Genomic DNA, 56,499 nt, shown 5'->3' with positions numbered 1-56,499 from the left:
ATGCGGTGGTGCATGGCCTGCTCCAGCGGGGCGCCGGCGATCACTGCATTGAAGGCGCGGATGGCTTTCGCCCGATCCTCCTGGGGCAGCAGGTCGAGGTATTCCAGATCCTCGGGCAACGGTTGTCGGGGATCGAAGCCGAACAACGCCTGAGTGCCCCGTGACCAGCTGATCTGCCCGCGCTCGATGTCCCAATACCAGGCGCCCAGTCGGGCACCATTGAGGGCCGCGAGCAACTGTGGGGCACTTTCCCAGCTCTGCTCGGACCGTTTTGGGTCAATTGCCTGAATTCGCGGCATTGGCGGCATACGTTCAACAGATTTGGGCATGGATGACAGGCCTTGGGCTGAATTGGGCGTTAGGCACAGGGTTTTGGGGCTCTATAGGCGTAGCACAAAAGAAGAAGCACAGCTTAGCCGCGAGTCCCTGGCTGATCGATTTGTGCATCCAGCAAAGCCATGAAGGCCTTTGCCGCGTTCGACAGCGTCCGTTCGGTGTGCAGGATATAGCCTAGCTGGCGAGTGAGCTGTATGCCCGGCAAAGGTATGCGCGCCACTTGTTCATCCAGCATGGTGCGCGGCAAAACACTCCAGGCCAGGCCGATCGAGACCATCATCTTGATGGTTTCCAGATAATTGGTGCTCATGGCGATGTTCGGCGTCAGGCCCTGGGCTTCGAACAGGCGTTGCACGATGTGGTGGGTAAAGGTGTTGCCGCCGGGGAAAACCGCGGGGTGCAAGGCAATATCCGCCAGGCTGACCGCGCCGTTGCTGATCAGCGGATGCTCCGGGGCGGCCACGAAATCCAGCGGGTCGTCCCACACGGGCATGGCCTTGACCAATGTGTGAGGTTCCGGTGCAAGGGTGATGACTGCCAGTTCAGCGCGGCCATGGAGGATTTCTTCGTAGGCCACTTCCGAATCGAGGAACTGAATATCCAGCGCCACTTGCGGGTAACGTCGGGTGAACTCCCTTAATAAGGGCGGCAAGCGATGCAGGCCGATGTGATGGCTGGTGGCCAATGTCAGACGACCGGTCACTTCGCCAGTCAGGTTGGTCAGGGCGCGGCGGGTGTCATCCAGTACATTGAGGATCTGATAGGCCCGTGGCAGCAAGGCGCGGCCGGCTTCGGTCAGGCCGACTTCGCGGCCCAGTCGATCGAACAGTCGCACCTTCAATTGCTGCTCCAGCCCGGCGATGCGCTTGCTGATGGCCGGTTGCGTCAGGTGCAGCCGTTCGCCGGCGCCGGAGAAGCTTCCGGTCTCGGCAATCGCGATAAAAGCGTTGAGGTTGGCGAGGTCCATAATGAGGTCTCAGTGGCATTCCAGTTGGTTATGCAAAGCATAAAAAATATGAATTTGAGTTATTTAATGTAACCCCCTAGGATCGACCTCACAAGCCAAGGGGTTATTGAATTACTCAAGATCCGGGGCATAGAAACAAGCTGATGAGGAAACCGTCTGATGGCCGGCAAAACGCTCTACGACAAGCTCTGGGATTCGCATTTGGTCAAGCAGCGCGACGATGGCTCTGCGCTGATCTACATCGATCGTCACATCATCCACGAAGTGACCTCGCCGCAAGCCTTCGAAGGCCTGCGTCTGGCCGGGCGCAAGCCTTGGCGCATCGATGCCAACATCGCGACCCCGGACCACAACGTACCGACCACCCCGGAGCGCAAGGGCGGCATCGAAGCGATCGTCGACCAGGTCTCGCGTTTGCAGGTTCAGACCCTCGACGATAACTGTGACGAATACGGCATCGTCGAATTCAAGATGAATGACGTCCGCCAAGGGATCGTCCACGTCATCGGCCCGGAGCAGGGTGCCACCTTGCCGGGCATGACCGTGGTCTGCGGCGACTCCCACACCTCGACCCACGGCGCATTCGGTGCCCTGGCTCACGGTATCGGCACCTCCGAGGTCGAGCACGTGCTCGCCACTCAGTGCCTGGTCGCCAAGAAAATGAAGAACATGCTGGTGTTGGTCGAGGGCAAATTGCCGTTCGGCGTGACCGCCAAGGACATCGTCCTCGCCGTAATCGGCAAGATCGGCACCGCCGGCGGTAATGGCCATGCCATCGAATTCGCCGGTAGCGCGATTCGCGACTTGTCCGTTGAAGGCCGCATGACCATCTGCAACATGTCCATCGAAGCCGGCGCCCGTGTTGGCCTGGTGGCCGCTGACGAAAAAACCGTGGCTTACGTCAAGGGCCGTCCATTTGCTCCGAAGGGCGCGGAATGGGATTTGGCCGTCGAAGCCTGGAAAGACCTGGTCTCCGACGCCGATGCCAAGTTCGACACCATCGTCGAGCTCGATGCCTCTCAGATCAAGCCGCAAGTCAGCTGGGGCACCTCGCCTGAGATGGTGTTGGCCGTGGACCAGAACGTGCCGGATCCGGCCAAGGAAATGGACCTGGTCAAGCGTGACTCCATCGAACGCGCCTTGAAATACATGGGTTTGACCGCCAATCAGGCGATCACCGACATTCAGCTGGACCGCGTATTCATTGGTTCCTGCACCAACTCGCGGATCGAAGACCTGCGCGCCGCCGCGGTGATCGCCAAGGGCCGCAAAGTGGCTTCGACCATCAAGCAAGCCATCGTGGTGCCGGGTTCGGGGCTGGTGAAGGCTCAGGCTGAATCCGAAGGCCTGGACAAGATTTTTATCGAGGCCGGTTTTGAATGGCGTGAGCCTGGCTGCTCGATGTGCCTGGCGATGAACCCGGACCGTTTGGAATCGGGCGAGCATTGCGCGTCGACCTCCAACCGTAACTTCGAAGGCCGTCAGGGCGCCGGTGGTCGTACCCACCTCGTCAGCCCGGCCATGGCCGCCGCCGCCGCTGTGAACGGTCGTTTCGTCGACGTCCGTGAATTGATCTAAAGGAGCGCAGCATGAAAGCTTTTACCCAGCACACTGGTCTTGTCGCGCCTTTGGATCGTGCCAACGTCGACACCGACCAGATCATCCCGAAGCAGTTCTTGAAGTCGATCAAGCGCACCGGTTTCGGTCCGAACCTGTTCGATGAATGGCGTTATCTGGACGTTGGCCAGCCGTATCAGGACAACTCCAAGCGCCCGCTGAACAAGGACTTCGTCCTCAACGCCGAGCGTTATCAAGGCGCCAGCGTGTTGCTGGCCCGCGAGAACTTCGGTTGCGGCTCCAGCCGCGAGCACGCGCCGTGGGCACTGGAAGAGTACGGTTTCCGCAGCATCATCGCACCGAGCTACGCCGACATCTTCTTCAACAACAGCTTCAAGAACGGCTTGCTGCCGATCATCTTGAGTGACGCTGAAGTCGATGAGCTGTTCAAGCAGGTTGAAGCGAACCCGGGCTACCAGTTGCAGATCGATTTGCAGGCCCAGACCGTGACCCGTCCGGACGGTAAAGTGCTGAGTTTCGAGATCGATGCTTTCCGTAAGCACTGCCTGTTGAATGGTCTCGACGATATCGGTCTGACTTTGCAGGATCACGAGGCGATTGCGACGTTTGAAGCCAAACACCGCGCAAGCCAGCCATGGTTGTTTCGCGACGCCTGAGATTGATCAGGAATCGATGTAATCAGGGTCGGCCTCTTCGCGGGCAGGCCCAGGCAGCGCAAGGTTAAACCTAAAAAGGAAGTCCCGATGACCAGCACCGCCCAGCACAGCCAAGTAGTCCAAAAACAATTCGGTGAACAGGCCTCGGCCTATCTGAGCAGCGCCGTACACGCTCAAGGCACCGAGTTCGCGCTGCTACAGGCTGAACTGGCGGGGCAGGGCGAAGCCCGGGTACTGGACCTGGGTTGCGGCGCCGGTCATGTGAGTTTTCATGTGGCCTCGCTGGTCAAGGAAGTAGTCGCTTACGACCTGTCCCAGCAGATGCTCGATGTAGTCGCCGCCGCTGCTATCGACCGGGGTTTGAGTAATGTGACCACGGTCAACGGCGCCGCCGAGCGTCTGCCGTTCGCCGATGGCGAGTTCGATTTCGTCTTCAGCCGCTATTCGGCGCACCATTGGAGCGACCTCGGTGTGGCCCTGCGCGAAGTTCGCCGGGTGCTGAAACCGGGCGGGGTGGCGGCGTTTATCGATGTGTTGTCGCCGGGCAGCCCGTTGTTCGACACTTACCTGCAAAGCGTCGAAGTGCTGCGCGACACCAGCCACGTGCGCGATTATTCTGCGGGCGAGTGGTTGCGTCAGGTCAGCGAAGCGGGGTTGCATACCCGCAGTACCACGCGTCAACGGTTGCGCCTGGAGTACACCTCCTGGGTCGAGCGCATGCGCACGCCGCAGGTGATGCGCGCGGCAATCCTCGAGTTGCAGCAATCGATGGGCAACGAGGTGCGCGAATATTTTGAGATTGAGGCCGATGGTTCGTTCAGTACCGATGTGTTGGTGCTGATGGCTGAACGATAGAATTTTTCCGGGCGCGCCCCAGGGCGCGCCGACTGATGACATGAGGAAAGCATGAGCAAGCAGATTCTGATTCTCCCAGGCGACGGTATTGGCCCGGAAATCATGGCCGAAGCGGTCAAGGTGCTGGAGCTGGCAAACGACAAGTACAGCCTGGGCTTCGAACTGAGCCATGACGTGATCGGTGGCGCCGCCATCGACAAGCACGGCGTGCCGCTGGCCGATGAGACCCTGGCCCGTGCACGCGCAGCCGATGCTGTGCTGCTGGGCGCCGTGGGCGGCCCGAAATGGGACACCATCGAGCGTGACATCCGCCCTGAGCGCGGTCTGCTGAAAATCCGTGCGCAACTGGGCCTGTTCGGCAACCTGCGTCCGGCGATCCTGTACCCACAACTGGCCGAGGCTTCCAGCCTGAAGGCAGAAATCGTTGCCGGCCTGGACATCCTGATCGTCCGTGAACTGACCGGCGGTATCTACTTCGGCGCGCCACGTGGCGTGCGCGAACTGGAAAACGGCGAGCGCCAGGCCTACGACACGCTGCCATACAGCGAAACTGAAATCCGTCGTATCGCCCGTGTCGGTTTCGACATGGCCCGCGTACGCGGCAAGAAGCTGTGCTCGGTGGACAAGGCCAACGTGCTGGCTTCCAGCCAGCTGTGGCGTGAAATCGTCGAGCAAGTGGCCAAGGACTACCCGGACGTCGAACTGAGCCACATGTACGTCGACAACGCCGCCATGCAACTGGTGCGTGCACCGAAGCAGTTCGACGTGATCGTCACCGACAACCTGTTCGGTGACATTCTTTCCGACGAAGCGTCGATGCTCACCGGTTCCATCGGCATGCTGCCGTCGGCGTCTTTGGATGCCAACAACAAAGGCATGTACGAGCCGTGCCACGGTTCGGCGCCGGACATCGCTGGCAAGGGCATTGCCAACCCGTTGGCGACCATTTTGTCGGTGTCGATGATGCTGCGTTACAGCTTCAATCTGCAGGATGCGGCCGATGCCATCGAGAAGGCCGTGAGCCTGGTTTTGGATCAGGGTCTGCGTACGGGCGACATCTGGTCGGCTGGTTGCACCAAGGTCGGTACACAGGAAATGGGCGACGCAGTAGTCGCCGCGCTGCGGAATCTGTAATCTCTCTGGCCCGCTGCAATTTTCAACCTTGAAAGCAGCGGCCCACTTTTCAAGAAGGTGTAGTTGCGATGAAACGTGTAGGTCTGATCGGTTGGCGCGGCATGGTCGGTTCCGTGCTCATGCAGCGGATGCTGGAAGAGCAGGATTTCGATCTTATCGAGCCGGTGTTTTTCACCACTTCCAATGTCGGTGGCCAAGGCCCGTCCGTGGGCAAGGACATTGCTCCGCTCAAGGACGCTTACAGCATTGAAGAGCTGAAAACCCTCGACGTGATTCTGACCTGCCAAGGTGGCGACTACACCAGCGAAGTGTTCCCGAAGCTGCGCGAAGCCGGCTGGCAGGGTTACTGGATCGACGCCGCTTCCAGCCTGCGCATGCAGGATGACGCGGTGATCGTGCTGGACCCGGTCAACCGCAAGGTCATCGACCAGCAGCTCGACGCGGGCACCAAAAACTACATCGGCGGCAACTGCACTGTCAGTCTGATGCTGATGGGCCTGGGCGGTCTGTTCGAAGCCGGTCTGGTGGAGTGGATGAGCGCCATGACCTATCAGGCGGCCTCCGGTGGCGGCGCGCAGCACATGCGTGAGCTGATCAAGCAAATGGGTGTGACCCACGGCGCTGTCGCCGATCAACTGGCCGATCCGGCCAGCGCCATCCTGGACATCGACCGCCGTGTTGCCGAAGCCATGCGCAGCGACGCGTACCCGACCGAAAACTTCGGCGTACCGCTGGCCGGCAGCCTGATCCCTTGGATCGACAAGGAACTGCCGAACGGCCAGAGCCGTGAAGAGTGGAAGGCCCAGGCCGAAACCAACAAGATCCTTGGTCGCTTCAAGAGCCCGATCCCGGTGGACGGCATCTGCGTGCGCATCGGCGCCATGCGTTGCCACAGCCAGGCGCTGACCATCAAGCTGAACAAAGACGTGCCGATCGCTGATATCGAAGGGCTGATCAGCCAGCACAACCCTTGGGTCAAGCTGGTGCCGAACAACCGTGAAATCAGCATGCAGGAGCTGAGCCCGACGAAAGTCACCGGCACCCTGAACGTGCCGGTCGGTCGTCTGCGCAAGCTGAACATGGGGTCGCAATTCGTCGGTGCCTTCACCGTCGGCGACCAACTGCTGTGGGGTGCGGCCGAGCCGCTGCGTCGCATGCTGCGGATCCTGCTTGAGCGTTGATCGATTGATGCAATGAAAGAACCCGCGCCTTGAAAGAGGTGCGGGTTTTTTATGCGCGCCATCCAACTTCTGTAGCAGCTGGCGAAGCCTGCGTCCGGCTGCGCAGCGGTCGTAAACCCTGCGCGCGCGGTTTGCCTGAATGATCGGGATCGCCATGACGAGGACTTCGTCCTCGAACGCAGCCTTCGGCAGCTGCTACAAGGCTTCCCCATTCATTGCCTCACCACCAACCACCCGGTAAAGTGCCGCTCCCCCCGTTTCGCCAGAGGTAGAACCATGAGCCAGTCCTTCGATATTGCCGTGATCGGCGCCACCGGTACTGTCGGCGAAACACTCGTCCAGATTCTCGAAGAACGCGACTTCCCGGTCGGAAATCTGCACCTGCTGGCGAGCAGTGAATCGGCCGGACACTCGGTGCCGTTTCGCGGCAAGAACGTGCGGGTGCGCGAAGTCGATGAGTTCGACTTCAGCAAAGTCCAGTTGGTGTTCTTCGCCGCCGGCCCGGCGGTGACCCTCAGTTTCGCCCCGCGCGCTACGGCCGCCGGTTGCTCGCTGATCGACCTGTCCGGCGCGTTGCCGGCCGATCAGGCGCCGCAAGTGGTGCCCGAGGCCAATGCCGCAATTCTTGCTGGCCTGAAAAAGCCCTTCCAGGTCAGCAGCCCAAGCCCTTCGGCGACAGCGCTGGCGGTGGTGCTGGCGCCGCTGCTCGACTTGCTCGACCTGCAACGCATCAGCCTGACGGCGTGCCTGGCGGTATCCGCCCAGGGCCGTGAAGCCGTCAGCGAGCTGGCCCGGCAAACCGCCGAACTGCTCAACGTGCGTCCGCTGGAGCCGGCATTCTTCGATCGGCAGATGGCTTTTAACCTGTTGGCGCAAGTCGGTGCGCCCGATGCTCAGGGCCACACGTTGCTGGAAAAGCGTCTGGTGCGCGAGCTGCGTCAGGTCTTGTCGCTGCCTTTATTAAAGATTTCCGTCACTTGCATTCAAGCCCCGGTGTTTTTTGGCGATAGCTATAGCGTGACCTTGCAGTCATCGAGTGCTGTCGACCTGGCGAAAGTCAACGCGGCACTGGAAGCGGCGCCCGGTATCGAGCTGGTCGAGGCGGGCGATTACCCGACTCCGGTGGGCGATGCGGTAGGGCAGGACGTGGTTTACGTTGGTCGGGTTCGCAGCGGGATCGACGACCCGGCGGAACTTAACGTGTGGCTGACGTCAGATAACGTACGCAAAGGCGCCGCGCTCAATGCTGTGCAGGTGGCTGAATTGTTGATAAAAGACCTGCTGTAAAAGATACTTGGCAACAATTTTTTCTAGTGGTTCCAGCCGAACACCATGTTTGGTTGGAATGCTTGAGGCGAGCCATCCCGCAGGGCTTTCGTCGCATGAATGAAACGATCGCGCGCGACGACCCTTCGCCGTCGCGCGCAACGCCTTACGGCAGCGGCAATCAACACCTTCTCGCTGGCCGAGGAATGTTCAAACAAAGGATGAGGCTATGGTTCAAGTTCGCAAACTGGTGTTAGCAATAGCGGCCGCCTCGGCGCTGTCCTCCGGTATGGCGCATGCCCTCGGGCTTGGGGAATTGACCCTGAAATCGACGCTGAACCAGCCTCTGGTAGCAGAAATCGAGTTGCTCGACGTCAAGGACCTCACTGCTGCCGAAGTGGTGCCGAGCCTGGCCTCGCCCGAAGATTTCGCCAAGGCCGGTGTCGATCGTCAGGCGTTCCTCAACGACCTGACATTCACACCGGTGCTTAACGCCAGCGGCAAAAGCATCCTGCGCATCACCTCCAGCAAACCGCTGTCTGAACCGATGGTGAAATTCCTGGTTCAGGTGATGTGGCCAAACGGTCGTCTGCTGCGCGATTACAGCGTGCTGCTCGATCCGTCCAAATTCTCGCCGCAAACTGCCGATGCCGCCGCGCAACCGGCGCCAGCCCAAACGGTGACCGCGCCAGTCACTGGTGCGACCAAATCGACGCAATACACCACCACGTCGCGCGATACCCTGTGGGAAATCGCCGCGAAGGCGCGTAACGGTGGATCGATCCAGCAAACCATGCTGGCCATCCAGGCGCTGAACCCGGATGCCTTTATCGACGGCAACATCAACCGGCTGAAAACCGGCCAGGTGCTGCGTCTGCCGGATCAGGTGCAAAGCGCCAGCCTGCCGCAACCCAAGGCCATCGCTGAAGTCGCGGCGCAGAACTCTGCATGGCGCCACGGTCGTCGCTATGTGGCGAAGCCCGGAAGTGGGCAGCAGCAACTCGATGCCACCAAGCGTGCTCGTGGTGATGGCGCTTCGTCGCAAGTTGCCACGGACAAGCTGAGCCTGGTCTCTGCCGACACCGGCAAGGGCCGTGGCAAAGGTGCCGCTGGTGATGCGAAAGCCTTGAGCAACAAGCTGGCCGTGACCCAGGAAAGCCTCGACACGGCTCGCCGTGACAACGCTGAACTGAAAAGCCGCATGAACGACCTGCAAAGCCAGCTGGACAAGCTGCAGCGCCTGATCGAACTGAAGAATAATCAGTTGGCCAAGCTGCAAGCCGAAGGCGGCGCGGGCGCACCGGCAGCTACGACCGCTCCGGCGATGTCGGCCGAGCTGGCAGCCAGTCCGGCGGCAACGCCAGTTGAAGCGACTCCGACGGCTCCCGCGCCAGAGGCTGCCGCACCGGAAGTCGTTCCGGCGCCAGCCGTCGAGCCGACGCCTGTGGCGTCCGACGAGCAGAAATTCAACGAACTGCTGACCAACCCGATCCTGCTGGGTCTGGTGGGTGGCGGTGCAGTGGTTCTGCTGCTCTTGCTGTTGTTGCTGGCCCGTCGCCGCAAAGCTCAGCAAGAAGCAGAAAAACATCTGCGCATGGCCCGTGCCTTGGCTGAGGAGCAAGAGTTCTCCACCGACCTCGACCTGCCGGAAAGCAGCTTCGAAGGTCTGGAAGTTCCACCGCCAAGCGTGAAACTCGCGACCGCGCCAACGCCTGCACCTGCACCGGCCCCGGTGATTGCCCCGGTTGTGGTGACGCCACCGATCGCTGCACCGTTGGTTGCGCCTGCCGCCGAACGCTCTGACGACGTCTTGGCCCAAGCACAGTCGCACATCGCGGCCGGTCGCCTGAATCAGGCTGCCGCGCTGCTGGAAGACGCTATCAAGCAAGAGCCGCAACGCAGCGACCTGCGCCTGAAGCTGATGGAAGTCTACGGTCAGCAGGGCGATCGCGATGCGTTCGTCGCTCAGGAGCGTCAACTGGTGGCCAACGGCGATAACTTCGCCCGGGTCGAACAGCTGAAAAGCCGTTTCCCGGCCATGGTGGTCGCGGCGGTGGGTGGTCTGGCCGCCGCGGCTGTCGCCGCCGAGCTGGACGCGCAGTACGTCAAGGAGCTGCTGCTGGACGAGCCGCAAGCCCCGGAACCGACACTGGCTGACTTTGACAGTGCTTTCGATCTGAGTCTCGACGATCTGGAAGCGGCTACTCCGATCACGCCTGCGGTTGCAGTCGAGCCAGCACCGCAACCACAGCCTGAGCCAGAGCCAGAGCCAGAACCAGAGTCTCTGGCTGAGCTGGACGAGTTTCCGCTGGACGACGACCTGAGCTTTGAGTCGGTGTTGCAACAACAGACTGAAATCAAGGAAAGCCTCGACGATCTGTCGGACTTCGACCTGGACATGGATCTGGGCGGCGATGCTTCCCCAGAGACTCTGGCTGAAGACGACTTCCTGCTGAGCCTGGATGACGACCTCAAGGACTTGCCTGTCGCTGAAGCGCCGACCGTCACTGAGGCGCCAAAGGTGACTGAGGCGCCGCTCGACGATCTGGAGTTGCCGGCTGATTTCGATCTGTCGCTGGCCGATGAAATGGACGCCACCCCGGATAAGCCTGACGCCTTTGAAAATGAACTCAACGACGTCAATGCCGAGCTGGATCGTTTGTCCCAGAGCCTCGGCGAGCCAAGCTTCACCGAGGAAGATGCGTTTGCCTCGTCAGATGACGAGCTCGATTTCCTCTCTGGCGCTGACGAAGTCGCCACCAAACTCGACCTGGCCCAGGCCTACATCGACATGGGCGACAATGACGGCGCTCGGGACATCCTCAATGAGGTGGTGACCGAGGGCGATGCGGGGCAGAAGAGCGAAGCCAAGGAAATGCTCTCGCGTCTGGCGTGAATCGTCGGTAAGGCGTAAACAAAACGGTAGCCCATCAAGGCTGCCGTTTTTGTTTGGGGGATGCGATGAGGTTGGTACATTCAACGCCGTGTCACAGTTACGCTGGCATCCCGGTCCGGCGGCCTTATAATGCCTGCCTTTGCGTAAATCAGCAGGCTGTCACCCCTTGGCAAATATAGATAATCCGGCCGCCGAAATGGCGGCCGACGGCTTTTTCCGGATCGCGTTGGGCGTTGAATACAAAGGTTCGCGTTATCGCGGCTGGCAACGTCAGGCCTCCGGTGTGGACACGGTGCAGGAGCTTCTTGAAAAGGCCTTGTCCAAAGTCGCCGACTCACCCGTGTCGCTGCATTGCGCCGGGCGCACCGACGCCGGTGTGCATGCTTGCGGCCAAGTGGTGCATTTCGACACCCAGGTAGAGCGCTCGATGAAGGCCTGGGTCATGGGTGCCAACATCAACTTGCCGCACGACATCAGCGTCAGCTGGGCCAAGGTCATGCCGGCGCATTTCCATGCGCGGTTCAAAGCCATCGCCCGGCGCTATCGCTACGTGATCTACAACGATCAGATCCGCCCGGCGCACCTGAACGAGGAAATCACCTGGAACCACCGCCCGCTGGACGTCGAGCGCATGTCCGAGGCCGCTCAGTATCTGGTCGGCACCCACGACTTCAGTGCTTTCCGTGCCGGCCAGTGCCAGGCCAAGTCGCCGATCAAGGAGCTGCATCACCTGCGCGTTACCCGCCATGGCAAAATGATCGTGCTGGATATCCGTGCCAGCGCGTTCCTGCACCACATGGTGCGCAACATCGCAGGCGTTTTGATGACTATCGGTGCTGGCGAGCGTCCCGTGGAGTGGATGAAAGAGGTGCTGGAGAGTCGCATTCGCCGTTCCGGTGGGGTGACGGCCCATCCGTTTGGCCTGTATCTGGTGCAAGTCGAGTATCGCGACGAGTTCGAATTGCCAGAGCGTTACATCGGCCCGCACTTCCTCACCGGCTTCTCGGAACTTGACGGCTGACGCCTTCGAACGCTTTTGATACCATCCGGGACTTTCCCGCAATTGCCCTGAGGTTCTATCGACATGTCGGCCGTTCGCAGCAAAATTTGTGGGATTACCCGCATAGAAGATGCGTTGGCGGCGGTCGAGGCCGGGGCCGATGCCATCGGATTTGTGTTCTACGCCAAAAGCCCGCGGGCCGTGACGTTCCAGCAGGCGAGGGCGATCATCAAGGCCTTGCCGCCGTTCGTGACCACCGTGGGTTTGTTCGTCAACGCCAGTCGTTGCGAGTTGGGGGAAATCCTCGACGCCGTGCCACTGGACCTGTTGCAGTTCCATGGCGACGAAACCGCCGCTGATTGCGAAGGCTGGCACCGGCCGTACATCAAGGCATTGCGGGTCAAGGCCGGTGATGACATCGCGGCGGCTTGTGACGCATACCCAAGTGCCAGCGGTATTTTACTCGACGCTTATGTCGAAGGTGTTCCCGGTGGAACCGGTGAAGCCTTCGACTGGTCACTGATACCGCAAGGCTTGAGCAAGCCGATCATCCTGGCGGGTGGCTTGACGCCAGATAACGTCGCCGAGGCGATCGCCCGGGTTCGGCCTTACGCGGTGGATGTCAGCGGAGGGGTAGAGGCGAGCAAGGGCATCAAGGATCACGCAAAGATTCAGGCGTTCATCAAAGCGGTACGCGGTAGCACGTCGTTGATGTGACGGCTGGCAGACTGCCGCCGTCCACTGCTCTGTACAAAAGAGGTGCACCTGCACAAAGCAGGCATGGCTGAGAGTTTTTGGGTTGTACGCAGGTCAGCATCTCGCTGACCCGGCAATCCATCGATCATCGCTACACATATGAATTTAGCTCAAGGGCATACGCGGGGCTGCGAACCAGAGCGTTCGGGCCGCCGGTACTGGAGAAAGAAAGCATGAGCAACTGGTTAGTAGACAAACTGATCCCTTCGATCATGCGTTCCGAGGTCAAGAAGAGCTCGGTGCCTGAAGGTCTGTGGCACAAATGCCCGTCTTGCGAGGCGGTGCTGTATCGTCCGGAGCTGGAAAAGACCCTGGACGTTTGCCCCAAGTGCAACCACCACATGCGTATCGGCGCACGCGCGCGCATCGACATCTTCCTCGACGCTGAAGGTCGTGCCGAACTGGGCGCGGACCTGGAGCCGGTTGACCGTCTGAAATTCCGTGACGGCAAGAAGTACAAGGATCGCCTGACCGCTGCGCAAAAGCAGACCGGCGAAAAAGACGCACTGATCTCCATGAGCGGCACCTTGCTGGGCATGCCGGTCGTGGTGTCGGCTTTCGAATTCTCCTTCATGGGTGGTTCGATGGGTGCCATCGTCGGTGAGCGCTTTGTGCGCGCCGCCAACTACGCCCTGGAAAACCGTTGCCCGATGATCTGCTTCTCCGCTTCCGGCGGTGCACGGATGCAGGAGGCGCTGATCTCCCTGATGCAAATGGCCAAGACCTCCGCGGTGCTGGCACGTCTGCGCGAAGAAGGCATTCCGTTCATCTCGGTGCTGACCGACCCGGTCTACGGTGGTGTTTCCGCCAGTCTGGCGATGCTCGGCGACGTGATCGTCGGTGAACCGAAAGCCCTGATCGGTTTCGCCGGCCCGCGCGTGATCGAACAAACCGTTCGCGAAAAACTGCCGGAAGGCTTCCAGCGCAGCGAGTTCCTGCTGGAGCACGGCGCGATCGACATGATCATCCCTCGTCAGGAACTGCGTCCGCGTCTGGGCAACCTGCTGGCACAACTGACCGGCAAGCCGACACCTAAATTCGTCGCCGCACCAGTCGAGCCGATCGTAGTCCCACCGGTACCTGCGAACCTATGATCGAGCGCACCCTTGGCGAGTGGCTCGCCTACCTTGAACAGTTGCATCCTTCGGCCATCGACATGGGGTTGGAGCGTTCGCAACAGGTAGCGTCCCGCATGGGGCTGGGCAAGCCGGCGCCTCGGGTGATCACGGTCACCGGCACCAACGGCAAAGGGTCTACCTGCGCATTCGTGGCTTCATTGCTGCGGTCGCAGGGCCTGAACGTGGGTGTCTACAATTCTCCGCACCTGCTGCGTTACAACGAGCGGGTGCAGGTCAATGGTGTCGAAGCCACTGACGCGCAGCTGTGCGAAGCCTTTGCCGCGGTCGAGGCCGGTCGCGGCGAAACATCCCTGACTTACTTCGAAATGGGCACCCTGGCGGCGTTCTGGCTGTTTCAACAGGCCGGTCTCGATGCAGTGGTGCTGGAAGTTGGCCTGGGCGGGCGCCTGGACACGGTCAACGTGGTGGATGCCGATATCGCACTGGTCACCAGCATTGGTGTCGACCATGCGGATTACCTGGGTGATACCCGCGAATCCGTGGCCTTCGAAAAGGCCGGAATCTTCCGCCAGGGCGCGCCTGCACTGTGCGGCGATCTGAATCCTCCTCAACCTCTGCTGGATAAGGCGCGCGAGCTCAATTGCCCGTTTTTCCTGCGTGGGCGCGATTTCGACCTCGGTATCACCGATCACAACTGGCAATGGCGCGGTATTGATGCCCAAGGGCGTGCGGTCGAATTGCACGATCTGCCATTGCTCGATCTTCCGATGGAAAACGCCGCACTGGCGTTGCAGGCTTACCTTCTGCTCGGTTTGCCTTGGGTGGATGCGCAGATTATTGAAGCGTTGAAAGCGACGCGGATCGTCGGTCGTCTTGATCGTCGGCAGTTTGACTGGCAGGGCAAACGTCTGAATCTGCTGCTGGACGTGGGGCACAATCCTCACGCGGCAGAGTATCTGGCTCGGCGTCTGGCCAGTCGACCGCCGGCCGGCAAGCGTCTGGCGGTGTTCGGGTTGTTGGCGGACAAGGACCTGGATGGTGTTGTCGGCGAATTGAATGCTAGTGTCCAGCATTGGGCCGTCGCGCCGCTGGATTCGCCGCGGGCACGGCCGGTAGCTCAGTTGCACGCAGCGTTGCAGAACCTTGGCGCCTCGGTTACGTCCTATGACAGCGTGGCCGCAGCCCTGGAAGGGCAGTGCGCGCAGGCAACGAACGACGACGAGATTCTGTTGTTCGGATCATTTTATTGTGTCGCCGAGGCCCTTGAGTGGCTGGCCCGGCACTCCACGGAGGAAGCGGCAAATGGCTTTGCTGGATAAGGCGTACAAGCAGCGCATGGTCGGTGCCCTGGTGCTGGTGGCGCTGGCGGTGATTTTCTTGCCGATGCTGTTTTCCCGTCAGGACGAACAGCGCCAGGTAAGGGTCGACGCGCCTGCCGCACCGCATGCCCCCTCGATACCGCAGGTGCAGATCGAGCCGGTCGCGGTGCCTGAACCGCAGGCATTGCCGCAAGAGCCTGTGCCAAGCGACGACGAAATTGCCGAGCAGCAAGTGCCGTCGGCACCGATTGCGCCAACGGCTCCCGTAGCGCCAGCACCGCCGGCTGCCAAACCAGTCGCGCCGCCAGCAGCGCCAGTTGCCAAGCCTGTGCCGGCACCTGCCCAGCCAATCGCGGTTGCACCGACCAAGCCGGTCGCTACTCCAAGTCGCGTCGATGCCAATGGCCTGTCGGTCAGTTGGTCGGTGCAACTGGCTAGCCTTGCGAGCCGTGAGAGCGCTGAAAGTCTGCAGAAAACCCTGCGCAGCCAGGGCTATAACGCCTATATCCGTTCCTCCGATGGCAAAAATCGGGTGTTCGTCGGGCCGCTGATCGAGCGTGCGGAAGCCGATCGTCTGCGTGATTTGTTGAGTCGCCAGCAGAACCTCAAGGGTTTTGTGGTGCGTTTCCAGCCTGAGCGCGGCTAAATCTATCGCCCCGATTTGAAAAGCACTGACAATCTCAGCTTACCGACAGCCATGGGCTCTGCTAAAATGCGCCGCCTCATCTGTCTGTAGGCTGCACTGTGCCATTTACCTGGGTTGACTGGGCGATCGTTGCAATCATCGCCATCTCCGCTTTGATCAGTCTGAGCCGCGGCTTCGTCAAGGAAGCACTCTCGCTGCTGACCTGGATCATCGCAGGAGTCGTTGCCTGGATGTTCGGTGGTTCATTGTCCGAGTACCTGGGCGGATATATTGCTACGCCGTCGGCTCGTGTGATCACGGGCTGTGCCATCATGTTTGTCGCCACTTTAATCGTAGGCGCAATGATCAATTATCTTATCGGCGAGTTGGTTCGCGTCACCGGGCTATCCGGGACCGATCGATTCCTCGGCATGGCTTTCGGCGGGGCGCGTGGCGTGTTGCTGGTGGTCGTGGCGGTCGGGCTGTTGAGCCTGGGGCCGGTACAGCAGGACGAGTGGTGGAAAGAGTCACAGCTCGTGCCAAAATTTCTATTGGTCGCAGACTGGTCCAAAAACCTGATCCTCGGGTGGAGCAGTCAGTGGCTTGCCAGCGGAATCAGCGTACCCGCTGATATTCCGTTCAAGGAGCACCTCTTGCCGACGGCCAAAACGCCTCAGTGAGTTGTGTTCAGTTCAGATCCATTAAGTAGGGGTTGCGTCGCATGTGTGGCATCGTCGGTATCGTCGGTAAGTCGAACGTCAATCAGGCGCTGTATGACGCGCTAACCGTCCTCCAGCACCGCGGCCAGGACGCTGCCGGTATCGTGACCAGCCACGATGGCCGGTTATTCCTGCGCAAGGACAATGGCCTGGTGCGTGACGTGTTCCATCAGCGTCACATGCAGCGCCTGGTCGGCCACATGGGCATTGGCCATGTGCGTTATCCGACCGCGGGCAGCTCGACCTCGGCCGAAGCTCAACCGTTTTACGTCAACTCGCCGTACGGCATCACCCTGGCGCACAACGGTAACCTGACCAACGTTGAACAATTGGCCAAGGAGATTTACGAATCTGACCTGCGCCACGTCAACACCAACTCCGATTCGGAAGTGCTGCTCAACGTGTTCGCACACGAGCTGGCCCAGCGTGGCAAGTTGCAGCCGACTGAAGAAGACGTGTTCGCGGCCGTCACCGACGTGCACAACCGTTGCGTCGGTGGTTACGCGGTCGTGGCGATGGTGACCGGTTACGGCATCGTCGGTTTCCGCGATCCGCACGGCATCCGCCCAATCGTTTTCGGTCAGCGTCACACCGATGAAGGCGTCGAGTACATGATCGCCTCCGAAAGCGTTTCGCTGGACGTGCTCGGTTTCACCCTGATTCGCGACCTGGCGCCCGGCGAAGCGGTCTACATTACTGAAGACGGCAAGCTGCACACCCGTCAGTGCGCGACCAACCCGTCGCTGACCCCGTGCATCTTCGAACACGTCTACCTGGCACGTCCGGACTCGATCATCGACGGCGTTTCGGTTTACAAGGCCCGTCTGCGCATGGGCGAGAAGCTCGCCGAGAAGATCCTGCGCGAGCGTCCGGACCACGACATCGACGTGGTCATCCCGATTCCGGACACCAGCCGCACCGCGGCCCTGGAGCTGGCGAACCACTTGGGCGTCAAGTTCCGCGAAGGCTTCGTGAAAAACCGCTACATCGGTCGGACCTTCATCATGCCGGGTCAGGCTGCGCGGAAAAAATCCGTACGCCAGAAGCTCAACGCCATCGAACTGGAGTTCCGCGGCAAGAACGTGATGCTGGTGGACGACTCCATCGTTCGCGGCACCACCTGCAAGCAGATCATCCAGATGGCTCGCGAAGCCGGCGCCAAAAACGTCTATTTCTGCTCGGCGGCCCCGGCCGTGCGTTACCCGAACGTCTACGGCATCGACATGCCGAGCGCTCACGAGCTGATCGCCCACAACCGTTCGACTCAGGACGTGGCCGACCTGATCGGTGCTGACTGGTTGATCTATCAAGACCTGCCTGACTTGATCGAAGCGGTCGGTGGCGGCAAGATCAAGATCGACAAGTTCGATTGCGCGGTGTTCGACGGCCATTACGTCACCGGCGACGTCGACGAGGCTTACCTGAACAAGATCGAGCAGGCACGTAACGATGCCTCCAAGGTCAAGACCCAGGCAGTCAGTGCGATCATTGATCTGTACAACAACTGAGTAACTACCGGCCCTGAGGGGCCGGTTTTGTATCTACTAAATAAAGAGCAAGGCAAGGAGTGACAGCATGAGTCAGGATTGGGATGCCGGTCGGCTGGACAGCGACCTCGAAGGCGTAGCGTTCGATACCCTGGCCGTACGCGCCGGTCAGCACCGCACGCCGGAAGGCGAACACGGTGATCCGATGTTCTTCACTTCCAGCTACGTATTCCGTACCGCCGCCGACGCGGCTGCACGCTTTGCCGGTGAAGTGCCGGGTAACGTTTACTCGCGCTACACCAACCCGACCGTGCGCGCGTTCGAAGAGCGCATTGCCGCGCTGGAAAGCGCCGAGCAAGCCGTGGCTACGGCGACTGGCATGGCCGCGATCATGGCGGTGGTAATGAGCCTGTGCAGTGCCGGCGATCACGTGCTGGTGTCGCGAAGCGTGTTCGGCTCGACCATCAGTCTGTTCGAGAAATACTTCAAGCGCTTTGGCATCGAAGTCGATTACGTAGCGCTGGCGGACTTGTCCGGCTGGGATGCGGCGATCAAGGCCAACACCAAACTGCTCTTTGTAGAATCGCCGTCCAACCCGCTGGCCGAGCTGGTGGATATCACCGCGCTGTCGGAAATCGCTCACGCCAAGGGCGCGATGCTGGTGGTCGACAACTGCTTCTGCACGCCTGCACTGCAGCAGCCACTGAAGCTGGGCGCGGACATTGTCGTGCACTCGGCGACCAAGTTCATCGACGGCCAGGGTCGTTGCATGGGCGGTGTCGTGGCGGGTCGCAGCGAGCAGATGAAAGAAGTCGTCGGTTTCCTGCGCACTGCCGGGCCGACCCTGAGTCCGTTCAATGCCTGGATTTTCCTCAAGGGCCTGGAAACGCTGAGCCTGCGCATGAAGGCGCATTGCGCTAATGCCCAGCAACTGGCTGAGTGGCTGGAGCAGCAGGACGGCATCGAGAAAGTCCATTACGCCGGCCTCAAGAGCCATCCGCAGCACGAACTGGCCCAGCGTCAGCAGAAGGGTTTCGGTGCGGTCGTGAGTTTCGAGGTCAAAGGCGGCAAAGAGGGCGCCTGGCGCTTTATCGATGCGACTCGCCTGATCTCCATCACCGCCAACCTGGGCGACAGCAAAACCACCATCACGCACCCGAGCACCACCTCTCATGGCCGTCTGGCGCCGCAAGAGCGTGAAGCTGCGGGGATCCGTGACAGCCTGATCCGCATCGCGGTCGGTCTGGAAGACGTGGCCGACCTGCAAGCCGATCTGGCGCGCGGGTTGGCTGCCTTGTGATCGAGTTGTCGACGCCGACCACGGGTACCCATGGCCGCGTCGCGCTGGTCACCGGTGCCGCGCGCGGCATTGGCCTGGGCATTGCGGCCTGGCTGATCAGCGAAGGCTGGCAGGTGGTGCTGACCGATCTGGATCGCGAGCGTGGTTCGAAAGTGGCGAAGGTGCTCGGCGAAAACGCCTGGTTCATCGCCATGGACGTCGCGAATGAAGCGCAGGTGGCGCTGGGTGTGGCCGAGGTGCTGGGGCAGTTCGGGCGTCTGGATGCGCTGGTGTGCAATGCGGCGGTGGCCGATCCGCACAACATCACCCTGGAAAGCCTCGACCTGGCCTACTGGAATCGGGTGCTGGCGGTGAACCTCAGTGGGCCAATGCTGTTGGCCAAGCACTGTGCGCCGTACCTGCGCGCTCACAGCGGCGCCATCGTCAACCTGGCCTCGACCCGCGCCGCGCAGTCGGAACCCGACACAGAGGCTTATGCGGCGAGCAAGGGCGGCCTGTTGGCCCTGACTCACGCCTTGGCCATCAGTTTGGGGCCAGAGATTCGTGTCAATGCGGTCAGTCCCGGCTGGATCGATGCGCGGGATCCAGCGGCACGGCGCGCCGAACCGCTGACTGACGCTGATCATGCGCAGCATCCGGCGGGCAGGGTAGGGACCGTCGAAGACGTGGCGGCAATGGTGGCCTGGTTGCTGTCGAAGAACGCTGGTTTCGTCACGGGCCAGGAGTTTGTGGTCGATGGTGGCATGACCAAGAAGATGATTTACAGCGAGTAACAGGGCAGGGGCGCTGCCCCCGGCATTGATGTTGAATGTGTCGCCATCATCGTCGGCTCGCCGCCTAGAGTCGGGTCGCTCCCACATTAGAAAACCTGTTGTCTGAAGAAGCGCGGTCCACTGTGGGGGCGAACCTGCTCGCGAAAGCGGTCTGACGGTTGTCGACCTCGTCCGGAATGACACGATTTTGTCTTTTTTAGAAAAACTTCAAGCGGGGTATTGACTTAGCTTCGGCACCTGCGTAAATTTCGCGGCCTCAGAGATGCAAAGGGTGATTAGCTCAGCTGGGAGAGCGTCTGCCTTACAAGCAGAATGTCGGCGGTTCGATCCCGTCATCACCCACCAACTCTTGAGACTCTTGTGTAAGCAAGAGGGAAGCTGAAAAGCCTCCACCGACGCGCAGCGGTAGTTCAGTCGGTTAGAATACCGGCCTGTCACGCCGGGGGTCGCGGGTTCGAGTCCCGTCCGCTGCGCCATATTTTCCGAATCAGGTTTGCCCTGGTTCGAGATTGAAAAGCGAGATCGAAAAGTCTCGAAGTTTCAATCAGACGAGTTACTTGAGCGTCAGCTCAAAGCGATACGCAGCGGTAGTTCAGTCGGTTAGAATACCGGCCTGTCACGCCGGGGGTCGCGGGTTCGAGTCCCGTCCGCTGCGCCATATCTGCCTCAAGGCCCACTGAACGCCTTGGAGCTACGAAGAAGGCCGTTGGCAATCTTCGAGTCGATAGCAAAGACCCTGGTCGAAAGACCGGGGTTTTTTGTGTCTGCGATTTGGCTTTTTCTTCTTTCGCGCCTTTGCGCTCTGATCCTTCTGCATCCAGCCTCGGCGCTACAACGGCCGAGTCACTTTGCGCGCCACTGACATCTGTTGGGCTTCGACGGCGACTTCGCTACAAGAAGTCGCCGCTCCTGAGTCGGTCGATCAGACCCCGAGCTTGTCCCGCAATCCGTAATACCAGGCGCCCAACGCTGCGAACGGTGTGCGCAGCAATTGCCCGCCGGGGAACGGGTAGTGGGGGAGGTCGGCGAAGGCGTCGAAGCGTTCAGCCTGACCACGCAATGCTTCGGCCAATACCTTGCCCGCCAGGTGCGTATACGTCACGCCGTGGCCACTGCAACCCTGGGAGTAGTAGATGTTGTCGCCCAGTCGCCCGACCTGAGGAAGACGCGACAGGGTCAGCAGGAAATTGCCGGTCCAGGCGTAATCGATCTTCACGTCCTTGAGTTGCGGGAAGGCCTTGAGCATCTTCGGTCGAATGATCGCCTCGATGTTCGCCGGATCCCGCGCGCCATACACCACGCCGCCACCAAATATCAGGCGTTTGTCGGCGCTCAGGCGGTAGTAGTCGAGCAGGTAGTTACAGTCTTCGACGCAGTAGTCCTGAGGCAGCAGGCGCTTGGCCAATTCATCGCCCAAGGGTTCGGTGGTGATCACTTGAGTCCCGCAGGGCATCGACTTGGCCGCCAGCTCCGGCACCAGATTGCCGATGTACGCGTTGCCGGCGACTATGATGAATTTGGCCCTGACCTTGCCCTGAGGCGTATGCACCACCGGGTTGGCACTGCGCTCGATGCGCACTGCCGGCGATTGCTCGTAAATAGTGCCGCCCAACGACTCCACGGCTGCTGCTTCGCCCAAGGCAAGATTGAGTGGATGAATATGCCCGCCGCTCATGTCGAGCATGCCGCCGACATATTGATCGCAAGCCACTACCTCGCGGATGCGACGCTGATCCAACAGCTCAAGCTGCGTGTGACCGAAACGATCCCACAGGCGCTTCTGAGACTCCAGATGGCCCATTTGCTTGTCGGTAATGGCGGCGAACACACCGCCATCCTTCAAGTCGCACTGGATATTATATTTGGCCACTCGCTCACGAATGATCCGCCCTCCTTCGAACGCCATCTGCCCCAGCAACTGAGCTTGCTTGGGGCCGACGCTGCGCTCGATCACATCGATATCACGGCTGTAGCTGTTAACGATCTGGCCACCGTTGCGTCCCGACGCACCGAAACCGACCTTGGCGGCTTCCAGCACCGTTACCTTGAAACCGTTTTCCAGCAGAAACAGGGCAGAGGACAGGCCGGTGTAACCGGCGCCGATTACACAGACATCAGTCTCTGCATCATCCTGCAAGGCCGGGCGCGCTGGTGCCGCATTGGCCGACGCAGCGTAATAGGACTCTGGGTAGGGAGTGTTCGCCATCCTGCAGCCTCTGTTTAATATATTTTACGAGTGCATTGATCCTACCCGAGTTAAAAATCGACCGCTAGCCACCGGAAAATCTTCTTTGCCACAGCGAAATTAAATATTTTGCATATTCATAGGGTTAGGTGAAAAAAAGGTGTTGACACCCCTCCGGAATTCCGTAGAATGCCGCCTCACAGCAGGCACGTAGCTCAGTTGGTTAGAGCACCACCTTGACATGGTGGGGGTCGTTGGTTCGAGTCCAATCGCGCCTACCAAACAAAATCCGCTCTGCTGGGCGGTCTAGAAGGGCTCACCGAAAGGTGGGCCCTTTTTTGTTGTCTGCGATTTACCTGGCTTTTGCAAAATCCTCAAAAACGCCAACTCGGCGCCTTACTTCCAGTAAACACTGTTGCTGAACTAATACCGCCATAGCCGTCTACATTCTTCAGGGGACATCCCCTTTCGGAGAGAACGGATATGTTTAGATCTCGCTCGTTGATCGCTGCTATGACGTGTCTTGCCTTGGTGTCTGGTTCAGTGACTGCATTGGCCGACCCGGGAAACGGGAAAGGCCAGGGAGGAGGCAAGGGAAATCCACAATACAACCAGGACCATGGCAACTCCGGCCATGGAAACAAAGGGAAAGGTTCAGGGGGGGACGATTGGAGTCACGGCCCGAGCATCAACCACGGTAGCGTCCTTGGCATCGTGGGTGGTTATCGCGACTACTGGAGCCCCGGTCCCGCCTTGCCACCCGGTATTCAGAAAAACCTTGCGCGCGGTAAACCTCTGCCGCCGGGGATCGCCAAAAAACTCGATGGCCGTCTGCTCGGCCAGCTTCCCCACTACGATGGCTATGAGTGGCAGCAGGCTGGCACTGACTTGATTTTGGTGGCTATCGCTACCGGGATCATCTACGAGGTGCTCAATGGTGCGTTCGATTGATGTGAGGGCGATAAATTTCAATTGCGCCCTTGCAGCATAACGACCAGCAACATCACGGGAAGCAGTGTGCCGGTTCGATCGCTGCACATTGCCTGCCCGCTGGTCGCCGGCCTTTGAACTGTATGGGGGGGAGACGGTCAATTATTCCGTGCAATATCAACCTCCACGGAACCTCACCATGCTATTAAAAAACAAGAGTTTTGTTGCCGTCATGTCCTGCGTGATGATGCTTGCAGCCGCCCCGTTATTGCCCGCTGAACTGTCCATCATGAGCTCCGCCTACGCGAAGGATGGTGGCAATGGCGGTGGTGGCGGCGGTGGTAACGGTGGTGGCAATGGCGGCGGTAACGGCGGTGGTCATGGTGGTATCGGCGGTTCTGGCCATTCCGGCGGCGACAGCAGCAATGGCCGTGGTGCCGGCTTGAGTAGCGACCATATCGGCCGTGGCGCAGGTCTGAGTAGCGACCACGTCGGCCGCGGCGCAGGCTTGAGCAGCGACCATGTCGGCCGTGGTGCAGGCTTGAGTAGCGCCCATGTCGGCCGTGGTGCCGGCTTGAGCAGTGATCACGCTGGCAAAGCCGTCCGGGACCATGGCCTCAAAGGCAACCACTATGGTAGCGAACGTAACAGTGATCGCGGCCATGGCGCAGTCACTTCGGGCATTGCGCATTCCAGGGACACACGAGGAGTTGCCAAGGCCTCTGCCATTTCGGCAACTACTCCTGGCGATCACAACACCAAAGGGTTGAGCAGCGCTCGCACTTCGATCTCGAAACGACTGGATTAAGTCCAAGACTCTCAAAAACCGGGTATCCATCAGGAACCCGGTTTTTTTTCGCCTGCAATTTGCCCGGTGGCGAGGTGCGGGAGATCAGCCCAGCTACATGCGTGAGCAAATCCCACACGATGGACTACTACTGTAAGGCTGATTCAACTTTGTCCTGATGGGAGTATGTCGATGCTGGCTCACTGGTTTCTGGCGGCGGTTCACCTCTTGGCCTTTGGTCTGGGTTTTTGGGCTGTACTGACCCGCGGTACGGCGTTGCGTCGTCTGAGTGCCGGGGCAGGGGACGCTCGCCGTGTTTTGATTGCAGATAATCTGTGGGGGATCTCTGCAGTCACTCTGCTGATCACGGGTGGGCTGCGAGCCTTTGGCGGGTATGAAAAAGGCACTGATTACTATCTTCACCAACCCCTGTTTCATCTCAAGATGACGCTCTTCGTGTTCATCCTGTTGCTTGAGATTGCACCGATGGTGACGCTGATCAAATGGCGGATTGCGCTGGGGCGCGGCGCGGCAATCGATACCGGGCGCGCAACGCTGTTTGCCCGTATCAGCCATATCGAGGCGCTGTTGCTGGTGCTGATGGTCGTGGCGGCTACGGGCATGGCGCGTGGTGTGACGTTTGGCTAACCGGGCAGGAGAGCGCTCTTTCTCGCGGCAAATGCGAAACGTCTGACAGTCATGGCAGGAGCCAGGGCAGTAGTATCGGCTCCGTGTTGCGATAGCATCGCAAAGAGAGACGGAGCGCAGAACGATGCGGCACTTGAATCTTAGCCAGCCGTTACTCGAGGCAGAATGGGCTGGCTACTGACTGCAGCAGGATTCAGGGCGTTTGCGGCTTGTCCGGGGCGGTCAGGCCAGCCTGGATGCGTTGATAAATTTCTTCGCGATGCACCGCAACGTCTTTCGGGGCGTTGATGCCAATCCTGACTTGCTGGCCGCTAACGCCCAGAATGGTGATCGTAATGTCATCACCGATGTTTATGCTTTCACCGACTTTGCGGGTGAGTATCAGCATGGTTTTCTCCTTGATTGCTTTGTAGGGCACCTGATTCGGACAGTGCAGAGGTCGGTATTAGATATAGATTAGTGCGAAGTTTCACGGTTTGGGTGCCTCTTTCTGACGCGCAGATGCTGCATTAATTCCCAAGGTGTAACTATACAGAGGCCGCCACCATCATTCTCGTTGTTTTGAGCCCATTTTGCGGCACTCCGGATGGATCCATGGATGTTAAAATCGCCGCTTTAAGCATTCGGAGGAAAGCGTTGTGCGCAAAATGGTCTTGGTAATCGCGGTACTGACGCTGGCCGGATGCGGTGAGGATAAAGGGGTTGACGCTCAAAAGCCGCAACCGGCAGTCGCCTCCGTCCCCGCTGCGGTAACGGGCCCGCAGTGGGACGTCGAAGTGCGTGGCGAGACACCCCAGGCGGTCAGTGACCTGAGCGGTTGGTTGATTGAGCACAGCTTCGTTCCCAACGTCGTGAAGGAAAATGGAAAGGTTCGTATTCTGGTCGGGCCGTTCGGTTCGCAAGCCGAGGCGCAGGCCAGGCAAGCTGAAATAACGGCGGCGCTGACCCGGGCGAAAAAGATGAACATCGAATCGCTGATCGTCGAACACCCGACGGCTCAGTAACCGTCCTTTTCGCAACGCGCAGACCCGCATGCCGGGTGATGTGTCGGGGGAAGCGATCTGCGAGGTCGCTTCCCTGGTGATGCGTCGGCATAAACGTTACATCAAGTTATTTTGCGGCAATCCCAGCAGGCCGGTCAGAGTGTTGATGATCGCTTGTTGCCGGGCACGGTCTGTCTGGTGCACGGCTTCCGCGGCGGCGACATCAGCGTCGCAGTGGGGGCACGTCACTTCGTGTGCATGGATGTACTGCAAGCAGCCACGACACAGCGCCAGTTGCGGTGGAATACGTCCTTCGTCAGGCGATTTCTGGCCCTGGTTCGCCCAGGCCAGTTTGATCACCTGGCCGCTGTCGCTGACGCTGTTGACCTTCTCGCCGGTATCGATGCGTTCGGTAATCAGATCAAAACGTCCGACGGCGAAGGAGGTTTTTGCCGCGTCCTCGAGTTTGACGATGCGCTCGCGTAGCCCGCGTTTTTGCAGGTCCAGCGCGCGGTAATGGCAGTAGGGATTATTGCCGGGTTTGCCGAGCAGGGAGTGCGAGGTCCAGGTGCAGCCGCCACGGCAGACGTCGTTGTAGTAACAGCCTCGGCAGTAGCCCCACAGGTCGTCGACCCCCCGCAGGCGACCAAAGTGCATGCCTTCGCTGTAGTGCCAGATATCGTGCAGGCTCATGTTGCGTACGTTGCCGCCCGAAAACCCCACCGTGGCCAATGACGGGCAACCCTTTACCGTGCCGTCGGCTTCCAGCGCCAGCACGGTCTGGCCGGCGGCGCAGCCACTCCAGTGCACGCGTTCGTCGCCGAAGCCACGCCACATGTGCTCGTAAGGGCCGTAGTAACCGATATTGTTGCCCACGTTCATCAGCAGGCCGCGATCAACCCCTTCACGGTAGAGGCGCGCCAGCAGCGGCATCACTTCCAGCAGTTGGTAGGGTTGCAACAGCAGCTCCGGGTGGTCGACGGCATTGCCCATGGCGACCGTCAGCTGGATCTGCCAGTGAGTGGCGCCGAGGTCGATGATCAGGTCCATCAGCTCGGGCAGGTCGGGCAACGTGGCCGCGCCGATTTGTGTGTTGACGCTCACCGCAAGCCCGGACTGTTTGGCGCGTCGCAGGGTGTCCACCGCCTTGTCGAACGAGCCCGGAACATTGCGCACTGCGTCATGCAGTGGGGCCAGTCCATCCAGTGACACACCGACGCCATTGAGTCCGGCGTCCACCGCTGCCTGCATTTTCGCGGGCGTCAGGTTGCGCCCACCGGTTTGTATCGCGCAATACATGCCGTGATCGTGGATAGCCTGGATCAGTTGGGTCCAGTCCTTGCGCAAATAGGCTTCACCGCCGATCAGGGTGATTTCGCGGGTGCCGAGTGCCGCCAGGGAATCGATGACATCGAGGCACTCCCGGGTGTTCAGTTCATCGGGGCGTCGATGGCCGGCGCGTGAGCCGCAATGCAGGCATTTGAGATCGCAGGCCAGAGTGATTTCCCAGACCACATGCACCGGCACGTAGCGTTTGAGGTCGGTTTCACTGAGGTAGCGGGCAGGGCGACTGTCTGACATGGGAAATCCTTGCGCACCAACGCGTGCGCGGCACGAATCCATCGAAGTGTTCGCGCCTTCCTTGAGTCAATGGCGCGACCGGATTTACCTTTTGTTGTTGGTCAATAGCGCGGACCATGTGGGAGCGAGCCAGCCCGCTCCTACATGGGTTTGCGCTTAACTGCCTGGGGTTATCGGGCCTCCAGGCGGGCGATTTCAGCGTTCAGCTGCTCCAGAGCGCTGCGCAGGGCACCGCTGTTGGCCAATTGCTGTTCACCCTGGCTCACCACGGACTTCAGTTGCGCCAGGTCACCGCTGGTTTGCGCTTGCTGTACCGCGACGGCATAGAGCGGCACCGCATGGTGCGGATGCTCTGGGCGCTCAATCACTGGGGCCTGGCTGACAGCTGCGTGTTTCACGTAATGCCAGATACCCTGGTCCTGGTACTTGTAGTCGACATAACCGCTCGCCCAATCGGCGCCTAAAATGCCTTTCAAGCCGAAAGTCTGGGCGATCTGGCTGAGAGGGCCGCTGGGGCTGCCCGCCAAGGTGAGGATGATGTGGTTTTCGGCTGTCGGCACCAGTTTGGCCTCGGAGTACTCACCCCATACACGGGCACGGAAGTTGAGAGGCGGATAGGTGCTTTGGAAAATGCTGGCAACCCCGCTGACTTTTTTCTTTACGGTATCTACCAGCAGGTCCAGGGTTAAAACCGGTGCGCCCAATAGGTGACTACTGACATTCAGGCGGGTATGAAATAGTCCGATTGACATTGTGCTACTCCCTTATTTGTATTCAGGACAACTCGGGCATGTTTCGTGAGCGGGTCAGCGGCGTTCCTGCCGGCTGATTTCGCCCTTGGCCGTTTCAAGCGCGCTCTGCAGTTGGGGTTGCTGATCCAGTTGTTGTTGGGCCAGGCGGGCCAGGTTTTTCATCTGGGCCAGGTCACCGCTGGCAATGGCACTTTGAATCGGTGCGGCGTACAGCGGCATGATCGGTGGATAGGCTGGAATGACCGGGCCGGGCTCCAAAGGCACTGATTTATAAGCGTTGGAGGGTACCGCCTCGACAAGATGAGCGGGGGCAGTGACCTGGACCCACCGTTCACCATTGAAGTACTCGTAATTGGCGACACCTTCTCTCCAGTCGCTACCGACCACCAGATGCAACTTGAAATTCACGATTGAGTTCGAGCCTGGGCCGCCGTTATTGCCTTGAGCGGTGATCAGGATCTTGCTGACGCCAGGGCTCATGACCGTCAGGTAGGTGTATTCGCCCCAGACATCGGAGTGCACATCCAGTGGAGGGTTAGTGGCTTGAGTAATTTCGGCAGTGCCGCTTACCGTTTGATCTGGGGTAAAAACCAGAAGATTGAGTGCCAGGTTTTGTGCGCCCGCGGCCGAAGTACCAATTCGGTAGCAGAGTGGGAACAAGCCGACAGGTTGTTGATTGGAACCAGACATAATTATTGCCTCCATTGCAATAAGGGGCGCGGAAATAGCTATTAGTGCTTTTCCAGGCGTGCGATTTCCTTAACCAACTGCTCGTAAGCAGTTTTTAGCTCTTTATTTTCTGGTGTGGATGCATCGCGTTGTTTCAACAGCGTCTTCATTTGCGGCAGGTCGCCTGCCTTGATCGCGCCTTGGATGGCCACCCCATAGGGGGGCATGCTATGGCGAGTTGAAGTGCTCATAACGATTCCTTCCGTGGTGTTTGCGGGCACTGCTGTCATCAGCAGTTTTTGCAGTTAAGCAGGCGCCGATAAATATGCAATGGACTGCACCGGAGTAATGTTTAATATTATTTTATTAATAGCGACGCGTTTGGGTATGAAGTGTTTGATATTAAGAATGGCGATAGATTAACGCGCTTTCTCATCATTCATTATTGTTGTTATCGCCATTGATAATGAGTGATGGATTCAAACAGCACTGACCTTGCGCCCGAACCGTTCCCGATACACCGAAGGCGGCACGCCGACCACGCTACGAAATGCCACCCGGAAACTCTCCACCGAGCGATAACCGCAGTGCTGGGCAATCTGGTCGGTGTTTTGATTCGTACTCTCCAGCAGCTCGCGGGCCCGGGCCAGGCGTTCATGCTGCAGCCACGCTTTGGGCGGCATACCGCTGGCTTCGGTGAACCGCCGCAGGAACGTGCGCTCACTCATGGCCGCCTCGCTGGCGAGGTCGCGGACCTCCAGCGGTTCATGCAGACGTTCCCGCGCCCACTGCATGACCCGCGACAGATCGCTGCGCGGCGTCGGGCTGACCGGTGACGGAATGAACTGCGCCTGGCCGCCGGTGCGTTGCGGCGACATCACCAACCGCCGGGCCACCGAGTTGGCCACCTGCGTGCCGAAATCCCGCGCGACCAGATGCAGGCAGGCATCGATGCCGGCGGCGCTGCCGGCCGAAGTGATCAACTGACCCGAATCGACATACAGCACGTCCGGATCCACCAGAATGTTCGGGAAGCGCTCGGCCAGTTCAGCGGTGTAGCGCCAATGGGTGGTGGCGCCGTGACCGTCCAGCAAACCGGTGGCCGCCAGTACGAATACCCCGGAACAGATCGACAGCAACCGCGCGCCCCGGGCATGGGCCTGGCGCAGGGCGGCGAGCAAGGGTTCGGGCACCGGCGCGTTACGGTCGCGCCAGCCGGGGATGATGATGGTTCGGGCGCGCTCAAGCAGTTCCATCCCGCCGTCGGCCAGCACCTGAATGCCGCCCATGGCGCGCATCGGCCCTTGATCGACGGCGACGATGCGATGCTCGTACCAAGGGAAATCGAACTCTGGCCGCGCCAGGCCGAAGATCTCCACGGCAATGCCGAATTCGAAGGTACAGAGGCCGTCGTAGGCCAGAATCGCGACTAAACCTGGGGTGGGCTGCATTTGGCGGAAAATTCCCGGTGAGTGTCTTGTGCGCCACTGTAGCGGCAAGGCCGGAGCAGATAAAGTTTTCTCACACCCACTGAGACTTTGGAGTACAGCTCATGCCTAGCCTGGTTCGCGAGATTCCCGCAGCCCCGTCCGCCATCGCCCTGATGCACTTCAGCAATCGTCTGACCTTCGAAACCGATTGTTCCGACGTCTACAGCAGCCAAGAGGCCGGCGAGGTGGATTTTGTTCTGGTGGACGTGCGCGGACCGTTGGCGTTCGAACGCGGACATGTGCCAGGCGCGATCAACATCCCGGGTCGGTTGATCACAGCTGATAGCCTGGTGGCCTATCCGAAGTCCACGCTGTTTGTGGTCTATTGCGCCGGCCCTCACTGCAACGGCGCCAACAAGGCTGCGGTGAAATTGGCGGCACTGGGTTACCCGGTCAAGGAGATGATCGGCGGGGTGACCGGGTGGCTGGATGAAGGGTTTCAGTTAAGTGTCGTGGTTGCTCGCACCGCCAAGACAGTCATTGGTTGTGAATGCTGACGTTCAGATACAGGTGATCAAATGTGGCTAGGGGGCTTGCCCCCGTTCGGCTGCGAAGCAGTCGTAAATCCTTGGGGATCGCGGTGACTGGTTTGGGGCCGCTTCGCGACCCAACGGGGCGGTGCGGCGTTCCGACAAGCCCCCTCGCCACAGGATACTGTCCACCATCCATCCAGCGTCACCCGCAACCAGTCAAACACCGCTGCATAAGCGACGCTGCCTTGCGGCTCCCGGGGCAGCGGTGATTCCTCGCCAAAGTGCTCATTGAGGATCGCCACCGATTCAGCATTCCATTCCGGGTGGAACTGCAGCCCCACCCGCGTCGGGCCAACGTGATACATCTGCTGCTCACAAACCTCGCTGCTGGCCAGCAACTGCGCAGCGGGGGGCAGATCGATCGCGTCTTCATGCCACTCCAGCACCTTCAGCGTCTGGCCATCGGTAAAGGTCACGGTAGTCCAGCCGGTTTCGGTGTGAGCCATCCGCCGCACATTGCCGCCCAGGCTCAGCGCCAGCAACTGCGCCCCCAGGCAAATCGCGAACACCGCCGCGCCCTGATCCAGGCTGCCCGCCAACCACTGACGCTCTGTTTTCAGCCATGCCGGCCCGGCACCTGATTCATAAGGCCCACCCAATAGAATCAGCGGTGCCGCGCTCACCGGCGGCAACTGACCGAGGTCGGCGCGAAACACGTTCAGGGTAATGCCTCGGGACCGGGCCCATTCGGCAATGGCGCCGGGGCCTTCGGCAGGATGGTGCTGGATCAGATTCAGCGCGGGCATCACGTTTCTCTTGTGGGGGCGGTTGGTGGGTCAATGTGAGGCAAAAAATGGTTCATCGCCAGTGCGACGCTTCGATCGGATCAGTACCCGAAAACGTGTAGGTTTTGTCTGAAGCAAAGGATTGTCCTACAGTCCTTGCACCACCTCGGAGCACACTTCAAGTGCCTCGAATCCCTCGGCTTCTTTTTTATAAGTATTTGTCGCCTAAACACAATTTGCCCTCCTGTAGCCGCTCTAGACTGCCGGCCACTTCGGTCTTCACTGGCCGAAAGTTGCCAATCGAAAGCTGCCAATAAAAGCCTCCGCACACAGGAGTTATAAATGAAGAAGCGAGTGATGTTCGGTGCCCTGGCACTGTCGATGTTGTCCCTGACCGCCGTGGCCGAAGACGCCAAACCGATTCGCCTCGGGATCGAAGCCGGTTACCCGCCATTCTCGATGAAAACCCCCGACGGCAAACTCACCGGTTTCGACGTGGACATCGGTGACGCGCTGTGTGAACAGATGAAAGTGAAGTGCACTTGGGTCGAGCAAGAGTTCGATGGCCTGATCCCGGCCCTGAAGGTCAAGAAAATCGACGCGATCCTGTCGTCCATGACCATCACCGACGACCGCAAGAAGAACGTCGATTTCACCATCAAGTACTACCACACCCCGGCGCGCTTCGTGATGAAGGAAGGCACCAACGTCAAGGATCCACTGACCGAGCTCAAGGGCAAGAAAGTGGGTGTACTGCGCGCCAGTACCCACGACCGCTTCGCCACCGAAGTGCTGGTGCCGGCCGGCATCGACCTGGTGCGTTATGGTTCCCAACAGGAAGCCAACCTGGACATGGTTGCCGGTCGCCTTGACGCGATGCTGGCCGACTCGGTCAACCTGGACGACGGTTTCCTGAAAACCGATGCCGGTAAAGGCTTCGCGTTTGTCGGCCCGACCTACGAAGACGCCAAGTACTTCGGCGGTGGTGCCGGTATCGCCGTGCGCAAGGGCGATAAAGAGCTGGCAGACAAATTCAACACTGCCATCACTGAAATTCGCGCCAACGGCAAGTACAAGCAAGTGCAGGACAAGTACTTCAACTTCGATGTTTACGGCCATTAATACGCCGTAGAGAAGTGGCCACCGTGGATGCGGTGGCCATTTTTTCACGCTGGACTTTGTGGGTGCGAGCAGGCTCGCTCCCACAAGAATGGCCTCATCGCACAGATATTCAGGAGTCCCCATGCAACGCATCGATCATTCACTGCCCTGGAGCCATCTGGGGACTGAACGCACGCTCAGCGTGTTTCGTTATGGCGCGGGTACTCGCAAGGTTTACATCCAGGCCAGCCTGCACGCGGACGAACTGCCGGGCATGCGCACCGCCTGGGAACTGAAGAAGCGTCTGGCCGAGCTCGAAGCCCAGGGGCAACTTCAGGGCATCATCGAACTGGTGCCGGTGGCCAATCCCATCGGCCTCGATCAGCACCTGCAAGGCAGCCATTTGGGCCGCTTCGAATTGGGCAGCGGCAAGAACTTCAACCGCTCGTTCGTTGAACTCAGCGCACCGGTGGCTGAGTTGATCGGCGATCAATTGGGGGGTGACGCCCAGGCCAACATCGTACTGATTCGCCAGACCATGGGGCAGGTGCTCGATGGATTGCCGGCACCGCTTTCGCAATTGGAAGCCATGCACCGCTTGCTGCTGCGCCACGCCTGCGAGGCCGACATCACCCTCGACTTGCATTGCGATTTCGACGCGGCGATTCACCTGTATGCCTTGCCGCAGCATTGGCCGCAATGGCGCTCCCTGGCGGCTCGCCTGAAGGCCGGGGTGGCGTTGTTGTGTGAGGATTCCGGCGGCAGCTCTTTCGATGAGTCGTGCTCTACGCCGTGGTTGCGCCTGGCGCGGGCCTTTCCTGAGGCTGCGATCCCGCCGGCCAACCTGGCGACCACGCTGGAGCTGGGCAGCATGGGCGATACCCGGGTCGATCAGGCCCAGGCCAATTGCGAGGCGATCCTGGGGTTCCTCGCCGAACAGGGTTTCATCACCGGCACCTGGCCGGCAGCGCCAAGCGAATGCTGTGAGGGCCTGCCGTTCGAAGGCACCGAGTACCTGTTTGCACCGCATCACGGGGTGGTCAGTTTCCTGCGCAATTCAGGTGAATGGGTGGAGCGGGGCGATGCGTTGTTTGAAGTAGTCGATCCGTTGAGCGACCGGGCCACCACCGTTTGCGCCGGAACCAGCGGCGTGCTGTTTGCCATCGATCGCGGGCGCTACACACAGCCTGGCACCTGGCAGGCGAAAGTCGCCGGACGTGAGCCGATCCGGGTCGGGAAACTGGTCAACGACTGACGTCCCGACGCGATTCAATATGTAGGCGCTGCCTTCTGCGGGGGCGCGGTGCATCAGAGGGAAACGGTGCATCGGCGGGAAGAGATGTTAGGCTCTGTCCCGAATCCTGCGCGCTGTGAAGGAAGGTTTATGTTGAAGTTTCTCGCTCTGCTCACGCTCCTGGCGTCCACCGCCGTCCACGCTGAAATCCCGCTACGCACCGATCTGCCGCTCAAGTACCTGGAGCAGGCCAACGTTGAATCCCGTAACCAGCCCTTGGTGATTTTCCTGCACGGTTATGGCAGCAACGAGCAGGACCTGTTCGGCATCAAGGATGAATTGCCGCCGCAGTACACCTACCTGTCGGTGCGGGCGCCGATGACGTTGGAAGAGGGCAGTTACCAGTGGTTTCGCAAAAAGGGCGAGGGTGCCTATAACGGCGAGACGGACGACCTGAAGACCAGCAGCCAGGTGCTGCTGGATTTCGTCGCACAAGCGGCAAAGAAATATCACACTGAAACGGACAAGGTTTTCCTGGTGGGTTTCAGCCAGGGCGCGATCATGTCCTATGAAGTCGCGTTGCGTCATCCCGAGGCGGTGGGCGGCATTGCGGCGTTGAGCGGGCGCATCCTGCCGGTGCTCAAGTCCGAACTCAAACCGGATGAAAAACGCCAGTCGCTGGCGATTTTCATCGGTCATGGCACCGCCGACAAACGCCTGCCCTACACCGACGGCACCGAGGCCGACAGCCTGTTGCAACGCCTGTCACTCAAGCCCGAGTTTCATGCCTACGAAGGTGTCGGCCACAGCATCAGCGCCACCGAGATGCAGGATTTGAGCGCCTGGTTGCAGCGCCTCAATCCCTGAGCCGGTCGGGTTTATTTGCCGGTGATGATCTGGTTCACCAGCGTTTCGTGGCCGGTTTTGTCGTTGGGGCGGGAGATGACCTGAATGATGGCCATGCGAGTGCCAGAAGCGGCCATCAGCGAGGTGTCGAGGGTCATGCCGCCGCCCTGGGTGGCGGTGCTGTCGATCTGTCGCAGGCCCAGCCCCGTGCCTTTTTGGGTCAGGCTTTTTTCGCTCAGCTTGTTGAAGTCCGGCAAGGCATTGCGTTGCTCGGTGGCGAAGGCGGACACGGTGGAATCGAGGAATTCACCGTCGTTGTCCTTGACGTTGACGCCGCCGGGAATGGTGTTTTCGGCGGCGATCACTACGGTTTTGGTCGTCTGGTTGGTGTACATCGTGCCCGTCGCCCCAGCGGTGCCGGTGGCCGCGTCGCCGGCCGGCAGCGGATTGGCGATGAAGCCCTTGGGCAGGGTGAAGGTGAACTTGCCGCCGAGCATCGAGACCTTCTGGGTCGGCGCTTTGTCGCTGGAAGTGGCCTTGGCCGCCTGCGCATTCAAGGCCCCCAGGCTGGCAGCCGCTGTCAGCAGCAGAACAATGGCTTTTTTACTCAACAATGACATTCAAACTCTCCGTGGGATGGTCGCGCTATGACGGCGATCATCCCATGGATCGCGATTTGTAGCAGCAGCCTCGCAAGCTCGACAGCTGCTACACAAGGCGTGTGGTGATCATCGTTGCCGTTCGTTGAAACGATAGGGCGCTGGGCGCAATGCCCGTTGTTTAGTCACCAACAGCATCCCGAACGAGGCGCCTATCCCCAATGCGAATCCCATCCAGCCGAACCTCGGCAACGCCAATGCCAGCACCAGGCAAAACGCCGCGAACGAATACATCCCGGTTGCCGTAGCCCTGAGCAACGCCGCCGTAAACGCCGGACCGCGAGTCTGCTGGGAAAATACCGCCATCACACTGCCCAGCACCGGGAACACTGCAAGCAACCCGCTCCAGCGCTCGCCGACGGTGCTGGCCAGCAGCGTCACGGCCAACGTGAGCAGGGCGCCAGCCATCATGCGCAGGAGCAGTTTGTCGGATTTGGGCGCCGGGCCTGAAACGACGGGTCGCACCAAGGGAAACAGGTACGGCGCGGCCAGCAATGCGGTGGCGGCGGCGATTATTGAGAGCGCTAGCGATGGCGGGATCAGCGACAGCACAACAGCCACCGACGCCCAGACCAGCAGTGCCATCGTTAGCGCCCACGGCCAGCTCAAGCGTTGTGCGACCTGGGCATACGTCACGCAGAAGGCAATCATCGCGAACATGGCTGACAGCGCCGCCGTTGCCGCTTGAGCGGCGAACACATGGCCTTGCTCGATGGCGAGGAACAACAGAATCGGCCCGACCACCACCGGCAACCCCGACAGCCAACCGGCCACGCTTGGTCCCCAGCGTTTACCGGCCAGGGAAATCAGCAACAGAAACCCCGGAATCACCAGCAGCTTGAGCATCAGCACGCACGCATCTCCATTTGTGTGTCGGTCACGTTAGCATTGCGAGCGATGGATTGCTTAAGGCGGTCTCTGCGCTAGCGTTGAGCGCCTACACCCAGGTGCGCGAAACGTCTAAGCTGCGCGCTCCCACCTGTTGACGGATGCTTGCGTGAAATTCAGTTTGCCCAAAGTCGGCACCGCGCCGTTTTGCCCACCGGAAGTGGCCGGCACGGTTGCCGTTGACCCTGGTGCTTCGTTCTTCAAGCGCGTTCTGCGTTTTGCCGGCCCCGGTTTGCTGGTGTCCATCGGCTACATGGACCCGGGCAACTGGGCCACGGCCATCGAGGCCGGTTCGCGGTTTGGCTACAGCCTGTTGTTCGTGGTGTTGCTGGCGAGCCTGGCGGGGATGGTGGTGCAGTGTTTGTGCTCGCGTCTGGGCATCGCCACCGGGCGCGACCTGGCGCAGTTGTGCCGGGAGCGCTACAGCACGCGGACCGCACGGACCCAGTGGCTGCTGGCGGAAATTTCGATCATCGCCACCGACCTCGCCGAAGTGCTCGGCTGCGCCTTGGCGTTCCACTTGCTGCTGGGTTGTTCGCTGACGTTTGGCATCGCGCTCACCGCGTTCGATACGTTGCTGGTATTGGCCCTGCAAAACCGCGGTTTTCGTCGGCTGGAGGCGATCATGCTGGTGCTGGTGGGCACTATTGGCGCGTGTTTCTTCGTCGAACTGCTGCTGATCAAACCCTATTGGCCGGACGTCGCTCGCGGTTTCACACCGTCACTTTCGGTGATCGGCGATGCGGCGCCGTTGTACCTGGCCATCGGCATTCTCGGGGCCACGGTGATGCCGCATAACTTGTTCCTGCATACCTCGATCGTACAGACGCGGATGATCGGCAAAGACCTGGCCAGCAAGCAGGACGCGGTCAAACTGGCGCGCATCGACACCATCGGCTCCCTGGCGCTGGCACTGCTGGTCAACGCGGCGATCCTGATTCTTGCTTCGGCGGCCTTCCACAAGACCGGGCACACTGACGTGGTGGACATCCAGGACGCCTATCACTTGCTCGATCCATTGGTGGGCGGGGCGTTGGCCAGCGTGTTGTTTGGTGTGGCGTTGCTGGCGTCGGGGCAGAGCTCGACCTTCACCGGCACCATCGCGGGCCAGGTAATCATGGAGGGCTACCTGAACCTGCGCTTGCCCTGCTGGCAACGGCGCTTGATCACTCGCGGGCTGGCGCTGATCCCGGCGTTTATCGGCGTGTGGCTGATGGGCGACGGGGCAATCGGCAAACTGCTGGTGTTGAGTCAGGTGGTACTCAGCCTGCAACTGCCGTTCGCGTTGTACCCGTTGATTCGCATGACCAACGATCAGACGCTCATGGGGCCGTTTGTGAATCGGCTGCCAACGCGGGTGTTGGCGTGGGGATTGTTTACGGTAATCAGTGCGGCCAACAGCTGGTTGATTTTGCAGTTTGTGGGCTGATCCCGGAGGGTGAACCTGGTGAAATTTGCCTGAGGGCCAGACATAAAGGAACCCGGTTTGTGGCGAGGGAGCTTGCTCCCGCTTGAGTGCGTAGCACTCACAAAATCTTTGGTACATCAGAGATTTTGGGGCCGCTGCGCAGCCCAACGGGACGGTGCGGCGGTCCGACAAGCTCCCTCGCCACAGAGTATCGGGTGTAGCCAGAGAGGCTTACGCCCGTTCTATGGCCAATGCCACGCCCTGACCGCCTCCAATGCACAGGGTGGCCAGGCCTTTTTTGGCGTCACGCTTGATCATCTCGTGCAACAAGGTCACCAGCACCCGGCAACCCGAGGCTCCAATCGGATGACCCAGGGCAATCGCGCCACCGTTGACGTTGACCTTGCTCAGGTCCCATTCCAGGTCCTTGGCCACCGCCAGGGATTGCGCGGCGAAGGCTTCGTTGGCCTCGATCAGCTCCAGTTGATCGATGGACCAGCCGGCCTTGTCCAGGCAACGACGGGTGGCGCTGACCGGGCCGATGCCCATGATCGCCGGGTCGACGCCCGCGTTGGCGTAGGCGGCGATTTTCGCCAGCACCGGCAGGCCGAGGGCCTTGGCTTTTGCGGCGCTCATCAGGATCACCGCGGCGGCGCCGTCGTTCAGCGACGAGGCGTTGCCGGCGGTCACCGAGCCGTCCTTCTTGAAGGCCGGTTTCAGCTTGCCCAGGGACTCGGCGGTGGTGCCGTCACGCGGCTGTTCATCGGTGGCGAAGGCCAGTGGATCGCCCTTGCGCTGGGGGATCAGGATCGGGGTGATTTCATCGACGAAACGCCCGGCTTCGATGGCGGCCACGGCTTTCTGCTGTGAGGCGGCAGCGAACGCGTCCTGGGCTTCACGGCTGATGCCGTACTTATCCACCAGGTTCTCGGCGGTGATGCCCATGTGGTAATCGTTGAACGCATCCCACAAACCGTCGCTGATCATCGTGTCGACGATCTGGCTGTGGCCCATGCGCAGACCGGTTCGGGCACCGGGCAGCACGTAATTGGCCAAGCTCATGTTTTCCTGGCCGCCAGCGATGATCACCTCGGCATCGCCGCAGCGAATCGCCTGCGCCGCCAGGTGCAGCGCTTTGAGGCCCGAGCCGCAGACCTTGTTCAGGGTCATGGCCGGTACGGCGTGAGGCAGGCCGGCCTTGATCGCAGCCTGGCGCGCAGGGTTTTGCCCGGCGCCGGCGGTCAATACCTGGCCCATGATCACTTCATCGACCTGTGCCGGGTCCAGATCGGTTTGCGCCAGCAATTGGCGGATCACCGCAGCACCGAGATCAACCGCGGACACATTGGCCAACGCGCCCTGGAAACTGCCGATGGCAGTGCGAGTGGCAGCAACAATCACAACGTCTTGCATGGACGGATTCCTCACTGGGCAGCGAACTGCATTTCCGGGACGTGGTCAGGCACGATCAGTTTACCGGCGGTCTTGGCGACGATTTCCTCAACGCTCACGCCTGGTGCGCGTTCCTTGAGAATGAACGCGCCGTTGTGGATTTCCAAGTAGGCCAGGTCAGTCAGTACGCGTTTGATGCAACCGGCGCCGGTCAGCGGCAGGCTGCAGCGGGGCAGCAGTTTCGACTCACCGTCCTTGGAGGCGTGGGTCATGGTGACGATGATGTTGTCCGCACCGGCCACCAGGTCCATCGCGCCGCCCATGCCCTTGACCAGTTTGCCGGGGATCATCCAGGAGGCGATGTTGCCTTCGACGTCCACTTCGAACGCACCGAGCACGGTCAGGTCGATGTGGCCGCCGCGGATCATCGCGAACGATTCGGCGGAGGAGAAAATCGACGCGCCGATACGCGCGGTCACGGTTTGCTTGCCGGCGTTGATCATGTCGGCGTCGACTTCGGCGTCGGTCGGAAAGGCGCCCATGCCGAGCAGGCCGTTTTCCGATTGCAGCATGACTTCCATGCCTTCGGGGATGTAGTTGGCGACCAGGGTCGGAATGCCGATGCCGAGGTTCACGTAGTAGCCGTCCTGCATTTCGCGGGCGACGCGCTGAGCCATTTGTTCGCGGGAAAGTGCCATTGTTGTTATTCCTTCATTCGGTCCGGGGGCAGGGGATCACTTACGCACGGTGCGCTGTTCGATGCGCTTCTCGAACGTGCCGCAAATGACCCGGTCGACATAGATGCCAGGGGTGTGGATCTGCGACGGGTCCAGCTCGCCGGGTTCGACGATTTCTTCGACTTCGACCACGGTGATCTTGCCGGCGGTGGCGGCCAGCGGGTTGAAGTTCTGGGCGGTGTGGCGATAGACCACGTTACCGAAATGGTCAGCTTTCCAGCCTTTGACGATGGCGAAGTCACCGGTGATGGATTCTTCCATCAGGTACTGGCGGCCCTTGAATTCGCGCACTTCCTTGCCTTCAGCGACTGGAGTGCCGACGCCGGTGGCGGTGAAGAACGCCGGGATGCCGGCGCCGCCTGCGCGCATCTTCTCGGCGAGGGTGCCTTGGGGGGTCAGGACGACTTCGATTTCGCCTTTAAGCAGTTGGTCTTCGAACAGTTTGTTCTCGCCGACGTAGGAGGCCACCACTTTGCGGATCTGCCGGTCCACCAGCAGCACGCCGAGACCGAACCCATCGACGCCGCAGTTGTTGGAGACCACGGTGAGATCACGGGTGCCCCGGTGCTGGATCTCGGCGATGAGGTTTTCCGGAATCCCGCACAGGCCGAAGCCGCCGGAGATCACGGTCATGCCGTCTTCAAGACCGGCCATCGCTTCCTCATAGGAATACACGCGCTTGTCGAACCCTGCCATATGCACCTCTTTTATTCTTTGTGGGCGGCTGGCTAGCCGGATGGGGAGGGAGTGTCTCGCCGCAGGATTTATTTGTTAAGTTGATTTTTAAGGTTGATTAATAGATAAAACTCACCAATGAGTGCGCGCTACGTTGGAGACAGTGGCCATGACCGTTAAACAGATCCGCGCCTTCCTGGCCGTGGCCCAGAGTTTGAGCTTTGCCGTGGCTTGCGAGCGGCTGCACCTGTCCCAATCGGCGCTGAGCCTGACCATCAAGGCGCTGGAGGACGGCCTGGGCGGGCGCCTGTTCACCCGCAATACCCGCAACGTCGCGCTGACCGCGGAAGGCGAATCGCTGCTGCCACTGGCTCGTCGTTTGATCGCGGACTGGGACAATGCCGAGGATGAACTGCGCCAACGCTTCACCCTTCAGCGTGGCCGCGTGACGCTGGCGGCCATGCCGTCGTTTGCCGGCAACTTGTTGCCGCCGATCCTCAAGACCTTCCGTGCGCGTTACCCCAAGGTCAACGTCACGGTGAACGACGTGATCAACGAGCAGGTGCTGGAAATGGTCCGCGACCGCCAGGTGGAATTGGGCGTGGCGTTTGAGCCGACCCAGAGTTCGTCACTGCAATTTACCCCGTTGTACATCGACCGGTTTGTGGCGGTGGTGCCGCTTGATTCACCGCTGGCGGACCTGAGCGATATCGATTGGCAGACGTTGCTCAAGGAACCGTTCATTACCCTGCAGCGACCGTCCACGGTGCGGGTGATGCTTGAAGAGCACTTGCAGGCGCGGGGGATGAAATTGCCGGTGGAGTTTGAAAGTCATCAGTTGGCAACGGTCGGGCGGATGGTGGCCAGCGGACTGGGCGTGAGCGCGGTGCCAGCGTTGTGCGCCGGGCAGATGCGCGAGCTGGGCGCGCGTTGCATCACCCTGCGCGACCCGGTGGTGGAACGGGCGATCGGGGTTTTGACGACCGGGCAAGAACTGTCGGCGGCGGCGCAGGCGTTGTTCGATATTCTCAAGGCTGAAAACCTTGGCGAGCGTCTGAGTTGATCACGGTCACCTATGGGAGCGGGCTTGTGTGGCGAGGGGGCTTGCCCCCGTTGGGGCGCGAAGCACCCCTAAAACCAATCACCGCGATCTTGAATTTAGAAAGCGGTGACTGGTTTTACGACTGCTTCGCAATCGAGCGGGGCGATGCGGCGTTCCGACAAGCCCCCTCGCCACACAAGCCCGCTCCCACAGGGTCCGGTTTCATCCGTTGCATCCGGGCAGACCAACCTGCCCGGGTGATGAGCCGGGCGTTATTTACGCGCCTCCAGAATCAGGTTGAACGGCGTTTCCGTGGCTCGCCGGAACTGGGTGAACCCCGCCTCGGTGAAGACCTTGCGCAACCGTGCCTCGCCTGCCTGGGCACCGAGCCCGAGGCCGACCTCCTGGGACAGCGAGTTGGGTGTGCAGATAAAGGTCGAGGCGGCGTAGAACAGCCGTCCCACCGGGTTGGTGTTCTCGTCAAGCGTGTCGTTGGCGAAGGGCTCCACCAGCAGCACCGTGCCGTCGGGTTTGAGCGATTCATAGGCATGCTTTGCGGCGCCGACCGGGTCACCCATGTCGTGCAGGCAGTCGAAATAGCAGATCAGGTCATAGTCGTCGCCCGGATAGCTCTTGGCGGTGCCTTGGAAGAACCGCGCCCGACCGGACACGCCACCTTCTTCTGCGCGCTGGGTGGCGACGGTGATCGAGGGCGCGTGGTAATCAAAACCGACGAACCGCGACTCGGGGAAAGCCTGGGCCATGATCACGGTCGAGGCGCCGTGGCCGCAGCCGATGTCTGCCACTTTCGCGCCGGCTTCCAGTTTGGCGACCACCCCGTCGAGGGCTGGCAGCCACTCGCTGACCAGATGCGCCTTGTAGCCTGGGCGGAAGAACCGCTCGGTGCCGCTGAACATGCACGGATGGTGATCGCCCCAGGGCAGGGCGCCGTTGCCGCGCATAGCGTTGACCAGTTTGTCCTTGTCATGGAAAAACGACGCAACCACCGCCATACCGCCGGCTACATAAACCGGTGAGTCTTCGATCGCCAGCGCCAGGGCTTGCTCTTCGGGCAGGCGGAACTGGCCGTCGCGGTGTTCCATGTAACCGGAGGCGGCGTGGGCGCTGAGCCATTCACGCAGCAGGCGGGTGTTGCAGCCGGTCTTCGCGGCGAGTGTTTCGGGGGTGACGGGCTGACTGTCGGCCATGGCCCGGTACAGGCCGAGTTCTTCGCCGAGGATGACGTTGGCGAGCATCGCCGCGCCCCCCATGTCGCTCACCAGTTTGCCCATGAAATCATTGAGTCTGGCCTCGTCCATCTTGTGTGCTCCTTCAGCAGGATCACGGCCCGCAGGCATTGTTTGTCGAGGCATGCGCCTGTGGGCGGTGATCGTGGGAATGAACAGGACGATAACCGCGTCCTGGCTCCCCCCGCGGGGGGTAATCAACAAGTCTAGTTCGTGTATCCCTCTGTATCTGGCTGCCTGTCCGATACAGTGCGCTGAGAAGAGGGGTGTTTGCGCACACAGACCCGACACACCGAGGCGCTTGACTGGGCCTGCCGGCCGGCACTGAGTGTTCAGGCGCTGGAGACCGGATCCCAGGATGAGATCGACACCATGCAAATTCCCCTCACATCTGCGCAGGCGACCGTCGGGCTAGGCTTGCGCCGCGGTTTGATGAAGGACCTGCAAGCGGCCTCGGCGGGCGCTTTCGATTTTCTGGAAGTCGCGCCGGAAAACTGGATTGGCATCGGCGGCGCGCATGGCGCGGCGTTTCGTGCCCTGGCCGAGTGTTATCCGTTGTCCTGTCACGGCTTGTCCTTGTCGCTGGGCGGATCGGCGCCGCTGGACGTCGGGTTTCTGCGGGAAGTGCGGGTTTTCCTCGATCACTACAAGGTGCCGCTGTACAGCGAACACCTGAGCTACTGCAGCGATGACGGGCATCTTTACGATCTGCTGCCGTTGCCGTTTACCGAGGAAGCGGTGCACCACGTCGCCACCCGAATTCGTCAGACCCAGGACATTCTCGGTCGGCGCCTGGCGGTGGAAAACGTCTCCTACTACGCCGCGCCGCAGCAGGACATGGACGAACTGACGTTCACCAACGCAGTACTGCGCGAAGCCGATTGCGACCTGCTGCTGGACGTCAACAATGTCTACGTCAACTCGATCAATCACGGTTTCGATCCGCAGGCGTTTCTGGCGGGTATCGACGCGGGGCGGGTGGTCGCGATGCATGTGGCGGGGCATTTCGACGAATCCGACACCCTGAAAATCGACACCCACGGCGCCTCGGTCAAACCTGTGGTCTGGGCTTTGCTGGCCGAGGCGTATGCGCGGTTCGGCGTACAGCCGACGCTGCTTGAACGGGACTTCAATTACCCGGCGTTCTCTGAACTGGTGAGCGAGTTGCAGACCATTCGCCGACTGCAGGAGGAGGCGGACCGTGGATAAACCGACGCTGTATCAGCAGCAAGACACCTTGACTCGCTACCTGCGCGACCCCGACCACTGCGCACCGCCTGCCGGGATGGACGTGGCACGGGCGCAGGTTTATCGCGACCTGGTGTTCTCGAACCTGTCGTCGTTGCTCAGCGGCACCTTTCCGGTGTTGGTGAAGATATTGGGCGGCAGTGACTGGCGTGCTCTGGTGCGGATCTTCCTGCGGGACTACCGCGCTCACACGCCAAAATTCGGCGAGATCGCCCGGGAGTTTGTCGAGTTCCTCGCATCGATGCCGCTGGCGCTGAACGATGGGCCGTGGCCACCGTTCATGGTCGAGCTGGCGCATTACGAATGGGTCGAAATGGCCCTGCAACAATCCGACGCCGAGCCACTACCCGCCAGCGATGCAGGGCTGCTGCTGGATCAACCGTTGCAGGTTTCGCCACTGGCCTGGCCGTTGGCCTATGGCTGGCCGGTGCAAAAAGTGGGGCCGGATTACCAGCAACAAGTGCCACCGACTCAGCCGACGTTGCTGTTGGTGCGTCGGGCTGAAGACTGGAGTGTGCGCTTCTCCGAGCTGAGCCCGCTGGCGTGGCGGTTGTTGCAGCGGATCGGGGAGTTTCCAGAGCTCGATGGTCGGTCGCAACTGGAAGGGCTGGCGGTGGAGGCGGGGATGGCCGGGTCGCTGGAGTTCATCGACAGCGGGGTGGCGTTGCTGCGGCAGATGCATGGGGACGGAGTAATCGGCATAGCGGCCTTTAGTCGCTGCTAATCAGCGAATCACCCTACATCCATTTCCACCTTTCCTGACTTCATTTCTGATTGATCCCCCGCAAAGTCCCCGCGCCTAATTTTCTGCGCAAGGGATTGCTTATGTTCGACTCCTTTTCTCCAGTCGCTGCCTGCTTTTCGGTGCGTTGATGGAGCACATCGCCCGTATCGAGCAGGAGCTAGACCGTTTTCCGGACTCCCTGACGCTCTACCGCAAACAGCTTAAGCGTTGGCTCAACCAAACGGCGGACATGGCCAGCCGTGCCGCTGATTTGCCGTCGCTGATGGACATGGAACGCAAAATCAAACTGGGCGATACCAGTAAGTCCGTCAGCAGCAGCGATGACGATTTTTTCTCCAGCGTTGCGCAGTGTCCCGACGGCGGAATTCTGCAGATCGAGAGCAAGTTCGAGTCGGTTTACGACGTTCCGTTGGGGAATATTCAGGTCGATGTCATTGCGGTGGATGGCGGTAAGTCGACGCCTGTGACGCTCAATGAACGTGGCAAGGGAGAGTTCACCGGTACACCCGGCAAGTTCTACCGTGTTCATGTTCACAACGAAGTCACCCCGGATCAGGTAAATGAGCTGTTTTCCTCGTACGACGGCCTGACGAAGGAACTCGACAGCTGGCTGCGTGATGAATGGCAGACGTTCAAACCGAAGTGGTCGGAATCGTCTTCGGTTGCTGTAGGCAATGGAATGCTCGCGGGAAGTTGGGCGGCAATTGAAGGAGTGTGGGACGGCATCGGCCTGCTTTCGGACATTCTCAAGGATCCGGCGAAGTTTGGAGAGCGGTTGGGCGAAAGCGCCGCAGAGCTGGAGAAGCTCGCCAAAGCCGCACCGGATGTCATGGAAAAAGCCCAGTTGCTAGTCAGTGACGAAGCGGCGCTGTGTCTGCTGGTGCGCTGCGCCAGCCTCTGGCTCGACATGCTGCCACCCAGCGAAATTGCCGGCAAAACCGCCGAAGCGGTGTCGATGGTGGTGGTGCAGCTGCTGATCGATATCCTGATTGGCCTCGTCCTGACGTTCGCCGGGGCGGGCGCCGGCATCGCCTATCTGACGATGCGTTTGGCTGATCGAGCTGCGCAGTTGCTCAGTGCCGTTGTGCGTCTCGTGAAGGCGATTTTCACGATCATCAATAACTTCATCGGCTACGTCGACCGCTACAAAAAAGTCGCCGCCCGCGGTATCGCCGCAGGGATGAAAAAAGGTCGGATGCAACTGCGTTGGGATGCCAGGCGCAACACCACTCTCAAGCAAAGCGAACACCGCGACGACGCCCCGGATCAGGCGAAAAACCCCAATGGCGACAGCGCCGATTGCTCGGCACTGACCTGCACCAACGGCTGTCCTGTGTCGATGGTCAGCGGCGAAGAACTGCTGACCCTGACCGACGGTGCGCTGGACGGGCTGCTGCCGTTTGCCTTCACCCGGTTGTACCGCACCAGCGCGGTGGAGATAGATTGCGGGCTGGGCTGGGGCTGGAGCCATTCGCTCGCCCATCGACTGGAGATCGACGGCGACCAGGTCATCTGGATCGACCACGAAAACCGCCGCACCACGTTCCCGCTGCCGAATCACGAACGCCCGGCCATCCACAACAGCCTGTCGCGCGCGGCGATTTACGTCGGCAATGACCCCGAAGAACTGATCCTCGCCCAGGCCGGCGACGACACACGGTTCTACCACTTTCACAACGGTCGGCTGACGGCCATTAGCGACGCCTACGATAACCGCCTGCGCATCACCCGCGACCGTCAGGAACGCATCCAGCGCCTCGACAACGGAGCCGGTCGTGCCTTGCTGTTGCGCTACGACCGCGCCCACCTGATCGCTGTCGATTACCAGTGTTTCCGCCCGGCCCAGACCCTCGCCGAGGCCTGGCACACCGAGCAGACGCTGGTCAGTTACCGCTATGACGCCCGCCAGCGCTTGATCGAAGCGAGCAACGCCGCCGGGGAAAGCGAGCGTTGCGACTACGACGACCAGCACGTAATTTTGCAGCGGCAACTGGCCGGTGGCGCAAGTTTCTTCTGGGAGTGGGAACGGTCCGGCAAGGCGGCGCGCTGCGTGCGGCATTGGGCGTCGTTTGCGCAGATGGACACACGGTACGTCTGGGATGACCAAGGCAGCGTCACCGTCCAGAACATCGATGGCAGCGAAGAGGTTTACGTCCACGATGACCGGGCGCGGCTGGTGCGTAAGGTCGAGCTGGATGGCGGTGAACACCTCAAGGTCTACGACGATCAGGGTCGGTTGGTCGCCGAGCAGGATCCGCTCGGAGCCGTCACCGAATACCGCTACGACGAAGTCGGACGGTTGGTGGCGCTGATTCCACCGGACGACGAGCCAACGGCCTACGAGTATCGCAACGGTTTCCTGCATGCGCGCTATCGCGGTCAGGCGGTGTGGAAATATCAGCGCAATGCTCAGGGTGACGTCACCGAAGCCACCGATCCGGACGGTCAGGTCACCCATTACCACTACGACGAACAAGGCCGGCTACTGTCGATCCGCTACCCGGACACTAGTCGCCATGTCTTTGTCTGGAATGCCCTGGGCCAGTTGCTTGAGGAAACGCTGCCGGACGGTGGTCAGCGAGCGTTTTCCTACGATGCGCTGGGGCGGCAGACGACTCGTCAGGACGAACACGGTGCGGTTACCCAGTACCAATGGGACGCCGTTGGCCGACTGATCCAGACGACATTGCCGACCGGCGCCACCCGTGGGTTCAGCTACAACGCCTACGGCAAGCTCACCGCCGAACGCAATGAACTGGGCCGCGTCACCCGCTACGAGTACGTCGACGATTTGCACCTGGTCAGCCGCCGGATCAATCCCGACGGCACCCAGCTCAAGTACCGCCATGACAATGCGCAGCTGCTGCTGACGGAAATCGAGAACGAATCCGGCGAAAAGTATCAGCTGGACTACACGCCCAGCGGCTTGATCCGACAGGAAACCGGCTTCGACGGTCGCCGCACCGCGTACGCCTACGACCTCAACGGGCACCTGCTGGAGAAAACCGAGTTCGGTGATGACGGCTCGCAGCTGGTCACGGGCTATCAACGGGACTCTGCCGGGCGCTTGCTGGTCAAGACCTTGCCCGACGGCATCCAGGTCCAATACCGCTACGACTCGCTGGGCCGACTGACCAGCGTCGACGACGGCCACGATCACCCGCTGGAGTTCGAGTACGACCAGCAGGATCGCCTGATCACCGAGCATCAGGGTTGGGGCACCCTGCGTTATGGCTATGACGCCTGCGGCCAGCTCAACCGCCTGCGCCTGCCGGACGGCAGCAAACTCGACTACCGCCACGCCAAGGGCGGTGCGCTGACGGCTATCGACCTTAATGGCACACGTCTTACAAACCACACGTACAAATCCGGTCGAGAACTACAGCGTCAACAAGGCCTGCTGCTCAGCGAATATGCCTACGACGACCAGGGCCGGCTAAAGGCCCACGCCGTCAGCCAACAGAAAAAAAGCCTGTACCGCCGCGACTATGCCTACAGCCTCAACGGCAATCTCGACCATATCGCCGACACCCGCCACGGCCAGCGCAGTTACCAGTACGACCCGCTCAACCGCCTGACCCGCGTCCGCCACACCCGCGACGACCCACCGGAAACCTTCGCCCACGATCCGGCCGGCAACCTGCTGATGCAGGACCGCCCTGGCCCGACGACCGTCAAAGGCAATCGCCTGCTGATGCAAGGCGACCGCCATTACGACTACGACGCCTTCGGCAACCTGATCCGCGAGCGTCGCGGCACCGGGCAGAAACTGGTCACCGAGTACCGCTATGACTGCCAGCATCGGCTGGTCGGCGTCACGTTGCCGGATGGAAGTTGCGCGAGTTATCGCTACGACGCTTTTGGCCGGCGCATCGCCAAATCCGTCGACGGCAAAACCACCGAGTTCTTCTGGCAAGGCGATCAGGTCGTCGCCGAAAGCAGCCAGGAGCATTACCGCAGCTACGTCTATGAACCCGGCAGCTTCCGCCCGTTGGCGATGCTCGACGGCAAAGGCCCAAAAAAGGCCTGCCCGTTCTACTACCAGCTCGATCACCTGGGCACACCGCAGGAATTGACGGATTTCGGTGGCGAGATTGTCTGGTCGGCGAAGTACAACGCCTACGGCAAAGTCACTCACCAGACGTTCGGCGGGGGCGAGCAACTTGAACAACCGTTACGGTTTCAGGGGCAGTACTTCGACGCCGAGAGTGGTCTGCACTACAACCGGCATCGGTACTATGATCCGGAGGTGGGGCGGTATCTGACGCCGGATCCGATCAAGCTAGCCGGTGGGCTGAACCAGTATCAGTACACGCCGAATCCGACGGGGTGGGTTGATCCGTTGGGGTTGGCATGTCTACCGTGTCCTGGAGAAATAGAGGCTGATGGGCCGTTCAGCGAAATTGTTCCGGGTGGTGGTTTAGCAGCACACGAGGCACAGGGAGGGCATCTTATTGCGAAGCATATCGGGAGAACGGATTTGCAGTTAGCACAAAGACTGGAAGCAGAGCCAACTATCCCTGCCGCTTCAACATTCCCTGATCGAGCTATTGCTGAGTCGGCTGTCGCGAGGGCGCTATCTGAAAACAAAAAACGGATCGACAAGTTCCTTAAAAGTAAAAAGAGCAAGACGACCATTACGCATCAATTCGACCTGCCAGTAGGAATCAGTTTGCCTAACGGTAGTACCGACTATGTGCCAGCCTCGAAAGTATTGTTGGTATTGATAAAAGACGCCCGACGTCCTGAGGGATATTTTTTGCTGACAGGGTTTCCAGAGATATGAACAAAGAATTTCCCGAGTTACACGACTTTTTTGGAGCGTACTTCCATCAAGATTGGACGGTCGAACATGATACGGCTGAGCAAGTGATTGATGCTTTTTTAGCTGACTCCGATCCCGAGGATCTGATGGTAGTCCAGCATGAACTCAACACACTGCTTGATCAGCGGAAAGATGAGCTGGTGTTAAGGGATTACCTATTGAAAGAACTGAGCTGTTACTACTGCTACTGGAATGCGTGGGAATCAGGCGAGTCGTGGTTGCTCCATATCGCCAACAGATTGGCTAGTCGGCTGGATCGTCCTTGATGGAAAATTGCTGCGAAATTTCTGGGCAAAGTCGTCGGAAGTTTCCTTCAAGTTGTAGCGGTTTCCATGAACTGGTGCGCAGCGCGCCTCATCGATAGTCTTTGGGCGGTCACTGCAAATTCAGTGACAGGGCGTGGAAGCCCTTCTATCGTTAGGCGCATCAAGCGCCACCAGTTCGGCGTTTTTTATCGTCTGTGTTTCATGGTGGCTGTGCGCGGGGCGCTTTCGAGTGCGCCGGGTGCCTAACGTCCCGGTCTTCCACACCTGCGTACAGCCGCCACCTATTCGCGTGGAAGTGATTTCTGGCGGCTTCAATCCATACGTTAGGACTTAAATCGATGAAGACGCTTACACCCGATCCACCCTACGAAAAACCAATCCCCCACCCCGTAAACCGCTTCATGGCCCTCACCGGCAACTGCACCGACATGCCCACCCTGTTCGTCGATACCCACGCGCCGATTGATGTTTTGTATGACGCTGCCAGCTATCGAATTCGCGCAGTCACTCAGGTGCTTGAGAACATGTCGATGCGCGGTTCAGTCGAGTGCGAATCCTTCATTCTCAGTGACTTTGCCTTGCTCTGTGCTATTCCGTTACGGGATGGGTGCGATGTGCTGGATGTCATTGGACGGCGGTTGCGGGCTCGGCCTTCGGAGTAGCGTCTAGCGCGGCTTTTGTGGCGAGGGGGCTTGCCCCCGTTGGGCAGCGCAGCGGCCCCAAAATCAGCAATCCGGTATTGTCAGGCTCGCTAGGGGGGGGCTTTGCGACTGCTTCGCAGTCGAACGGGGGCAAGCCCCCTCGCCACAAGGGCCTGACCGCACACAATCCCCCAAACACCACACCTACATTGGATGGGCGGTGTTTATTGGGGCTTTGGCAACTTGAGCTCCGCACACAACCCACCATCCACGCGATTGCTCAAGGTCAGTGACCCGCCAATCGCCAGCGCCAATTGCTGGGCAATCGCCAACCCCAACCCGGTCCCGCCGGTGCTGCGATTACGCGAATTCTCCACGCGGTAGAACGGCTGCATCACCTGGGCCAATTGCTCTTCGGCAATCCCCGGCCCTCGGTCCATGACCTTCACCGACAAGCTGCCGTCGGCCTTCGTTTCCACCCACAACTCAGCCGCGCCAGCGAATTTCAGCGCGTTGTCCACCAGGTTAACCAGCACTCGCCGCAAGGCATGGGGCCGGGTGTTGATCACTGCGGCGCTTTTGCCGCCCAGCTGCACGTCTTTGCCCATGTCCTGATAGTCGAACACCAGGCTGTCGAGGAACGAATCCAGATCGGTGCGGCGACTTTCCTCGGTGGCGCCATGGATGCTGCGGGCGTAGGCCACGCCTTCGCGCACCAGGTGTTCCATCTCGCCGAGGTCATTCCACAGTTTGTCTTTTTCGCTGGAGTCGTCCATGAATTCGGCACGCAGTTTCATGCGCGTGATCGGGGTTTGCAGGTCGTGGGAAATCGCCGCCAACAGTTGCATGCGTTCCTTGAGATACGCCGCGATACGCGCTTGCATGGCATTGAATGCCCTGGCGGCGTAGGCGACTTCGGTCGGGCCTTTTTCATCGAGGTGCACGGCGTGGGTGTTGGGGTCGAGGGTTTCCACGGCTTGGGCGAGGCGGGTGAGCGGGCGGATGGCGATTCTCACGGCCAGCCAGGTGCAGGCGATCAGCAGCGCCAGTTGCCCCAGTAATACCGCCGGTAACCACGGGGACAAAGGCACCATCGCGGGGCGCACGTCGATGGTGACGGGGCTGCCGTCCTTCAGTTTCAGATGGGCCTGGAAGTGTTTCTTCGGGCCGGGGATGTCGGTAAAAGTCAGCGGGTATTCATGGCCGATGGCGTCCTGAATCGAGGGGACTGCAATCGGCACATCGCTGGGCGCCATTGGTGTGCCGGGCGAACCTTCATTCAGCAGATAACCATAGTTGGTGCGTTCCAGGCGCTGCAGCCAGCTCGCTCGTTCGTTGGCAGGCAAGCGGTCGAGGATGGCGAGTGAGGTCGAAACGTCGGTTTCCAGATTGCCCAACATCGTATTTTTCGCACTTTCATAACGCTCGTAGTACTGCGCGCCAAAGGACAGCGCCTGGGCGAGGATCAGGCCGATCAGGAAAATCAGCGACAGCCGCGAGGCCAGCGTGCGGGGCCAGTGCAGCGCAAGGTTCATGACGGCGCACCGAGCACTTCCACCGGCAGGGAAAACACATAGCCTTCGCTGCGCACGGTCTTGATGTAGGCCGGTTCCCGGGCATCGTCGAGCAGGCGCTGACGCAAGCGGCTGACCAGCAAATCGATGGAGCGGTCAAACAGATCGGCGTCGCGACCTTGAGTCAGGTTGAGCAACTGGTCGCGATTGAGCACCCGCTGAGGATGATCGAGGAACACCCGCAGCAAACGATATTCCGCGCCGCTGAGGGCGACCATGGTGCCGTCCTGATCCAGCAGATGCCGGGCCGAGGTGTCCAGGCGCCAGCGACCGAACGCCAGCAGGCGACCGCTTTCGGTGATCACCAGATTCGGCGGCAGCATCCGCGTACGGCGCAGCACGGCGTTGATCCGGGCAAGCAGTTCACGGGCGGCGAACGGTTTGACCAGGTAGTCGTCGGCGCCCATTTCCAGGCCGATGATGCGGTCGGTTTCATCGTTGCGGGCGGTGAGCATCAGCACCGGCGTGGCCTTGTGTTTGCCGGCGCGCAGCTCACGGCAGAGCAGCAGGCCATCGTCGCCCGGCATCATGATGTCGAGCACGATCAGGTCCACTGGCGTGGTCTCCAGAAACGCGCGCATCTGCCGTCCATCCGCCACCACGGTGGTGCGCAGGCCGTTCTTCTTCAGGTAATTGCCTACCAGTTCCCGGATCTCGCGGTCATCGTCCACGATGAGAATGTGATCGACGTGTTCCATGGTCGCCATGCCTCTTGAGTAGGAGTTTTCGCGCAGTCTACCGAGTCAAGGCTCGCTCGCCCGCAGCGGTTTGTATTGCAGTGTATCTGGCCTGTCGGCGGATACACGGGGACGCAAAAACAGCCGGTTTCAGGGGTTTTGTATCGCTGTGTATCGCCGGCCGTTGCTGATACATAGCAATTTACTCGCGCCTGTTCCAGACACAGACGGGATACCTCGCGGGCTTCTAATGGCTTCCATCGAGGCAAACCCAAACCGCCTCGGCCCCATCAACGATTTGGTAACGATTGACCCATTGAAGCCCCGAGGAAACCACCATGAATACCAAAGCCGTCTACGCCGCCTGCCTGTTTGCCGCCCTGAACATCTGCACCTTGTCGGCCCGGGCCGAAGCCAATGTCACCCCGCAAACCTACACCTATGGCACGCACCTGGACATCCAGAAAGTGCTGTCGATGAAAGAGGACGCCACACCTTCCTGCGGGATTGTGAATGCGCGGATGACTTACCTGGATTCCCAAGGCAAAACCCAGGCCCTGAATTACAGCAAATTCGCGGACAACTGCAACGAAGACAACTGAGTCCCTTGCTCACCCGTTCTCAATCCCTTTTTTGAAACAGGAAGAACCCCATGAACAACGTCACCCGCTTTTTAACCGCCATCGTTTTCTCCGTAGCCGGCGTCGCCGCCCATGCCAACGCGGCTGTTGAACAGAGCAGCTGTGGCAGCAGCACCTGCTTCCAACTGACGCCACTGGTGGCTGAGGATGGTTCCAGCCGCACACCGCAGGGGCAATTGGTTGCAGAGAATGGCTCCAGCCACACACCGCAGGGGCAATTGCTTGCAGAGAACGGTTACAGCCGGACGCCACAGGGCCAGCAGTTGGAAAACCAGATGGCTTGAAGCCAGGCACTGTTCTGATGAACTCAATATTCCCAGTGTGGGAGCAGGCTAGCCCCCACATGGGACTCGTATTCTCAAGGTGAACCCATGTTTCTCATCGCATTCCTGGGCGGCATTTTGACCGTCCTCAGCCCCTGTATCCTCCCGGTCGTGCCGTTTCTGTTTGCCGGTGTTAAACGCACACGCACCTCGATCCTGCTCACCCTCGGTGGCATGGCCCTGACCTTCGCCCTGATCTCCAGCCTGGCCGTGGTCAGCAGCGATTGGGTGATACAGGCCAACAACACCGGCCGCCATGTGGCGCTGATCGTGATGGTGCTGTTTGCGCTGTCGCTGATCTCCGCGCGCATCGGCGGCTGGCTGGCGCGGCCGTTCGTGTTGCTGGGCAATCGCCTCGACCCCAACACCCGCAAAATGTCCGGCCCGCTGGGCTCGGTGATGATTGGCGTCGCCACCGGTCTGCTCTGGGCTCCGTGTGCCGGGCCGATCCTCGGGGTGATCCTCACCGGCGCCATGCTGCAAGGCGCCAATGCCCAGACCAGCTTGCTGCTGGTGGCGTATGGCCTGGGCAGCGCGTTGTCACTGGGCACCTTGATCTTCGCCGGTCGCGGTCTGGTCAATCGCTTGAAACCGTCGATTCCGGTTACCGGTTGGCTGCGTCGCGGCGCCGGTGCTGGGGTGTTGGTCGCGGCGGCGGTCATTGCCACCGGAACCGATAACAGATTGCTCGCCGGCACCTCCTCCGAAGGTGTTACCTCGGTGGAACAGCAGGTGCTGGAAACCGTGCCGAAGGTGGTCGATTACCTGGTCAGCAAGGTCAAGGCCGACCCGATGGACGCGGCCAAAGGTGCGATGCCGTCACTCTCTGGCGCGGTCGAATGGCTCAACTCGCCAGCGCTGAGCAACGACTCCCTGCGCGGCAAGGTGGTGCTGGTGGATTTCTGGACCTATGACTGCATCAACTGCCAGCACACCTTGCCCTACGTGAAGGACTGGGCGAAAAAATATGAAAAGGACGGCCTGGTGGTGATCGGCGTGCACACCCCGGAATACGGTTACGAACGCATCCTCGACAACGTTCGCGATCAGGTGAAAAAGCTCGGTATCACCTACCCGGTGGCGATCGACAACAACTACGCGATCTGGCGCGCCTTCGACAACCAATACTGGCCGGCTCACTACCTGATCGATGCCAAGGGGCAGGTGCGTTACAGCCACTTTGGCGAGGGTCGCTACGAGACTCAGGAGCAGATGATCCGGCAGTTGTTGGAAGAGGCCAAGGCGCCTGCCGCGTAACCTTTCCAATCAATGGCTCACAGGTTGCGCACCATGAGCCATTGGTCGTTTTCCCAGGCCTGAAAACGCTCCAGCACTGTCCATCCGCGTCTGGCGTAGTAATCGCTCTGGTCCCGGGTGTGTAAATAGATCTTCGCCACGCCACGTTCCCTGGCCTGCGCGCATATCCCCTCAATCAAACGCTCCGCCAATCCTTTTCCCCTTGCTTGGGGGGTGACGAACACACAAGCCAGCCAAGGACCCAGGTCAGGCCGGTGAGCCAGGTCGGCGGTGGCCAGTGCCGCACCACCCAACAGGCGGTCTTCATCCAGGGCGATCAAACATTGCCACGTGCCGTCGAATTGGCCGTCAGCGAATTCCCGTTGCCACTGAGGCAAGGGCTGGTCGGCGTATTCATAGTGGAATTGTTGGTGAATCCATGAAGCAAAGATGTCGCTGTGGTGCATGTGGTGAGCGAGCCAGTCCAGGCGAGGCATGGGGGAATCCTTTCAAAAAACGGTGGCCCATAAGAGCTGATTCAGGGCACATCGGCAATCCCGGGGGGCGGGTGTTAATCCTGCGTTACAAACGCATGACCATGTATCGGAGATCGGTGTATTTCGTGAGTCTGCCGGACGACCGGGCAGGACGAATACCTATCCGGGAGCTTTAGTTTGTGGACGGGGTCACTTGCGACCCTGCCATCACGATCATGAAAGGGAGAGGGTTATGCCTAAGTTCATTATTGAACGCGAGCTTCCGGGAGCCGGCGCACTGCCACAACAGGAACTCAAAGCGATCTCGCAAAAATCCTGCGATGTGTTGCGCGGATTGGGGCCGCAAGTGCAATGGCAGCAGAGTTACGTCACGGGCGACAAGATTTACTGCGTGTACATCGCGCCGAGCGAGGAGCTCATCAGGGAGCATGCCAAACAAGGTGGCTTTCCGATCAACAGCGTTTCCCGAGTCATGAGCATCATCGACCCCACCACGGCGGAGTGAGCCGGGACCCGTTACAACCCGCAGCGGAGCAGACTTCATGAGTACACCCATTGACCTCACCGCCCTGAAAAACCGTCAGATGACTGCGTGGGCCAGCGGCGACTATGCCGTGATCGGCACCACGTTACAGATCGTTGGCGAACAACTGGCTGAAGCCTGCGACCTGCTCTGCGATGAGCTCGTGCTCGACGTCGCTGCGGGCAACGGTAATGCCACGCTTGCCGCTGCGCGCCGGGGCTGTAAGGTCACGTCCACCGACTATGTGGCCAAGCTGCTTGAGCGCGGCGAAGACCGGGCACGGGCGGAACACCTGAACGTGACCTTTCAGGTGGCCGACGCCGAGGCGCTACCTTTCGAGGATGCCAGTTTCGATGCCGTGCTCTCGACCTTTGGGGTGATGTTTACCCCGGATCAGCCCAAGGCTGCCGCGGAATTGGCGCGGGTGTGCCGCCCGGGAGGCCGGATCGGCCTTGCCAACTGGACGCCTGAAGGTTTCGTTGGCCAGATGTTCAAGGTCCTGGGGCGCCACATGCCGCCACCCGTGGGCGCTCAACCGCCTTCAAACTGGGGCTCCGAAGCGTGGTTGCACTCACAGTTCGATCAGCGCGACTTCGTGCTTCAGGTGACACGACGCTTATTCAACTTCCGCTATCGTTCGGCCGCCCATTTCATCGACACCTTCCGCACCTGGTATGGCCCGGTTCACAAGGCTTTTGCGACCCTGCCACCCGAAGGGTCCGCCGCCCTGGAACACGACCTGACGGAACTGCTCAAGCGCCTGAACCGAGCGGGGGAGCGGTCGTTGGTGGTGCCAAGCGAATACCTGGAGGTGGTGATCACCCGGCGCTGAGTCGAGAACACAAAATCCCCGTGGGCGCGACC

At 60.3% G+C, this 56,499-nt stretch carries 54 protein-coding genes, 4 tRNA genes and 1 pseudogene (1 of these 59 only partly in view); 40 read left to right on the top strand and 19 right to left on the bottom strand.

The features are described 5' to 3' along the window. Positions 1-329 carry the beginning of a PAS domain S-box protein gene (locus tag JUI81_RS11735; RefSeq protein WP_028939637.1) on the bottom strand. Its footprint begins 2,950 nt before the window's first position, so 329 of the gene's 3,279 nt are visible here — the first part of the coding sequence; its start codon is at positions 327-329; its stop codon lies off the left edge, out of view. Positions 330-412: 83 nt separating this feature from the next. Continuing rightward, the gene (locus tag JUI81_RS11730) at positions 413-1,303 is read right to left on the bottom strand and encodes a LysR family transcriptional regulator (RefSeq protein ID WP_028939636.1); all 891 of its coding nucleotides are present in this window, start codon (positions 1,301-1,303) and stop codon (positions 413-415) included. A gap of 159 nt (positions 1,304-1,462) precedes the next feature. Between JUI81_RS11730 and leuC the strand changes: the two genes are divergently transcribed. The 19 genes from leuC to JUI81_RS11635 all read left to right on the top strand — a co-directional run bounded on the left by leuC (position 1,463) and on the right by JUI81_RS11635 (position 20,585). Next, positions 1,463-2,881: a 3-isopropylmalate dehydratase large subunit gene (gene leuC / locus JUI81_RS11725; protein WP_018928098.1), complete on the top strand. Its 1,419-nt coding sequence runs from the start codon at positions 1,463-1,465 to the stop codon at positions 2,879-2,881. An 11-nt stretch (positions 2,882-2,892) separates the two neighbouring features. Next, the gene (gene leuD / locus JUI81_RS11720; RefSeq protein ID WP_018928097.1) at positions 2,893-3,537 is read left to right on the top strand and encodes a 3-isopropylmalate dehydratase small subunit; all 645 of its coding nucleotides are present in this window, start codon (positions 2,893-2,895) and stop codon (positions 3,535-3,537) included. Positions 3,538-3,624: 87 nt separating this feature from the next. Next, entirely contained in the window at positions 3,625-4,392 is a 768-nt protein-coding gene (locus JUI81_RS11715; protein WP_019582120.1) for a class I SAM-dependent methyltransferase, read from the top strand. Between the two features lie 51 nt (positions 4,393-4,443). Further along, positions 4,444-5,526 (top strand): 3-isopropylmalate dehydrogenase, encoded by a 1,083-nt coding sequence (leuB, locus tag JUI81_RS11710; RefSeq protein WP_007935187.1) that lies wholly within the window; start codon positions 4,444-4,446, stop codon positions 5,524-5,526. Between the two features lie 68 nt (positions 5,527-5,594). Further along, a complete protein-coding gene (gene asd, locus JUI81_RS11705; protein WP_007935182.1) occupies positions 5,595-6,707 on the top strand; it encodes an aspartate-semialdehyde dehydrogenase in 1,113 nt (370 codons plus the stop codon). Between the two features lie 276 nt (positions 6,708-6,983). Continuing rightward, entirely contained in the window at positions 6,984-7,994 is a 1,011-nt protein-coding gene (locus tag JUI81_RS11700) for an aspartate-semialdehyde dehydrogenase (protein WP_019582121.1), read from the top strand. Between the two features lie 208 nt (positions 7,995-8,202). After that, positions 8,203-10,869: a FimV/HubP family polar landmark protein gene (locus JUI81_RS11695; RefSeq protein WP_019582122.1), complete on the top strand. Its 2,667-nt coding sequence runs from the start codon at positions 8,203-8,205 to the stop codon at positions 10,867-10,869. Between the two features lie 196 nt (positions 10,870-11,065). Then, positions 11,066-11,890, top strand: a complete 825-nt coding sequence (gene truA / locus JUI81_RS11690; protein WP_018928093.1) for a tRNA pseudouridine(38-40) synthase TruA — start codon at positions 11,066-11,068, stop codon at positions 11,888-11,890. Between the two features lie 63 nt (positions 11,891-11,953). Next, complete coding sequence (locus tag JUI81_RS11685) at positions 11,954-12,586, top strand: phosphoribosylanthranilate isomerase (RefSeq protein WP_018928092.1); 633 nt, start codon at positions 11,954-11,956, stop codon at positions 12,584-12,586. Between the two features lie 212 nt (positions 12,587-12,798). Next, positions 12,799-13,719 carry an acetyl-CoA carboxylase, carboxyltransferase subunit beta gene (gene accD, locus JUI81_RS11680; RefSeq protein WP_007935172.1) on the top strand — a complete coding sequence of 307 codons (921 nt, stop codon included), beginning with the start codon at positions 12,799-12,801 and terminating at the stop codon, positions 13,717-13,719. Then, positions 13,716-15,023 (top strand): bifunctional tetrahydrofolate synthase/dihydrofolate synthase, encoded by a 1,308-nt coding sequence (gene folC, locus JUI81_RS11675; protein ID WP_204124283.1) that lies wholly within the window; start codon positions 13,716-13,718, stop codon positions 15,021-15,023. Before accD ends, folC begins: the two co-directional genes overlap by 4 nt. Beyond that, entirely contained in the window at positions 15,007-15,669 is a 663-nt protein-coding gene (locus tag JUI81_RS11670; RefSeq protein ID WP_096480683.1) for an SPOR domain-containing protein, read from the top strand. Before folC ends, JUI81_RS11670 begins: the two co-directional genes overlap by 17 nt. A gap of 98 nt (positions 15,670-15,767) precedes the next feature. Then, the gene (locus JUI81_RS11665) at positions 15,768-16,328 is read left to right on the top strand and encodes a CvpA family protein (protein WP_018928089.1); all 561 of its coding nucleotides are present in this window, start codon (positions 15,768-15,770) and stop codon (positions 16,326-16,328) included. 41 nt (positions 16,329-16,369) lie between these two features. Further along, positions 16,370-17,875 (top strand): amidophosphoribosyltransferase, encoded by a 1,506-nt coding sequence (purF, locus tag JUI81_RS11660; RefSeq protein WP_018928088.1) that lies wholly within the window; start codon positions 16,370-16,372, stop codon positions 17,873-17,875. A gap of 67 nt (positions 17,876-17,942) precedes the next feature. Further along, the gene (locus tag JUI81_RS11655) at positions 17,943-19,154 is read left to right on the top strand and encodes an O-succinylhomoserine sulfhydrylase (RefSeq protein WP_018928087.1); all 1,212 of its coding nucleotides are present in this window, start codon (positions 17,943-17,945) and stop codon (positions 19,152-19,154) included. Further along, positions 19,151-19,927 (top strand): SDR family oxidoreductase, encoded by a 777-nt coding sequence (locus JUI81_RS11650; protein WP_008007225.1) that lies wholly within the window; start codon positions 19,151-19,153, stop codon positions 19,925-19,927. Before JUI81_RS11655 ends, JUI81_RS11650 begins: the two co-directional genes overlap by 4 nt. Positions 19,928-20,196: 269 nt before the next feature. Next, positions 20,197-20,272: transfer RNA gene (locus JUI81_RS11645), tRNA-Val, on the top strand. A gap of 54 nt (positions 20,273-20,326) precedes the next feature. Further along, positions 20,327-20,403, top strand: a tRNA-Asp gene (locus JUI81_RS11640). 105 nt (positions 20,404-20,508) lie between these two features. Continuing rightward, positions 20,509-20,585: transfer RNA gene (locus tag JUI81_RS11635), tRNA-Asp, on the top strand. 264 nt (positions 20,586-20,849) lie between these two features. Here the strand turns inward: JUI81_RS11635 and JUI81_RS11630 are convergent. Beyond that, entirely contained in the window at positions 20,850-22,133 is a 1,284-nt protein-coding gene (locus JUI81_RS11630; RefSeq protein ID WP_204124282.1) for an FAD-binding oxidoreductase, read from the bottom strand. A 183-nt stretch (positions 22,134-22,316) separates the two neighbouring features. On the opposite strand from JUI81_RS11630, the gene JUI81_RS11625 reads away from it, so the two are divergent. The 4 genes from JUI81_RS11625 (at position 22,317) to JUI81_RS11610 (ending at position 24,477) form a co-directional block, all read left to right on the top strand. After that, positions 22,317-22,393, top strand: a tRNA-Val gene (locus JUI81_RS11625). A 202-nt stretch (positions 22,394-22,595) separates the two neighbouring features. After that, positions 22,596-23,063: an anti-virulence regulator CigR family protein gene (locus JUI81_RS11620; protein ID WP_007935023.1), complete on the top strand. Its 468-nt coding sequence runs from the start codon at positions 22,596-22,598 to the stop codon at positions 23,061-23,063. 178 nt (positions 23,064-23,241) lie between these two features. Further along, entirely contained in the window at positions 23,242-23,850 is a 609-nt protein-coding gene (locus JUI81_RS31795) for a hypothetical protein (RefSeq protein ID WP_230172722.1), read from the top strand. Between the two features lie 171 nt (positions 23,851-24,021). Continuing rightward, positions 24,022-24,477, top strand: coding sequence for a DUF2214 family protein (locus JUI81_RS11610; protein ID WP_019582132.1), 456 nt, complete (start codon positions 24,022-24,024; stop codon positions 24,475-24,477). Positions 24,478-24,670: 193 nt separating this feature from the next. On the opposite strand, the gene csrA is transcribed toward JUI81_RS11610, so the two are convergent. Then, positions 24,671-24,865: a carbon storage regulator CsrA gene (gene csrA / locus JUI81_RS11605; protein WP_007938114.1), complete on the bottom strand. Its 195-nt coding sequence runs from the start codon at positions 24,863-24,865 to the stop codon at positions 24,671-24,673. 250 nt (positions 24,866-25,115) lie between these two features. Here csrA and JUI81_RS11600 point away from each other — a divergent pair, with 250 nt between their 5' ends. Next, a complete protein-coding gene (locus JUI81_RS11600) occupies positions 25,116-25,481 on the top strand; it encodes an SPOR domain-containing protein (protein WP_007938113.1) in 366 nt (121 codons plus the stop codon). Positions 25,482-25,577: 96 nt separating this feature from the next. On the opposite strand, the gene JUI81_RS11595 is transcribed toward JUI81_RS11600, so the two are convergent. From JUI81_RS11595 to ftrA, 5 genes are all read right to left on the bottom strand, one after another. Next, on the bottom strand, positions 25,578-27,041 hold the full coding sequence (locus JUI81_RS11595; RefSeq protein WP_028940397.1) for a GDL motif peptide-associated radical SAM/SPASM maturase: 1,464 nt from the start codon (positions 27,039-27,041) through the stop codon (positions 25,578-25,580). A gap of 170 nt (positions 27,042-27,211) precedes the next feature. Beyond that, complete coding sequence (locus JUI81_RS11590; protein WP_018928079.1) at positions 27,212-27,793, bottom strand: DUF1842 domain-containing protein; 582 nt, start codon at positions 27,791-27,793, stop codon at positions 27,212-27,214. Positions 27,794-27,847: 54 nt separating this feature from the next. Further along, a complete protein-coding gene (locus JUI81_RS11585; protein WP_018928078.1) occupies positions 27,848-28,483 on the bottom strand; it encodes a DUF1842 domain-containing protein in 636 nt (211 codons plus the stop codon). A gap of 41 nt (positions 28,484-28,524) precedes the next feature. Beyond that, positions 28,525-28,713 (bottom strand): DUF1843 domain-containing protein, encoded by a 189-nt coding sequence (locus tag JUI81_RS11580; protein ID WP_018928077.1) that lies wholly within the window; start codon positions 28,711-28,713, stop codon positions 28,525-28,527. A 228-nt stretch (positions 28,714-28,941) separates the two neighbouring features. Next, complete coding sequence (gene ftrA / locus JUI81_RS11575; RefSeq protein WP_096480680.1) at positions 28,942-29,913, bottom strand: transcriptional regulator FtrA; 972 nt, start codon at positions 29,911-29,913, stop codon at positions 28,942-28,944. Positions 29,914-30,014: 101 nt separating this feature from the next. Here ftrA and JUI81_RS11570 point away from each other — a divergent pair, with 101 nt between their 5' ends. Then, entirely contained in the window at positions 30,015-30,449 is a 435-nt protein-coding gene (locus JUI81_RS11570; protein WP_019582137.1) for a rhodanese-like domain-containing protein, read from the top strand. Between the two features lie 152 nt (positions 30,450-30,601). Here JUI81_RS11570 and JUI81_RS11565 read toward each other — a convergent pair. Then, positions 30,602-31,231, bottom strand: a pseudogene (locus JUI81_RS11565) (type 1 glutamine amidotransferase); the annotation flags it as partial. Between the two features lie 321 nt (positions 31,232-31,552). Here JUI81_RS11565 and JUI81_RS11560 point away from each other — a divergent pair. From JUI81_RS11560 to JUI81_RS11550, 3 genes are all read left to right on the top strand, one after another. Further along, the gene (locus JUI81_RS11560) at positions 31,553-32,332 is read left to right on the top strand and encodes an ABC transporter substrate-binding protein (protein WP_018928073.1); all 780 of its coding nucleotides are present in this window, start codon (positions 31,553-31,555) and stop codon (positions 32,330-32,332) included. Between the two features lie 121 nt (positions 32,333-32,453). Next, entirely contained in the window at positions 32,454-33,566 is a 1,113-nt protein-coding gene (locus tag JUI81_RS11555) for a succinylglutamate desuccinylase/aspartoacylase family protein (RefSeq protein WP_019582139.1), read from the top strand. A gap of 129 nt (positions 33,567-33,695) precedes the next feature. Then, the gene (locus tag JUI81_RS11550) at positions 33,696-34,412 is read left to right on the top strand and encodes an alpha/beta hydrolase (RefSeq protein WP_019582140.1); all 717 of its coding nucleotides are present in this window, start codon (positions 33,696-33,698) and stop codon (positions 34,410-34,412) included. Between the two features lie 11 nt (positions 34,413-34,423). On the opposite strand, the gene JUI81_RS11545 is transcribed toward JUI81_RS11550, so the two are convergent. Together JUI81_RS11545 and JUI81_RS11540 are read right to left on the bottom strand one after the other, a co-directional pair. Then, positions 34,424-35,011: a hypothetical protein gene (locus JUI81_RS11545; RefSeq protein WP_204124280.1), complete on the bottom strand. Its 588-nt coding sequence runs from the start codon at positions 35,009-35,011 to the stop codon at positions 34,424-34,426. Positions 35,012-35,119: 108 nt separating this feature from the next. Next, on the bottom strand, positions 35,120-35,902 hold the full coding sequence (locus JUI81_RS11540; protein WP_096480678.1) for a hypothetical protein: 783 nt from the start codon (positions 35,900-35,902) through the stop codon (positions 35,120-35,122). A 145-nt stretch (positions 35,903-36,047) separates the two neighbouring features. On the opposite strand from JUI81_RS11540, the gene JUI81_RS11535 reads away from it, so the two are divergent. Further along, positions 36,048-37,367, top strand: a complete 1,320-nt coding sequence (locus tag JUI81_RS11535; protein ID WP_028940393.1) for an Nramp family divalent metal transporter — start codon at positions 36,048-36,050, stop codon at positions 37,365-37,367. Positions 37,368-37,577: 210 nt separating this feature from the next. On the opposite strand, the gene JUI81_RS11530 is transcribed toward JUI81_RS11535, so the two are convergent. The 3 genes from JUI81_RS11530 to JUI81_RS11520 are packed head-to-tail and all read right to left on the bottom strand — an operon-like array spanning position 37,578 to position 40,171. Then, positions 37,578-38,759 (bottom strand): acetyl-CoA C-acetyltransferase, encoded by a 1,182-nt coding sequence (locus JUI81_RS11530; protein WP_204124279.1) that lies wholly within the window; start codon positions 38,757-38,759, stop codon positions 37,578-37,580. Between the two features lie 11 nt (positions 38,760-38,770). Then, positions 38,771-39,436 (bottom strand): CoA transferase subunit B, encoded by a 666-nt coding sequence (locus JUI81_RS11525; protein WP_018928064.1) that lies wholly within the window; start codon positions 39,434-39,436, stop codon positions 38,771-38,773. 36 nt (positions 39,437-39,472) lie between these two features. Continuing rightward, positions 39,473-40,171: a CoA transferase subunit A gene (locus JUI81_RS11520; protein WP_018928063.1), complete on the bottom strand. Its 699-nt coding sequence runs from the start codon at positions 40,169-40,171 to the stop codon at positions 39,473-39,475. A gap of 148 nt (positions 40,172-40,319) precedes the next feature. On the opposite strand from JUI81_RS11520, the gene JUI81_RS11515 reads away from it, so the two are divergent. Further along, positions 40,320-41,213, top strand: coding sequence for a LysR family transcriptional regulator (locus JUI81_RS11515; protein WP_204124278.1), 894 nt, complete (start codon positions 40,320-40,322; stop codon positions 41,211-41,213). Between the two features lie 251 nt (positions 41,214-41,464). Here the strand turns inward: JUI81_RS11515 and JUI81_RS11510 are convergent, their stop codons facing one another. Next, positions 41,465-42,511: a class I SAM-dependent methyltransferase gene (locus JUI81_RS11510; RefSeq protein ID WP_019649312.1), complete on the bottom strand. Its 1,047-nt coding sequence runs from the start codon at positions 42,509-42,511 to the stop codon at positions 41,465-41,467. A 300-nt stretch (positions 42,512-42,811) separates the two neighbouring features. Here JUI81_RS11510 and JUI81_RS11505 point away from each other — a divergent pair, with 300 nt between their 5' ends. From JUI81_RS11505 to JUI81_RS11485, 5 genes are all read left to right on the top strand, one after another. After that, positions 42,812-43,648 carry a DUF692 domain-containing protein gene (locus JUI81_RS11505; protein WP_204124462.1) on the top strand — a complete coding sequence of 279 codons (837 nt, stop codon included), beginning with the start codon at positions 42,812-42,814 and terminating at the stop codon, positions 43,646-43,648. Beyond that, positions 43,641-44,411, top strand: coding sequence for a DUF2063 domain-containing protein (locus JUI81_RS11500; protein ID WP_204124277.1), 771 nt, complete (start codon positions 43,641-43,643; stop codon positions 44,409-44,411). The genes JUI81_RS11505 and JUI81_RS11500 overlap by 8 nt, the downstream gene beginning before the upstream one ends. A gap of 148 nt (positions 44,412-44,559) precedes the next feature. After that, on the top strand, positions 44,560-49,218 hold the full coding sequence (locus JUI81_RS11495; RefSeq protein ID WP_204124276.1) for an RHS repeat protein: 4,659 nt from the start codon (positions 44,560-44,562) through the stop codon (positions 49,216-49,218). Further along, positions 49,215-49,523 (top strand): contact-dependent growth inhibition system immunity protein, encoded by a 309-nt coding sequence (locus JUI81_RS11490; RefSeq protein ID WP_019582712.1) that lies wholly within the window; start codon positions 49,215-49,217, stop codon positions 49,521-49,523. The genes JUI81_RS11495 and JUI81_RS11490 overlap by 4 nt, the downstream gene beginning before the upstream one ends. Before the next feature lie 338 nt (positions 49,524-49,861). Then, positions 49,862-50,185, top strand: a complete 324-nt coding sequence (locus JUI81_RS11485; RefSeq protein ID WP_204124275.1) for a hypothetical protein — start codon at positions 49,862-49,864, stop codon at positions 50,183-50,185. 203 nt (positions 50,186-50,388) lie between these two features. On the opposite strand, the gene JUI81_RS11480 is transcribed toward JUI81_RS11485, so the two are convergent. Both JUI81_RS11480 and JUI81_RS11475 read right to left on the bottom strand, forming a co-directional pair. Continuing rightward, positions 50,389-51,699 (bottom strand): ATP-binding protein, encoded by a 1,311-nt coding sequence (locus JUI81_RS11480; protein WP_204124274.1) that lies wholly within the window; start codon positions 51,697-51,699, stop codon positions 50,389-50,391. Next, on the bottom strand, positions 51,696-52,436 hold the full coding sequence (locus JUI81_RS11475) for a response regulator (RefSeq protein ID WP_026286577.1): 741 nt from the start codon (positions 52,434-52,436) through the stop codon (positions 51,696-51,698). The genes JUI81_RS11480 and JUI81_RS11475 overlap by 4 nt, the downstream gene beginning before the upstream one ends. Positions 52,437-52,753: 317 nt before the next feature. Here JUI81_RS11475 and JUI81_RS11470 point away from each other — a divergent pair, with 317 nt between their 5' ends. The 3 genes from JUI81_RS11470 (at position 52,754) to JUI81_RS11460 (ending at position 54,636) form a co-directional block, all read left to right on the top strand. Next, positions 52,754-53,017 (top strand): DUF2790 domain-containing protein, encoded by a 264-nt coding sequence (locus tag JUI81_RS11470; protein ID WP_019582709.1) that lies wholly within the window; start codon positions 52,754-52,756, stop codon positions 53,015-53,017. Between the two features lie 50 nt (positions 53,018-53,067). Continuing rightward, positions 53,068-53,340: a hypothetical protein gene (locus JUI81_RS11465; RefSeq protein ID WP_019582708.1), complete on the top strand. Its 273-nt coding sequence runs from the start codon at positions 53,068-53,070 to the stop codon at positions 53,338-53,340. Positions 53,341-53,427: 87 nt separating this feature from the next. Next, positions 53,428-54,636, top strand: coding sequence for a cytochrome c biogenesis protein DipZ (locus JUI81_RS11460; protein ID WP_019649303.1), 1,209 nt, complete (start codon positions 53,428-53,430; stop codon positions 54,634-54,636). A gap of 17 nt (positions 54,637-54,653) precedes the next feature. Here JUI81_RS11460 and JUI81_RS11455 read toward each other — a convergent pair whose 3' ends face one another. Then, positions 54,654-55,112, bottom strand: coding sequence for a GNAT family N-acetyltransferase (locus JUI81_RS11455; RefSeq protein WP_019649302.1), 459 nt, complete (start codon positions 55,110-55,112; stop codon positions 54,654-54,656). A gap of 232 nt (positions 55,113-55,344) precedes the next feature. Between JUI81_RS11455 and JUI81_RS11450 the strand changes: the two genes are divergently transcribed. Both JUI81_RS11450 and JUI81_RS11445 read left to right on the top strand, forming a co-directional pair. After that, positions 55,345-55,617, top strand: a complete 273-nt coding sequence (locus JUI81_RS11450) for a DUF4242 domain-containing protein (protein ID WP_019582706.1) — start codon at positions 55,345-55,347, stop codon at positions 55,615-55,617. Between the two features lie 37 nt (positions 55,618-55,654). Then, positions 55,655-56,467, top strand: coding sequence for a class I SAM-dependent methyltransferase (locus JUI81_RS11445; protein ID WP_019582705.1), 813 nt, complete (start codon positions 55,655-55,657; stop codon positions 56,465-56,467). The last annotated feature ends 32 nt before the right edge of the window (positions 56,468-56,499 follow it).

Source organism: Pseudomonas sp. 008, from assembly GCF_016861935.1.
Taxonomy (GTDB): domain Bacteria; phylum Pseudomonadota; class Gammaproteobacteria; order Pseudomonadales; family Pseudomonadaceae; genus Aquipseudomonas.
The sequence above is the reverse complement of the archived record's forward strand: the minus strand, read 5'-3'. Positions and strand labels throughout refer to the sequence as shown.

Coding starts and splice junctions, on each gene's coding strand:
- JUI81_RS11550 (WP_019582140.1), top strand. CDS start 33,696: ATGTTGAAGTTTCTCGCTCTGCTCACGCTCCTGGCGTCCACCGCCGTC.
- JUI81_RS11590 (WP_018928079.1), bottom strand. CDS start 27,793: ATGTCAATCGGACTATTTCATACCCGCCTGAATGTCAGTAGTCACCTA.
- JUI81_RS11480 (WP_204124274.1), bottom strand. CDS start 51,699: ATGAACCTTGCGCTGCACTGGCCCCGCACGCTGGCCTCGCGGCTGTCG.
- JUI81_RS11530 (WP_204124279.1), bottom strand. CDS start 38,759: ATGCAAGACGTTGTGATTGTTGCTGCCACTCGCACTGCCATCGGCAGT.
- folC (WP_204124283.1), top strand. CDS start 13,716: ATGATCGAGCGCACCCTTGGCGAGTGGCTCGCCTACCTTGAACAGTTG.
- JUI81_RS11585 (WP_018928078.1), bottom strand. CDS start 28,483: ATGTCTGGTTCCAATCAACAACCTGTCGGCTTGTTCCCACTCTGCTAC.
- JUI81_RS11450 (WP_019582706.1), top strand. CDS start 55,345: ATGCCTAAGTTCATTATTGAACGCGAGCTTCCGGGAGCCGGCGCACTG.
- JUI81_RS31795 (WP_230172722.1), top strand. CDS start 23,242: ATGCTATTAAAAAACAAGAGTTTTGTTGCCGTCATGTCCTGCGTGATG.
- JUI81_RS11545 (WP_204124280.1), bottom strand. CDS start 35,011: ATGTCATTGTTGAGTAAAAAAGCCATTGTTCTGCTGCTGACAGCGGCT.
- JUI81_RS11460 (WP_019649303.1), top strand. CDS start 53,428: ATGTTTCTCATCGCATTCCTGGGCGGCATTTTGACCGTCCTCAGCCCC.
- ftrA (WP_096480680.1), bottom strand. CDS start 29,913: ATGCAGCCCACCCCAGGTTTAGTCGCGATTCTGGCCTACGACGGCCTC.
- JUI81_RS11695 (WP_019582122.1), top strand. CDS start 8,203: ATGGTTCAAGTTCGCAAACTGGTGTTAGCAATAGCGGCCGCCTCGGCG.
- JUI81_RS11580 (WP_018928077.1), bottom strand. CDS start 28,713: ATGAGCACTTCAACTCGCCATAGCATGCCCCCCTATGGGGTGGCCATC.
- JUI81_RS11655 (WP_018928087.1), top strand. CDS start 17,943: ATGAGTCAGGATTGGGATGCCGGTCGGCTGGACAGCGACCTCGAAGGC.
- JUI81_RS11595 (WP_028940397.1), bottom strand. CDS start 27,041: ATGTCAGACAGTCGCCCTGCCCGCTACCTCAGTGAAACCGACCTCAAA.
- JUI81_RS11495 (WP_204124276.1), top strand. CDS start 44,560: ATGGAGCACATCGCCCGTATCGAGCAGGAGCTAGACCGTTTTCCGGAC.
- JUI81_RS11505 (WP_204124462.1), top strand. CDS start 42,812: ATGCAAATTCCCCTCACATCTGCGCAGGCGACCGTCGGGCTAGGCTTG.
- JUI81_RS11510 (WP_019649312.1), bottom strand. CDS start 42,511: ATGGACGAGGCCAGACTCAATGATTTCATGGGCAAACTGGTGAGCGAC.
- JUI81_RS11555 (WP_019582139.1), top strand. CDS start 32,454: ATGCAACGCATCGATCATTCACTGCCCTGGAGCCATCTGGGGACTGAA.
- JUI81_RS11445 (WP_019582705.1), top strand. CDS start 55,655: ATGAGTACACCCATTGACCTCACCGCCCTGAAAAACCGTCAGATGACT.
- JUI81_RS11630 (WP_204124282.1), bottom strand. CDS start 22,133: ATGGCGAACACTCCCTACCCAGAGTCCTATTACGCTGCGTCGGCCAAT.
- JUI81_RS11670 (WP_096480683.1), top strand. CDS start 15,007: ATGGCTTTGCTGGATAAGGCGTACAAGCAGCGCATGGTCGGTGCCCTG.
- csrA (WP_007938114.1), bottom strand. CDS start 24,865: ATGCTGATACTCACCCGCAAAGTCGGTGAAAGCATAAACATCGGTGAT.
- accD (WP_007935172.1), top strand. CDS start 12,799: ATGAGCAACTGGTTAGTAGACAAACTGATCCCTTCGATCATGCGTTCC.
- JUI81_RS11475 (WP_026286577.1), bottom strand. CDS start 52,436: ATGGAACACGTCGATCACATTCTCATCGTGGACGATGACCGCGAGATC.
- JUI81_RS11470 (WP_019582709.1), top strand. CDS start 52,754: ATGAATACCAAAGCCGTCTACGCCGCCTGCCTGTTTGCCGCCCTGAAC.
- JUI81_RS11485 (WP_204124275.1), top strand. CDS start 49,862: ATGAAGACGCTTACACCCGATCCACCCTACGAAAAACCAATCCCCCAC.
- JUI81_RS11525 (WP_018928064.1), bottom strand. CDS start 39,436: ATGGCACTTTCCCGCGAACAAATGGCTCAGCGCGTCGCCCGCGAAATG.
- leuD (WP_018928097.1), top strand. CDS start 2,893: ATGAAAGCTTTTACCCAGCACACTGGTCTTGTCGCGCCTTTGGATCGT.
- JUI81_RS11520 (WP_018928063.1), bottom strand. CDS start 40,171: ATGGCAGGGTTCGACAAGCGCGTGTATTCCTATGAGGAAGCGATGGCC.
- leuB (WP_007935187.1), top strand. CDS start 4,444: ATGAGCAAGCAGATTCTGATTCTCCCAGGCGACGGTATTGGCCCGGAA.
- JUI81_RS11560 (WP_018928073.1), top strand. CDS start 31,553: ATGAAGAAGCGAGTGATGTTCGGTGCCCTGGCACTGTCGATGTTGTCC.
- asd (WP_007935182.1), top strand. CDS start 5,595: ATGAAACGTGTAGGTCTGATCGGTTGGCGCGGCATGGTCGGTTCCGTG.
- JUI81_RS11685 (WP_018928092.1), top strand. CDS start 11,954: ATGTCGGCCGTTCGCAGCAAAATTTGTGGGATTACCCGCATAGAAGAT.
- JUI81_RS11700 (WP_019582121.1), top strand. CDS start 6,984: ATGAGCCAGTCCTTCGATATTGCCGTGATCGGCGCCACCGGTACTGTC.
- JUI81_RS11620 (WP_007935023.1), top strand. CDS start 22,596: ATGTTTAGATCTCGCTCGTTGATCGCTGCTATGACGTGTCTTGCCTTG.
- JUI81_RS11610 (WP_019582132.1), top strand. CDS start 24,022: ATGCTGGCTCACTGGTTTCTGGCGGCGGTTCACCTCTTGGCCTTTGGT.
- JUI81_RS11715 (WP_019582120.1), top strand. CDS start 3,625: ATGACCAGCACCGCCCAGCACAGCCAAGTAGTCCAAAAACAATTCGGT.
- JUI81_RS11490 (WP_019582712.1), top strand. CDS start 49,215: ATGAACAAAGAATTTCCCGAGTTACACGACTTTTTTGGAGCGTACTTC.
- JUI81_RS11730 (WP_028939636.1), bottom strand. CDS start 1,303: ATGGACCTCGCCAACCTCAACGCTTTTATCGCGATTGCCGAGACCGGA.
- JUI81_RS11515 (WP_204124278.1), top strand. CDS start 40,320: ATGACCGTTAAACAGATCCGCGCCTTCCTGGCCGTGGCCCAGAGTTTG.
- JUI81_RS11465 (WP_019582708.1), top strand. CDS start 53,068: ATGAACAACGTCACCCGCTTTTTAACCGCCATCGTTTTCTCCGTAGCC.
- purF (WP_018928088.1), top strand. CDS start 16,370: ATGTGTGGCATCGTCGGTATCGTCGGTAAGTCGAACGTCAATCAGGCG.
- truA (WP_018928093.1), top strand. CDS start 11,066: ATGGCGGCCGACGGCTTTTTCCGGATCGCGTTGGGCGTTGAATACAAA.
- leuC (WP_018928098.1), top strand. CDS start 1,463: ATGGCCGGCAAAACGCTCTACGACAAGCTCTGGGATTCGCATTTGGTC.
- JUI81_RS11455 (WP_019649302.1), bottom strand. CDS start 55,112: ATGCCTCGCCTGGACTGGCTCGCTCACCACATGCACCACAGCGACATC.
- JUI81_RS11570 (WP_019582137.1), top strand. CDS start 30,015: ATGCCTAGCCTGGTTCGCGAGATTCCCGCAGCCCCGTCCGCCATCGCC.